This window comes from Enterobacter cloacae complex sp. BZL2005 (assembly GCF_049238885.1).
Taxonomy (GTDB): Bacteria; Pseudomonadota; Gammaproteobacteria; order Enterobacterales; family Enterobacteriaceae; genus Enterobacter; species Enterobacter roggenkampii.
This window is the reverse complement of record NZ_JBMKGI010000007.1, coordinates 57,672-112,985: the sequence shown is the minus strand read 5'-3', so window position 1 is coordinate 112,985 and position 55,314 is coordinate 57,672. Positions and strand designations below refer to the sequence as shown.

General features: G+C 59.6%; 55 protein-coding genes and 5 tRNA genes (1 of these 60 cut by a window edge). 34 read left to right on the top strand and 26 right to left on the bottom strand.

Features of this window, described 5'->3' with window-relative positions; genetic code table 11:
* On the top strand, positions 1-387 hold the 3' end of the coding sequence (gene rpoS, locus ACOTXI_RS14320; RefSeq protein ID WP_008499600.1) for an RNA polymerase sigma factor RpoS. 606 nt of this gene lie to the left of the window's left edge; 387 of the gene's 993 nt are visible here — the last part of the coding sequence; its start codon lies off the left edge, out of view; it ends in the stop codon at positions 385-387.
* Positions 388-439: 52 nt separating this feature from the next.
* Here rpoS and ACOTXI_RS14315 read toward each other — a convergent pair whose 3' ends face one another.
* Both ACOTXI_RS14315 and ACOTXI_RS14310 read right to left on the bottom strand, forming a co-directional pair.
* Positions 440-820 (bottom strand): DUF4440 domain-containing protein, encoded by a 381-nt coding sequence (locus ACOTXI_RS14315; RefSeq protein WP_021241912.1) that lies wholly within the window; start codon positions 818-820, stop codon positions 440-442.
* Positions 817-2,019, bottom strand: a complete 1,203-nt coding sequence (locus ACOTXI_RS14310; RefSeq protein ID WP_058653934.1) for an MFS transporter — start codon at positions 2,017-2,019, stop codon at positions 817-819. The genes ACOTXI_RS14315 and ACOTXI_RS14310 overlap by 4 nt, the downstream gene beginning before the upstream one ends.
* 108 nt (positions 2,020-2,127) lie before the next feature.
* On the opposite strand from ACOTXI_RS14310, the gene ACOTXI_RS14305 reads away from it, so the two are divergent.
* Positions 2,128-3,015 carry a LysR family transcriptional regulator gene (locus ACOTXI_RS14305; protein WP_058653986.1) on the top strand — a complete coding sequence of 296 codons (888 nt, stop codon included), beginning with the start codon at positions 2,128-2,130 and terminating at the stop codon, positions 3,013-3,015.
* Here ACOTXI_RS14305 and ACOTXI_RS14300 read toward each other — a convergent pair.
* On the bottom strand, positions 3,012-3,419 hold the full coding sequence (locus ACOTXI_RS14300; RefSeq protein WP_008499596.1) for a MarR family winged helix-turn-helix transcriptional regulator: 408 nt from the start codon (positions 3,417-3,419) through the stop codon (positions 3,012-3,014). The genes ACOTXI_RS14305 and ACOTXI_RS14300 overlap by 4 nt on opposite strands.
* Positions 3,420-3,591: 172 nt before the next feature.
* Here ACOTXI_RS14300 and ACOTXI_RS14295 point away from each other — a divergent pair, with 172 nt between their 5' ends.
* Genes ACOTXI_RS14295 through ACOTXI_RS14285 form a run of 3 tightly spaced genes read left to right on the top strand, consistent with a single transcriptional unit; the run spans position 3,592 to position 5,843 of the window.
* Complete coding sequence (locus tag ACOTXI_RS14295; RefSeq protein ID WP_008499595.1) at positions 3,592-4,194, top strand: non-oxidative hydroxyarylic acid decarboxylases subunit B; 603 nt, start codon at positions 3,592-3,594, stop codon at positions 4,192-4,194.
* Positions 4,184-5,611 carry a non-oxidative hydroxyarylic acid decarboxylases subunit C gene (locus tag ACOTXI_RS14290; RefSeq protein ID WP_008499594.1) on the top strand — a complete coding sequence of 476 codons (1,428 nt, stop codon included), beginning with the start codon at positions 4,184-4,186 and terminating at the stop codon, positions 5,609-5,611. Before ACOTXI_RS14295 ends, ACOTXI_RS14290 begins: the two co-directional genes overlap by 11 nt.
* 10 nt (positions 5,612-5,621) lie before the next feature.
* Positions 5,622-5,843, top strand: a complete 222-nt coding sequence (locus tag ACOTXI_RS14285) for a non-oxidative hydroxyarylic acid decarboxylases subunit D (protein ID WP_003862116.1) — start codon at positions 5,622-5,624, stop codon at positions 5,841-5,843.
* A gap of 139 nt (positions 5,844-5,982) precedes the next feature.
* Here the strand turns inward: ACOTXI_RS14285 and mutS are convergent, their stop codons facing one another.
* Together mutS and ACOTXI_RS14275 are read right to left on the bottom strand one after the other, a co-directional pair.
* On the bottom strand, positions 5,983-8,544 hold the full coding sequence (gene mutS / locus ACOTXI_RS14280) for a DNA mismatch repair protein MutS (RefSeq protein WP_047748599.1): 2,562 nt from the start codon (positions 8,542-8,544) through the stop codon (positions 5,983-5,985).
* Between the two features lie 113 nt (positions 8,545-8,657).
* Complete coding sequence (locus ACOTXI_RS14275; protein WP_008499591.1) at positions 8,658-8,888, bottom strand: SymE family type I addiction module toxin; 231 nt, start codon at positions 8,886-8,888, stop codon at positions 8,658-8,660.
* Between the two features lie 175 nt (positions 8,889-9,063).
* Here ACOTXI_RS14275 and ACOTXI_RS14270 point away from each other — a divergent pair, with 175 nt between their 5' ends.
* On the top strand, positions 9,064-9,408 hold the full coding sequence (locus ACOTXI_RS14270; RefSeq protein WP_058653933.1) for a nitrous oxide-stimulated promoter family protein: 345 nt from the start codon (positions 9,064-9,066) through the stop codon (positions 9,406-9,408).
* Between the two features lie 5 nt (positions 9,409-9,413).
* On the opposite strand, the gene ACOTXI_RS14265 is transcribed toward ACOTXI_RS14270, so the two are convergent.
* The 10 genes from ACOTXI_RS14265 to hypA form a co-directional block, all read right to left on the bottom strand.
* On the bottom strand, positions 9,414-10,634 hold the full coding sequence (locus tag ACOTXI_RS14265) for an MDR family MFS transporter (protein ID WP_008499589.1): 1,221 nt from the start codon (positions 10,632-10,634) through the stop codon (positions 9,414-9,416).
* 16 nt (positions 10,635-10,650) lie between these two features.
* On the bottom strand, positions 10,651-11,412 hold the full coding sequence (locus ACOTXI_RS14260; RefSeq protein WP_058653932.1) for an ABC transporter ATP-binding protein: 762 nt from the start codon (positions 11,410-11,412) through the stop codon (positions 10,651-10,653).
* Positions 11,412-12,449: a FecCD family ABC transporter permease gene (locus ACOTXI_RS14255; RefSeq protein ID WP_008499587.1), complete on the bottom strand. Its 1,038-nt coding sequence runs from the start codon at positions 12,447-12,449 to the stop codon at positions 11,412-11,414. The genes ACOTXI_RS14260 and ACOTXI_RS14255 overlap by 1 nt, the downstream gene beginning before the upstream one ends.
* On the bottom strand, positions 12,449-13,447 hold the full coding sequence (locus ACOTXI_RS14250) for an ABC transporter substrate-binding protein (RefSeq protein WP_023294434.1): 999 nt from the start codon (positions 13,445-13,447) through the stop codon (positions 12,449-12,451). Before ACOTXI_RS14250 ends, ACOTXI_RS14255 begins: the two co-directional genes overlap by 1 nt.
* Before the next feature lie 153 nt (positions 13,448-13,600).
* A complete protein-coding gene (flhA, locus tag ACOTXI_RS14245) occupies positions 13,601-15,673 on the bottom strand; it encodes a formate hydrogenlyase transcriptional activator FlhA (RefSeq protein ID WP_021241929.1) in 2,073 nt (690 codons plus the stop codon).
* A gap of 64 nt (positions 15,674-15,737) precedes the next feature.
* Complete coding sequence (gene hypE / locus ACOTXI_RS14240; RefSeq protein WP_032653169.1) at positions 15,738-16,748, bottom strand: hydrogenase expression/formation protein HypE; 1,011 nt, start codon at positions 16,746-16,748, stop codon at positions 15,738-15,740.
* On the bottom strand, positions 16,745-17,866 hold the full coding sequence (gene hypD / locus ACOTXI_RS14235) for a hydrogenase formation protein HypD (protein ID WP_045418280.1): 1,122 nt from the start codon (positions 17,864-17,866) through the stop codon (positions 16,745-16,747). The genes hypE and hypD overlap by 4 nt, the downstream gene beginning before the upstream one ends.
* 2 nt (positions 17,867-17,868) lie before the next feature.
* Positions 17,869-18,141, bottom strand: coding sequence for a HypC/HybG/HupF family hydrogenase formation chaperone (locus tag ACOTXI_RS14230; RefSeq protein WP_008499582.1), 273 nt, complete (start codon positions 18,139-18,141; stop codon positions 17,869-17,871).
* A complete protein-coding gene (hypB, locus tag ACOTXI_RS14225) occupies positions 18,132-18,995 on the bottom strand; it encodes a hydrogenase nickel incorporation protein HypB (protein ID WP_025912387.1) in 864 nt (287 codons plus the stop codon). Before hypB ends, ACOTXI_RS14230 begins: the two co-directional genes overlap by 10 nt.
* A 3-nt stretch (positions 18,996-18,998) precedes the next feature.
* Positions 18,999-19,349: a hydrogenase maturation nickel metallochaperone HypA gene (hypA, locus tag ACOTXI_RS14220; RefSeq protein ID WP_008499580.1), complete on the bottom strand. Its 351-nt coding sequence runs from the start codon at positions 19,347-19,349 to the stop codon at positions 18,999-19,001.
* 210 nt (positions 19,350-19,559) lie between these two features.
* On the opposite strand from hypA, the gene hycA reads away from it, so the two are divergent.
* From hycA to hycI, 9 genes are all read left to right on the top strand, one after another.
* The gene (gene hycA, locus ACOTXI_RS14215) at positions 19,560-20,024 is read left to right on the top strand and encodes a formate hydrogenlyase regulator HycA (protein WP_023294428.1); all 465 of its coding nucleotides are present in this window, start codon (positions 19,560-19,562) and stop codon (positions 20,022-20,024) included.
* Positions 20,025-20,095: 71 nt separating this feature from the next.
* Positions 20,096-20,704, top strand: coding sequence for a 4Fe-4S dicluster domain-containing protein (locus tag ACOTXI_RS14210; RefSeq protein WP_023294427.1), 609 nt, complete (start codon positions 20,096-20,098; stop codon positions 20,702-20,704).
* Complete coding sequence (gene hycC / locus ACOTXI_RS14205) at positions 20,701-22,515, top strand: formate hydrogenlyase subunit 3 (RefSeq protein WP_058653931.1); 1,815 nt, start codon at positions 20,701-20,703, stop codon at positions 22,513-22,515. The genes ACOTXI_RS14210 and hycC overlap by 4 nt, the downstream gene beginning before the upstream one ends.
* 1 nt (position 22,516) lies before the next feature.
* Positions 22,517-23,440 carry a respiratory chain complex I subunit 1 family protein gene (locus ACOTXI_RS14200; RefSeq protein WP_023294425.1) on the top strand — a complete coding sequence of 308 codons (924 nt, stop codon included), beginning with the start codon at positions 22,517-22,519 and terminating at the stop codon, positions 23,438-23,440.
* A 15-nt stretch (positions 23,441-23,455) separates the two neighbouring features.
* Positions 23,456-25,165, top strand: coding sequence for a formate hydrogenlyase subunit HycE (gene hycE / locus ACOTXI_RS14195; RefSeq protein ID WP_058653930.1), 1,710 nt, complete (start codon positions 23,456-23,458; stop codon positions 25,163-25,165).
* A gap of 9 nt (positions 25,166-25,174) precedes the next feature.
* Positions 25,175-25,717, top strand: coding sequence for a formate hydrogenlyase complex iron-sulfur subunit (locus tag ACOTXI_RS14190; RefSeq protein WP_025912383.1), 543 nt, complete (start codon positions 25,175-25,177; stop codon positions 25,715-25,717).
* Positions 25,717-26,484 carry an NADH-quinone oxidoreductase subunit B family protein gene (locus ACOTXI_RS14185; RefSeq protein ID WP_058653929.1) on the top strand — a complete coding sequence of 256 codons (768 nt, stop codon included), beginning with the start codon at positions 25,717-25,719 and terminating at the stop codon, positions 26,482-26,484. Before ACOTXI_RS14190 ends, ACOTXI_RS14185 begins: the two co-directional genes overlap by 1 nt.
* Positions 26,481-26,891, top strand: coding sequence for a formate hydrogenlyase maturation HycH family protein (locus ACOTXI_RS14180; protein ID WP_008499571.1), 411 nt, complete (start codon positions 26,481-26,483; stop codon positions 26,889-26,891). Before ACOTXI_RS14185 ends, ACOTXI_RS14180 begins: the two co-directional genes overlap by 4 nt.
* Positions 26,884-27,339: a hydrogenase maturation peptidase HycI gene (hycI, locus tag ACOTXI_RS14175; protein ID WP_008499570.1), complete on the top strand. Its 456-nt coding sequence runs from the start codon at positions 26,884-26,886 to the stop codon at positions 27,337-27,339. Before ACOTXI_RS14180 ends, hycI begins: the two co-directional genes overlap by 8 nt.
* Before the next feature lie 81 nt (positions 27,340-27,420).
* On the opposite strand, the gene ACOTXI_RS14170 is transcribed toward hycI, so the two are convergent.
* Together ACOTXI_RS14170 and ascF are read right to left on the bottom strand one after the other, a co-directional pair.
* Positions 27,421-28,845, bottom strand: coding sequence for a 6-phospho-beta-glucosidase (locus tag ACOTXI_RS14170; RefSeq protein WP_045408569.1), 1,425 nt, complete (start codon positions 28,843-28,845; stop codon positions 27,421-27,423).
* An 18-nt stretch (positions 28,846-28,863) separates the two neighbouring features.
* Complete coding sequence (gene ascF / locus ACOTXI_RS14165; RefSeq protein ID WP_058653928.1) at positions 28,864-30,315, bottom strand: PTS cellobiose/arbutin/salicin transporter subunit IIBC; 1,452 nt, start codon at positions 30,313-30,315, stop codon at positions 28,864-28,866.
* A 213-nt stretch (positions 30,316-30,528) separates the two neighbouring features.
* Between ascF and ACOTXI_RS14160 the strand changes: the two genes are divergently transcribed.
* The 4 genes from ACOTXI_RS14160 to ACOTXI_RS14145 all read left to right on the top strand — a co-directional run bounded on the left by ACOTXI_RS14160 (position 30,529) and on the right by ACOTXI_RS14145 (position 35,468).
* The gene (locus tag ACOTXI_RS14160) at positions 30,529-31,542 is read left to right on the top strand and encodes a LacI family DNA-binding transcriptional regulator (RefSeq protein WP_023325960.1); all 1,014 of its coding nucleotides are present in this window, start codon (positions 30,529-30,531) and stop codon (positions 31,540-31,542) included.
* 134 nt (positions 31,543-31,676) lie between these two features.
* Positions 31,677-32,222 (top strand): electron transport protein HydN, encoded by a 546-nt coding sequence (gene hydN / locus ACOTXI_RS14155; protein ID WP_008499565.1) that lies wholly within the window; start codon positions 31,677-31,679, stop codon positions 32,220-32,222.
* A gap of 5 nt (positions 32,223-32,227) precedes the next feature.
* The gene (hypF, locus tag ACOTXI_RS14150; RefSeq protein ID WP_058653927.1) at positions 32,228-34,444 is read left to right on the top strand and encodes a carbamoyltransferase HypF; all 2,217 of its coding nucleotides are present in this window, start codon (positions 32,228-32,230) and stop codon (positions 34,442-34,444) included.
* 1 nt (position 34,445) lies between these two features.
* Positions 34,446-35,468 (top strand): HoxN/HupN/NixA family nickel/cobalt transporter, encoded by a 1,023-nt coding sequence (locus ACOTXI_RS14145; protein ID WP_008499563.1) that lies wholly within the window; start codon positions 34,446-34,448, stop codon positions 35,466-35,468.
* Positions 35,469-35,549: 81 nt separating this feature from the next.
* Here ACOTXI_RS14145 and norW read toward each other — a convergent pair whose 3' ends face one another.
* Both norW and norV read right to left on the bottom strand, forming a co-directional pair.
* Positions 35,550-36,683: an NADH:flavorubredoxin reductase NorW gene (norW, locus tag ACOTXI_RS14140; protein ID WP_008499562.1), complete on the bottom strand. Its 1,134-nt coding sequence runs from the start codon at positions 36,681-36,683 to the stop codon at positions 35,550-35,552.
* Positions 36,680-38,122 carry an anaerobic nitric oxide reductase flavorubredoxin gene (norV, locus tag ACOTXI_RS14135; protein WP_008499561.1) on the bottom strand — a complete coding sequence of 481 codons (1,443 nt, stop codon included), beginning with the start codon at positions 38,120-38,122 and terminating at the stop codon, positions 36,680-36,682. Before norV ends, norW begins: the two co-directional genes overlap by 4 nt.
* Before the next feature lie 188 nt (positions 38,123-38,310).
* Between norV and norR the strand changes: the two genes are divergently transcribed.
* Positions 38,311-39,822 (top strand): nitric oxide reductase transcriptional regulator NorR, encoded by a 1,512-nt coding sequence (norR, locus tag ACOTXI_RS14130; protein WP_058653926.1) that lies wholly within the window; start codon positions 38,311-38,313, stop codon positions 39,820-39,822.
* On the opposite strand, the gene gutQ is transcribed toward norR, so the two are convergent.
* From gutQ to srlA, 7 genes are all read right to left on the bottom strand, one after another.
* A complete protein-coding gene (gene gutQ, locus ACOTXI_RS14125; protein ID WP_008499559.1) occupies positions 39,819-40,784 on the bottom strand; it encodes an arabinose-5-phosphate isomerase GutQ in 966 nt (321 codons plus the stop codon). The two genes, norR and gutQ, sit on opposite strands and share 4 nt — an antisense overlap.
* A complete protein-coding gene (gene srlR / locus ACOTXI_RS14120; RefSeq protein ID WP_008499558.1) occupies positions 40,777-41,550 on the bottom strand; it encodes a glucitol operon DNA-binding transcriptional repressor SrlR in 774 nt (257 codons plus the stop codon). Before srlR ends, gutQ begins: the two co-directional genes overlap by 8 nt.
* Positions 41,551-41,613: 63 nt before the next feature.
* Positions 41,614-41,973, bottom strand: a complete 360-nt coding sequence (gene gutM, locus ACOTXI_RS14115; protein ID WP_032653148.1) for a transcriptional regulator GutM — start codon at positions 41,971-41,973, stop codon at positions 41,614-41,616.
* A 91-nt stretch (positions 41,974-42,064) separates the two neighbouring features.
* Positions 42,065-42,844: a sorbitol-6-phosphate dehydrogenase gene (gene srlD, locus ACOTXI_RS14110; RefSeq protein WP_058653925.1), complete on the bottom strand. Its 780-nt coding sequence runs from the start codon at positions 42,842-42,844 to the stop codon at positions 42,065-42,067.
* A 14-nt stretch (positions 42,845-42,858) separates the two neighbouring features.
* Complete coding sequence (gene srlB, locus ACOTXI_RS14105; RefSeq protein WP_047072071.1) at positions 42,859-43,221, bottom strand: PTS glucitol/sorbitol transporter subunit IIA; 363 nt, start codon at positions 43,219-43,221, stop codon at positions 42,859-42,861.
* 12 nt (positions 43,222-43,233) lie between these two features.
* The gene (gene srlE, locus ACOTXI_RS14100) at positions 43,234-44,193 is read right to left on the bottom strand and encodes a PTS glucitol/sorbitol transporter subunit IIB (RefSeq protein ID WP_058653924.1); all 960 of its coding nucleotides are present in this window, start codon (positions 44,191-44,193) and stop codon (positions 43,234-43,236) included.
* Positions 44,190-44,753, bottom strand: coding sequence for a PTS glucitol/sorbitol transporter subunit IIC (gene srlA / locus ACOTXI_RS14095; RefSeq protein WP_003862164.1), 564 nt, complete (start codon positions 44,751-44,753; stop codon positions 44,190-44,192). Before srlA ends, srlE begins: the two co-directional genes overlap by 4 nt.
* A 251-nt stretch (positions 44,754-45,004) precedes the next feature.
* Between srlA and mltB the strand changes: the two genes are divergently transcribed.
* The 14 genes from mltB (at position 45,005) to ACOTXI_RS14025 (ending at position 55,250) form a co-directional block, all read left to right on the top strand.
* Positions 45,005-46,105, top strand: coding sequence for a lytic murein transglycosylase B (gene mltB, locus ACOTXI_RS14090; RefSeq protein WP_032635345.1), 1,101 nt, complete (start codon positions 45,005-45,007; stop codon positions 46,103-46,105).
* Between the two features lie 300 nt (positions 46,106-46,405).
* Entirely contained in the window at positions 46,406-47,059 is a 654-nt protein-coding gene (locus ACOTXI_RS14085) for a metal ABC transporter ATP-binding protein (protein ID WP_055321958.1), read from the top strand.
* Positions 47,056-47,916, top strand: coding sequence for a metal ABC transporter permease (locus ACOTXI_RS14080; RefSeq protein ID WP_021241951.1), 861 nt, complete (start codon positions 47,056-47,058; stop codon positions 47,914-47,916). The genes ACOTXI_RS14085 and ACOTXI_RS14080 overlap by 4 nt, the downstream gene beginning before the upstream one ends.
* A 14-nt stretch (positions 47,917-47,930) precedes the next feature.
* Positions 47,931-48,815, top strand: a complete 885-nt coding sequence (locus ACOTXI_RS14075; RefSeq protein ID WP_058653923.1) for a metal ABC transporter substrate-binding protein — start codon at positions 47,931-47,933, stop codon at positions 48,813-48,815.
* 130 nt (positions 48,816-48,945) lie between these two features.
* On the top strand, positions 48,946-49,443 hold the full coding sequence (pncC, locus tag ACOTXI_RS14070; protein ID WP_023617003.1) for a nicotinamide-nucleotide amidase: 498 nt from the start codon (positions 48,946-48,948) through the stop codon (positions 49,441-49,443).
* Between the two features lie 89 nt (positions 49,444-49,532).
* Positions 49,533-50,591, top strand: coding sequence for a recombinase RecA (gene recA / locus ACOTXI_RS14065; protein ID WP_008499546.1), 1,059 nt, complete (start codon positions 49,533-49,535; stop codon positions 50,589-50,591).
* 68 nt (positions 50,592-50,659) lie between these two features.
* Positions 50,660-51,160: a recombination regulator RecX gene (recX, locus tag ACOTXI_RS14060; RefSeq protein ID WP_058653922.1), complete on the top strand. Its 501-nt coding sequence runs from the start codon at positions 50,660-50,662 to the stop codon at positions 51,158-51,160.
* Between the two features lie 131 nt (positions 51,161-51,291).
* On the top strand, positions 51,292-53,919 hold the full coding sequence (gene alaS / locus ACOTXI_RS14055) for an alanine--tRNA ligase (protein WP_008499543.1): 2,628 nt from the start codon (positions 51,292-51,294) through the stop codon (positions 53,917-53,919).
* A gap of 241 nt (positions 53,920-54,160) precedes the next feature.
* On the top strand, positions 54,161-54,346 hold the full coding sequence (csrA, locus tag ACOTXI_RS14050; protein ID WP_000906486.1) for a carbon storage regulator CsrA: 186 nt from the start codon (positions 54,161-54,163) through the stop codon (positions 54,344-54,346).
* A gap of 342 nt (positions 54,347-54,688) precedes the next feature.
* Positions 54,689-54,781 (top strand) — tRNA-Ser (locus tag ACOTXI_RS14045).
* Between the two features lie 4 nt (positions 54,782-54,785).
* Positions 54,786-54,862 (top strand) — tRNA-Arg (locus ACOTXI_RS14040).
* 64 nt (positions 54,863-54,926) lie between these two features.
* Positions 54,927-55,003 (top strand) — tRNA-Arg (locus ACOTXI_RS14035).
* A 29-nt stretch (positions 55,004-55,032) separates the two neighbouring features.
* Positions 55,033-55,109, top strand: a tRNA-Arg gene (locus ACOTXI_RS14030).
* Positions 55,110-55,173: 64 nt separating this feature from the next.
* A tRNA-Arg gene (locus tag ACOTXI_RS14025) sits at positions 55,174-55,250 on the top strand.
* Positions 55,251-55,314 lie beyond the last annotated feature (64 nt).

Genomic DNA, 55,314 nt, shown 5'->3' with positions numbered 1-55,314 from the left:
GATAAACCGGTTGATGACGTAAGCCGTATGCTGCGTCTCAACGAGCGCATTACCTCCGTTGACACCCCGCTGGGTGGCGACTCCGAAAAAGCGCTGCTGGACATCCTGGCCGATGAAAAAGATAACGGTCCGGAAGACACCACGCAGGACGATGACATGAAACAGAGCATCGTCAAATGGCTGTTCGAATTGAACGCCAAACAGCGTGAAGTGCTGGCACGTCGTTTCGGTTTACTGGGGTATGAAGCTGCGACACTGGAAGACGTCGGCCGCGAAATTGGCCTGACCCGTGAACGTGTTCGTCAGATTCAGGTTGAAGGTCTGCGTCGCCTGCGTGAAATCCTGCAGGGGCAAGGTCTGAATATCGAAGCGCTGTTCCGCGAATAAGCAACCTTTCGTCAAAAAAGGCCCGTCGTGAGACGGGCCTTTTTCTTTTGTGTTACGGCTGCGTCGCCGTCTCGTGCAGCAGACGCCAGGTTATTTTGTCACCTTCCTGATTAAGCACCGCGGTTGACCAGCGCACGTTAACGGGCAGGTCTGGCCGGGTTTGCGTCTCCCGGTAGTGAAGCACTGCACCCCGTTCGCCGCTCTGGATCGTGGTTAATTCGTCAATGACGATTTTCAGCCCGGGACGGCTTCCGCGCTGTTTTTCCAGAAAACTGGCCAGGCCGTTATAGTCGACCTGTACACCGCCCGGCGGGATCATCAGAAAATCGCGCTGGAAACGGGCGAGCAGCGCGTCGGCCTCGCCTTCACCTTTGCCTAACCATGCTTCAAGCGCAATGTGGAGGTCGATAATGTCGTGTTCGAAAGGCGTCATGAATTCTCCTGTCGCAGCGGGTTTAGCACCTGCGTATTGTTAAGACGAAAAACGTACGGTACAGGCAGCAAGGTCATGCCTGCGGCAAAAATAAACATCCCGTGCCAGGCGGCGTGTGGCGTCAGCCACGCCTGCGCCAGGTTCAGCACCTGCGCCAGCAGCAGGGCACCGGCAAAAAAGCTCAATTGACGATTGAGATTCCACAGCGCGCTGGCATCCGGCATCTCGTCCCGGCGCGTTGTCAGAAACGCGCTGCTCTGAGCCGTGCTGCTGCACAGGCTTCCCCCGGCGCCCATCAGGGCAAACGCGACGGCAGGCAACAGCGTAGCCGAACTGACGTCAATCAAAAGCAGAATGCCCGTCGCCTGCAACAGGCAGCCGATGACGATCAGGGGGCGGGGGCCGATACGGTTAAAATAACGTCCCGTTGCCGTGATGGCGATAAACGATGCCACAGACCACGGCAGCATGAGCATGCCCGTAGCGGCGGGACTCATGTTCGCCACGTTCTGAAGATAAAACATGCCCGTGACGTTCACCCCAATAAATACGCCAGGAACGCAGATATAGACAAGCATGGAAAAACGCAAAAGCGGGTCCGCGAGCAAGGTCAGGTTTAGCAGTCTGGCCGCGTTCATCGCAGGCATTTCGTGTTTAAGCCACAGGCAGGCCAGAACGAAGGTCACGATAGCCACCGGAAGCGTGGCGAAAAAGATCCATCGCCAGCCTAGCGTCTGCACCAGCACGCCGCCAATAGCCGGGGAGCAGGCCGGGGCAAGCAACGCAACCAGCATTACCGCCGAAGAGAGCTTCGCACGCTCCTGAGGCCTGAACTGTTGCCAGGTCAGCGCCTGTCCGACGGGGATCAGTAAGCCTCCTCCCACGCCCTGAAGCACTCGCCAGGCAATCAGACTTTCCAGCGTTGCAGACAGGCCCGCCGCAGCGGAGGCGGCACTGAACAGAAAAAGCGAAAGCAGGATGACGCGCTTTTGTCCGATGCGGCGCGAGAGCAGGCTGCTGAACGGGATCGCCAGCGTCAGGCCGGCAATGTACCCGTTACTAACCCAGGTAAGGGCCGAAGGCGTGGCGTTAAAGGCGTGAGCCATTGCCGGGAACGCGACGCTGGCAATGAACATGTTGATCAAATCAAGAAAAAAGCCCAGCAGATAGACAACGGCGACTTTGCTGCGATACGTCATGGTGGATCCTCCGGTGAGGTGGCGTATCGTATCGATCCGGGAAGCACGGATAAACCTGACAAAGCGCGATATACTGTCAAAAATATTTTGACAGTAAAGGGCGTGATGATGATTAACCTGCAGCGGACGCAGATGCTTGTCGCGGTGGCCGACACCGGCAGTTTTACGGCCGCCGCCGATGCGCTGGGCCTGACAAAAGCCGTGGTCAGCTTCAATATCCGCCAGCTTGAAGATGAGCTGGGCGTTACGCTGCTGCTGCGCTCCACCCGCCGCCTGACGCTAACCGAGGCGGGCGTGCTTTTTCATCAGCGCAGCGTGGCGCTTCTGAAGGAGGCCGAACGGCTGCAGGATGATGTCCGCGCGAACCATGCGGGGCTCACCGGCGAACTGCGGATCACGACCACGCCTGAATATGGCGCCCGGGTCGTGGTGCCGCTGCTGGCCAGGTTTAGCCAGCAGCACACGGATCTTCGCGTCCGACATGTTTCGTCGTCACTGCACGCAGACCTTATCTCGGAGCGCTTTGACGTGGCCATCCGGCTGGGGACGCTTGTTGATTCGCGCAACCACGCCGCACTGATTTCTCACTTTTCTATTCTCCCCGTCGCGACGCCCGAGTGGCTTGCGGGAAACCCGATCGAATCGCTTGCGCAGCTGGCGCAGGCCGACTGGATTATCCACGAGCGCTTAGCCTCGCCGCTGCGCTGGCAGGTGAAAGATGCCCGCGGTGCGCCTGACATGCTGGAGATAAAAAAGGCGCCGCGTTTGTTTGCCGACAGCGCTCAGGCCCTTATGGCTTTTGCGCTCGCAGGCGGTGGGGTGGCGTTACTGCCGGAATGGATGGTGCGTGAAGCGCTTGATGCGGGAACGCTGGTGACGATTTTACCGGAGTATACCTTTGCGCGGCAGGGGATCTATGCGGTCTATCCTGATGCCCGGCATGTGCCCGCAAAAGTGCGCACCTTTATCGATTTTATGCGCACCAGCGTGAGTTAATCGTGCATCATCTTTTTGATGAGCGCAGAGAACTGCTCCCGCTCGGCCTTGTTAAGGCGTCCTAAAAAGGCCTCATCAACCTCATTGCCTACCGGCTTACAGTCTGCAAGCAGGGCTTCACCTTCTGGCGTCAGGAAGACAAAGCGACGGCGCTTATCCGCAGGGTCGTGCTCGCGTTTGACCAGCCCGCGCGCCTCCATGCGGCTCAGCATTTCCGCCAGGGTCGCTTTCGTGCTGACCGCGACTTCAGTCAATGCCACCTGTTCAATGCCCGGATGCTCGGCAATCGAGCGCATCACCGCATACTGCGGCTTGGTCAGTTCCGGCAGGGCATGTTGCCACTTCGCGGTATGCTGTTGAAAAAGCTGACGTAACAGGTGGAACGCCTCTTGTCTTAGTTCCATGAACACTCCGACAGAAAAAATCACCCCCTATGATAGCCGCTAAAGTCCAGGATGATAATGCGGCATTTTTTAGCATTTTGTGTGATCGTGTACGAACAATCTTGTCAGAAAAACAATCCGGGAGTAGTTTACCTACAATGTTCGTACACGAACAAATTGATTGAGGTGATGAATGAGATTGATCGTGGGAATGACGGGGGCGACGGGTGCTCCGCTGGGCGTGGCGCTGCTGCAGGCGCTGCGGGAAATGCCGGAAGTAGAGACGCATCTGGTGATGTCTAAGTGGGCAAAAACCACCATTGAGCTGGAAACGCCTTACACCGCCCAGGACGTAGCTGCCCTGGCTGACGTCGTTCACAGCCCGGCTGACCAGGCCGCCACCATCTCCTCCGGCTCGTTTCGTACCGACGGCATGATCGTCATTCCCTGCAGCATGAAAACGCTGGCCGGGATCCGCGCGGGCTATGCCGAAGGGCTGGTGGGCCGTGCGGCGGATGTGGTGCTGAAAGAGGGGCGTAAGCTGGTGCTGGTGCCCCGTGAAACGCCGCTCAGCACCATTCATCTGGAGAACATGCTGGCGCTCTCCCGCATGGGCGTGGCGATGGTGCCGCCCATGCCTGCGTACTACAACCACCCGCAAACCGCCGATGACATTACCCAGCATATTGTGACCCGCGTGCTCGACCAGTTTGGCCTGGAGCATAAAAAGGCGCGTCGCTGGAACGGGTTGCGAGAGGCGAAACATTTTTCACAGGAGAATAAAGATGGCATTTGATGATCTGAGAAGCTTCCTGCAGGCGCTCGATGAGCAAGGGCAACTGCTGAAAATTGAGGAAGAGGTAAACGCCGAGCCGGATCTGGCGGCGGCAGCCAACGCGACCGGCCGCATCGGTGACGGCGCGCCCGCGCTGTGGTTTGACAATATTCGCGGCTTTACCGATGCTCGCGTGGTGATGAACACCATCGGCTCCTGGCAAAATCACGCTATTTCGATGGGGCTGCCTGCGAACACGCCGGTGAAAAAGCAGATCGACGAGTTTATTCGCCGCTGGGATAAATTCCCGATTGCGCCAGAGCGCCGCGCCAACCCGGCCTGGGCGCAGAATACGGTGGACGGTGAAGACATTAACCTGTTCGACATCCTGCCGCTGTTCCGCCTGAACGACGGGGACGGTGGTTTTTATCTCGACAAAGCGTGCGTTGTCTCGCGCGATCCGCTCGACCCGGATAACTTCGGCAAGCAGAACGTTGGCATCTACCGCATGGAAGTGAAGGGCAAGCGCAAGCTCGGCCTGCAGCCGGTGCCGATGCACGATATCGCTCTGCATCTGCACAAAGCGGAAGAGCGCGGCGAAGACCTGCCGATTGCGATTACGCTGGGCAACGACCCGATCATCACCCTGATGGGCGCGACGCCGCTGAAATACGATCAGTCGGAATATGAAATGGCCGGCGCGCTCCGTGAAAGCCCGTACCCGATTGCCACCGCGCCGCTGACCGGCTTTGACGTGCCGTGGGGTTCTGAAGTGATCCTTGAAGGGGTGATTGAAGGCCGTAAGCGCGAAATTGAAGGGCCGTTCGGCGAGTTTACCGGGCACTACTCCGGTGGCCGTAACATGACGGTTGTCCGTATCGACAAAGTTTCTTACCGCACCAAACCGATTTTCGAATCCCTTTACCTCGGCATGCCATGGACCGAGATTGATTATCTGATGGGGCCAGCCACCTGCGTGCCGCTCTACCAGCAGCTGAAAGCGGAGTTCCCGGAAGTACAGGCGGTAAACGCGATGTACACCCACGGTCTGCTGGCGATCATCTCCACCAAAAAGCGTTACGGCGGCTTCGCCCGCGCGGTTGGCTTGCGCGCCATGACCACGCCGCACGGCCTGGGCTACGTGAAGATGGTGATCATGGTGGATGAGGATGTCGATCCGTTCAACCTTCCGCAGGTGATGTGGGCGCTGTCATCGAAGGTCAACCCGGCAGGCGATCTGGTGCAGCTGCCAAACATGTCGGTGCTTGAACTCGATCCGGGATCCAGTCCGGCGGGTATTACCGACAAACTGATTATTGATGCGACCACGCCTGTCGCACCGGACACCCGGGGCCACTATAGCCAGCCGGTTCAGGATCTTCCCGAAACCAAAGCCTGGGCTGAAAAACTGACCGCGATGCTGGCTGCACGCCAATAAGGAGGAAAAGATGATTTGTCCACGTTGTGCCGATGAGCATATTGAAGTGATGGCGACGTCACCGGTGAAAGGGGTCTGGACCGTTTACCAGTGCCAGCATTGTCTGTATACCTGGCGCGATACCGAACCGCTGCGCCGTACCAGCCGCGAGCATTACCCGGAAGCGTTCCGCATGACGCAGAAGGATATTGACGAGGCGCCGCAGGTGCCGACAATCCCGCCGCTGCTCTAAAAAAAAGCCCGGTGGCGCTGCGCTTACCGAGCGATAATATTGTGCGGTCTGTTTTGCCGGGTGGCGGCTTCGCCTTACCCGGCCTACAAAATTCGTAGGCCCGGTAAGCGCAGCGCCACCGGGCAAAGACCGCAGAAAACTAAACCAGACTCTTCAACCGATAAATCCACTCCAGCGCCTGACGCGGCGTCAGGGAATCCGGATCGAGATTCTCCAGCGCTTCCACGGCAGGCGATGTCTCTTCCGCTGGCACCAGCAGCGACATCTGCGTACCATCGATCTGCGTCGCCGCCGCATTCGGTGACAGGCTTTCCAGCTCACGCAGTTTCTGACGCGCGCGCTTGATCACCTCTTTCGGTACACCGGCCAGCGCCGCAACGGCCAGACCATAGCTCTTGCTTGCCGCGCCATCCTGCACCGTATGCATAAAGGCGATGGTGTCGCCGTGCTCCAGCGCATCAAGGTGGACGTTAGCCACGCCTTCCATTTTCTCCGGCAACTGCGTCAACTCGAAGTAGTGGGTGGCGAACAGCGTCATGGCCTTGATTTTATTCGCGAGGCTTTCCGCACAGGCCCAGGCCAGCGACAGACCATCGTAGGTTGACGTTCCGCGTCCGACTTCGTCCATCAGCACCAGGCTGTGCTCCGTCGCATTATGCAGAATGTTAGCCGTTTCGGTCATCTCGACCATGAAGGTTGAGCGGCCGCTCGCCAGATCGTCCGCTGCCCCGACGCGGGTAAAGATACGGTCGATGGGGCCAATCTCCACGTTTTGCGCCGGAACGTAGCTGCCGATATAGGCAAGCAGGGCAATCAGCGCCGTCTGACGCATATAGGTACTCTTACCGCCCATGTTCGGACCGGTAATGATCAGCATTCTTCGCTGCGGCGACAGGCTCAGCGGGTTGGCGATGAACGGTTCGTTCAGCACCCGCTCGACCACCGGGTGACGGCCTTCGGTAATGCGAATACCGGGCTTGTCGGTAAAGGTCGGGCAGGTGTAGTTCAGCGTTTCCGCGCGTTCGGCCAGGTTCACCAGCACGTCCAGTTCCGCCAGCGCGCTGGCGCTCAGCTGCAGGTCGGCCAGGTGTGGCATCAGCATGTCAAACAGCTCTTCATAGAGCTGTTTTTCCAGCGCCAACGCTTTGCCTTTCGAGGTGAGAACTTTGTCCTCGTACTCTTTCAGCTCGGGAATGATGTAGCGTTCAGCGTTTTTCAACGTCTGGCGGCGCACGTAGTGAATCGGCGCCAGGTGGCTCTGCCCGCGGCTGATTTGAATGTAGTAACCGTGAACCGCGTTATACCCCACCTTCAGGGTGTCGAGACCAAGACGCTCGCGCTCGCGGATCTCCAGCTTATCAAGGTAGTCCGTCGCGCCGTCGGCCAGCGCGCGCCATTCGTCCAGCTCCTCGTTGTAGCCCGGGGCAATCACGCCGCCATCACGCACGAGAACCGGAGGCGCATCAATAATGGCGCGTTCAAGCAGCTCGCGGAGTTCGGTAAATTCGCCCATGGTTTCGCGGAGTTTCTGTACCGGCGCGCTGTCAACGTCGCTCAGCTGCGCACGCAGTTCCGGCAGCTGCTGGAAAGCATGACGCATCCGCGCCAGATCGCGCGGTCGCGCCGTGCGCAGCGCCAGACGGGCCAGGATACGTTCCAGATCGCCCACCTGACGCAGGACCGGCTGCAGCTCGGTATAGCGATCCTGCAGGGCGGCAATCGTCTGCTGACGGCAAACCAGCGTAGCGGTATCGCGAATCGGCATATGCAGCCAGCGTTTCAGCATACGGCTGCCCATTGGCGTTACCGTATTGTCGAGGACCGACGCGAGCGTATTTTCTACGCCGCCCGCCAGGTTCTGGGTGATCTCCAGGTTACGGCGCGTGGCGGCATCCATGATGATGCTGTCCTGCTGGCGCTCCATGGTGATAGAGCGGATATGCGGCAGGGCGGTGCGCTGGGTATCTTTTACGTACTGCAGGAGGCAACCTGCCGCACACAGCCCGCGCGGGGCATTTTCAACGCCAAAGCCAATCAGATCGCGGGTGCCAAACTGCAGATTCAGCTGCTGGCGCGCGGTATCAATTTCGAATTCCCACAGTGGACGGCGGCGCAGCCCGCGACGACCTTCAATCAGCGCCATTTCGGCGAAATCTTCGGCGTAGAGCAGTTCTGCCGGGTTGGTGCGCTGCAGTTCGGCAGCCATCGTTTCACGATCGGCCGGTTCACTCAGACGAAAACGCCCGGAGCTGATGTCCAGCGTCGCGTAGCCAAAGCCTTTGCCGTCCTGCCACAGCGCGGCCAGCAGGTTATCCTGGCGCTCCTGAAGCAGGGCTTCATCACTGATGGTGCCCGGCGTGACGATGCGCACGACCTTGCGTTCCACCGGACCTTTTGAGGTTGCGGGGTCGCCGATCTGTTCGCAGATGGCAACAGACTCACCCTGATTCACCAGTTTCGCCAGGTAGTTTTCTACCGCGTGGTGCGGAATACCGGCCATTGGAATGGGTTCACCAGCCGATGCGCCCCGTTTGGTCAGCGAGATGTCGAGCAGCTGCGATGCGCGTTTGGCATCGTCATAAAACAGCTCGTAAAAATCGCCCATACGATAGAACAGCAGGATTTCCGGATGCTGTGCCTTCAGCTTCAGATACTGCTGCATCATCGGCGTATGTGCGTCGAAATTGTCGAGTGTGCTCATGGAGTTATGATGTCCATTTCTTTGAATATAAACCGTTTTGAGCGGCTCAGTGGCCGTTTGTTCCTTCTATTGTCGCATGAAAAAAAGGTACGGCGCAGAAAAATGTCGCCGCTTTACGAGGCATCTTCCGACATGAGCTCAATGACGATTTTTCCATGCTCTACGCCCACTCGCACCCGGGAGTGGGTGGTAAACCCTGCCTTTTCAAGCCAGTCTCCTTTTAAGCTCAGTGCCGCATGCACGCTGTAGCGCTTCGGTATCTTGGTATTGCGGTCTTCATGGCGCTTTCTGAAATATCCCACTGTTAAATGGCGATAGGGTTTGTTGATAGCGAGTTCTTGCATAGGGTCTCCCGACAACACGGATAAAAGTCATTACTGATGCCTGTATAAAATACCAGTGATGGTTGGGCCTTGCAGGGCTAAAACTGGAATCAGGCTTCAGAAAACGACATGCAATAACTGAAATCCCGCATTGAAAGGTGTATTATTTTTGCACTTTATTGTTCGGTAAGTCGCTATGTCCGGTAAACGAATTTCACGCGAAAAAGACACCATCGCGAAAATGATCGCGCTGTATCAGAAGCAGTGTCCTCAAGCCTCTGTGGAAGAGGGGCACTATCAGGCGCTAAATGCCTATGCCGATAAGCGTCTGGATAAATGCGTTTTCGGGGAGGAAAAGCCCGCCTGTAAACAGTGTCCGGTCCACTGCTACCAGCCTGCAAAACGCGAAGAGATGAAGCAGATTATGCGCTGGGCAGGCCCGCGAATGCTCTGGCGTCACCCCATTCTGACCGTCCGCCATCTGATGGATGACCGTCGTCCCGTACCGGAACTGCCGGAAAAGTATCGTCCGAAAAAGTGACCGGTTCAGCTTCTGAGCGGGCGGCAAATCACGTTAAGGGCCAGCGCGCTGCAGAGAGGGAAGAGGGCCAGCAGCAGCCAGGGGAGCATCGCCTGCGTTGAGGGCACCAGCGCGCGATCCAGCAGGCTGCCAAACAGCAAATTTCCGGCCAGTACCGCAATGCCTCCGGCGGTGGCGAGTGCGCCGTAGTGCGCCCCCAGCGTGGACTCCTCGGCAAACCGGGGGACCAGGTCCTTAGCTGAGGGTACCAGCAGCATCTGTCCCAGCGTCAACAGCGTCACGAAACAGACCGACGGCAGCAGGCGAAGCCAGCCCTCAGGCGGTGCCGTCGGCGCAAACATTGCCACGCTTGCAAAGGCGGCGGAGAGGAATAAAAAGCCCACCGGCAGGATCCTCACCGCGCCCACGCGCCGGGCGAAACGCGCCAGCGGCAGCTGTAAAGCAACAATCAGTACAGAGGCCAGCATAAAAAGCGGGCCGAGATCTTTCTCGTTACCGCCGGCGCGCTGGATCTCTACCGGCAGCGCCAGATAGAGCTGGTTATAGCTTAAAAGCCACGAGCTATAGGCAATGATAAAGGCGACAAAGCGGGGCTGGCGAAAGGTCGTCCACCAGGGAACGAGTTTTAGCGTCCGCGCAGCGTGGCGTGACGCGGGCAGGCAAAAGTAGAGAACCACCAGCGCAACGAGAAAGACGCCAGCGCCCGCCAGCGCCACCTGGCGAAAGCCCAGGCCGGTGAGCAGGGCGCCGGCAACCGGGCCCAGTACCGCACCGAGTTCCCCGCAGACCGCAAAGAGCGCGAACCACTCCGCCCGGCTCCGTTTACCTTTCGCCTCGCTGTGCGTGCCCGCTTTCGCCAGCAATGCCTCAATAGAGGGAGAAAACAGCGCGCCGCCCACCCCCGTCAGGCACGCGCCCAGAATAATCGGCCACAGCGATTCTCCAAGCGCCAGCAGCAGATACCCCGCGACGCGAATAATGCACCCGCTCAGGATAACGATTTTCGCGCCAAACCGGTCCGAGAGCGCGCCGCCGACGATAAACATCCCCTGCTGAGAGAACGTGCGCAGGCCGAGGATCAGCCCGATCAGCCCGCCGGAGAGCAGCATATCGTCGCGCAGGAATATCGCCAGGAAGGGGACAACGGCGTAAAAGCCGATGTTAAAAACAAACTGGCTACCCAGTAAAACGGGGGGCCAGAGCGTGGTGGCAGGGCGAAGGGGCATCGTTGTTCACTCGCCCCTAAACGATAAAGTGAATGTGCTTTTTGCCATGGAACGGTGAGATCTCAATTTTGGTTTTGACCCGGAAGACGTCCCAGAGCAGCGACTCGGACAGGATGTCCTGCGGTGTTCCCGTCGCCACAATTTGCCCTTTCTGCATCACAATCAGCGAGTCGCAGAACATCGAGGCGTGGTTGAGATCGTGGATGGCGACAATGCTGGTGACCGGTAATTCGCTGATTAACTGCATCAGCTGCATCTGATGATGAATGTCCAGGTGGTTGGTCGGTTCATCCAGCAGGATTTCCGTCGGGGTCTGGGCCAGCGCGCGGGCAATGTGGACGCGCTGGCGCTCACCGCCGGAGAGGCTCAGCCACCCCTGGTCGCTTTTATCCAGCATATCCACGCGCTGCAGAGCGGCGGTGACGGTTTCGTCATCGTGCGTGCTCCAGTTGGAAAAGGCGGAGTGGTGCGGAATCCGCCCGAGTTTGACCACGTCGCGCACGCGCATGTTGGCGTCAGTCATGCCGTGCTGCTCCACGAAGGCGACCCGGCGGGCCAGCAGCTTTTTGGCAATACGAGAGATGTCCTGGCCGTCCAGCGTCACACAGCCCGCATCCGGGCGACGCAGCCCCGCGAGGATACGTAAAAGAGACGATTTACCGCAGCCGTTAGGGCCAAGCAGTCCTACCGTTTCGCCCCGGGAAACCTTCAGCGAGACGTCATTAACGATGACTTTTTTGCCGACCTTCCAGGTAATATTTTCAGCGCAGATGCTCATCACTTATTCCTTGAGCGGTAGATAATCACGGCAAAGAACGGAACGCCAACCAGCGCGGTGACCACGCCGACGGGCAGGCTTTGCGGCGCAATCAGCATGCGCGAGGCAATGTCTGCCAGCACCATCAGGATCGCGCCTGCCAGCGCGCTGGCAATCAGCAGCGTGCGGTGCAGCGGCCCGAACAGGAAACGCATGACGTGCGGCACCACCAGCCCGACAAAGCCGATTGAGCCCGCCATGCTGACGATGGTTGCGGTAATCAGCGCGGTGGTGGTAAAGAGCGCCAGGCGCACCCAGGGGACAGCAATGCCCAGCGACGCCGCGGCGTCATCGCCGAACGTAAAGGCATCCAGCGCCCGGGAATAGTAGAGGCACACGGCTAACCCAATCAGCACCACGACCAGTGCCAGCTGGAATTCAGGCCAGCGCACGCCGCTGAAGCTGCCCAGCAGCCAGAACATCACGTCGCGCGCCTGCTGGGCACTGGCGGAGGTGCTAATGGTGTAGGCGGTAATGGCGTTAAAAAGCTGTGAGGCGGCGACGCCTGCCAGAATCGTACGTTCATTCCCGCCGCGCGCCCCGTTCGTCAGAAACGCGACAAACGCAAACGCGGCGAACGCCCCGGCAAAGGCTCCGGCAGAGAGCGACACCGCACCGGTGCCGATCCCCAACACGACGACAGAAACCGCCCCGGTCGATGCGCCCGCGGACACGCCGAGCACGTAGGGTTCCGCCAGCGCGTTCTTCAGCAGGCTCTGCAATACGGCCCCGCAGATGGCCAGACCTGCGCCGCAGCAGGCCGCCACCAGCGCGCGGCTCAGGCGGAAGTCCCAGATCACGCTCTCATAGATGCGAGTGAGCGGAACATCGGTGAGCCCCATTTTATTGCTGATGGCGTAAAACACGTTATCCAGCGGGATGGACAGCTCGCCGACGCTGACGCTCAGCGCGATAACCAGAAATAGCAGGACAAAGGCGAGCAAACACGAGGTCGTCAGAACCAGGCTCTGCCTGGCCTGAAGGACAGCGGTGGTCATCAGTGCAGCCCCAGTTTTCTGAGCTGTTCGCCAACCTGCTCAGCCCCGTAAATCGTGCGAATTGTCGGGTTCATGGCCTGACCGTCCATCACCACGATATGGCCTTTTTTCACCGCGTCCAGCTGGCTGACGGCCGGATCGCTTTTCAGGAATTTGATTTTCTCTTCCGCGTTATCCAGCGCCCAGCGGTTGCGATCCAGGCTCGAGACCACAATCACATCCGGATTGGCGGCAATAATGCTTTCCCAGCCCACGGTTGGCCATTCGGTCTCTGAGGTGATGGCGTTATGCCCGCCCATCAGGCTGGCGATAAACCCGGAGGGGCTATTTTTACCGCCTACGTAGGCGTCCGCAGAGGGGGAGGAGCTGGAGAACCAGAAAACAAACGATAGGTCTTTTTTGTTCTTGCCGAATTCCTTACGCAAGTCGGCCTCACGTTTTTTGAAATCGGCAATCACGGCCTGACCGCGGTCTTCAACGTTAAAGATTTTGGCGAAATCCTCAATCTCCTGATAGAGATACGTCATATCCCACAGTTTCTGGCGGCTGCCGTACATATCGCCGGTGGCTTTTTTGGTCGCACACATGCCCGGGGACACGTAGCTGTTCACGCCCAGGGTCATCAGATCGTCGCGTTTTGCGACCTTGCTTTCTGGCCCCAGCAGCAGCGGTGACTGCGCGGGGACAAAGTCGGGATTTTGCGCAAGCACGGATTCAAGGGTAGGGATTTCGACCGTCAGGGTTTTGATTTTTGCGTTCTGTTCCGCCAGCTGCGGCAGCACTTTCGTCGGCCAGAAGGCGCTGGCCTTCACCTTATCTTCCAGCCCCAGCAGGAGCAGAATTTCGACAGTATTCTGACCCAGAGCCACGACGCGTTCCGGCGCTTTGGTGAATGTCTCTTTATAGCCACAGTTTTCAATCGTCAGAGGATATGTGGTTGCCAGAGCAGAACTGACCGACGCAACCGCCAGGCCTAACGCGCAGATGACCTTCTTCATGAAACGCTACCCTTGATTAATATTATTATTGATGCAAATGAAACTCATTATTAAGGCGGAATTTTATACAGAGGAAACGATTTTGTGTCAATGAGGGACAATTGCGCAGGGTAACGAAAGGCGGTGCCAGAAAAACACCGCCGGATTGGGGGCTTAAACCAGGCTCTCTTTATCGATCCCGAGACGCTTCATGCGCGACAGCAGGGTAGTGCGTTTTAACCCTAAACGCTGGGCGGCACCTTTTGGCCCGGCGACCACGCCGTTGGTCTCTTTGAGTACGCGCATAATGAGCTGATATTCATCTTCTCCCTCTTTCGCCGTCTCGGCGGCGGGCACGGTCACGTCAGGCAGCGTCACTTCAGGCAAGGAGAGCTGCAGCACATTGCCACGCGTCAGCAGCACCGCACGCTCGATGACGTTTTCCAGCTCGCGCACGTTGCCGGGCCACTCCATTGATGAAAGGGTACGTAACGTCTCGGCAGGAATGCTGTCGATGTTTCGCCCCATCCGACGCGCGATCTTGGCGGTAAACGCTTTGACCAGCAGGGGAATATCTTCCGGGCGCTCGCGCAGCGGCGGCAGGAAGATCGGGAAGACGTTCAGGCGATAGTAGAGATCGCTGCGAAACTCGCGGTCGGCGACCATTTTTTTCAGGTCGCGGTTGGTGGCGGCAATCAGCCGCACGTCAGTCTGGATAAGCTTGTTGCTGCCAAGACGTTCAAACTCCTGCTCCTGCAGAACGCGCAGCAGTTTCGGCTGTAGCTCCAGCGGCATATCGCCCACTTCGTCGAGAAACAGCGAGCTCTTGTCCGCCAGCTCAAAACGGCCCAGCCGCTGGCTGCTGGCCCCGGTGAATGCACCGCGCTCGTGGCCGAACAGGTCGCTTTCCAGAAGGCCTGCAGGCATCGCCGCGCAGTTCATCTTCACCATCCGACGGCTGTTGCGGTTGCTCAGGTTGTGGATGGCGCGGGCAATCAGCTCTTTACCCGTACCGGTTTCGCCCAGGATCAGCACCGTGCTGTCGCTTTGCGCCACCATCTCAACCTGCTTGAGCACGCTGTACATGGCGTCGCTGCGCCCGATGATTTCACCAAACTCGCTGTCCACGTTGTTGAGCTGTTCGGTCAGGGCCAGGTTCTCATCCACCAGCCGCTCTTTCAGGCGGTGGATCTCCTGATAGGCGAGGGCGTTATCCAGCGCGATGGAGATACGCTCGGCGATCTGGCGCAGCAGCTTCAGGTTGGCGGTGGTAAACACGGCTTCATCACACTGCGCCAGCTTCAGCACCCCCAGCATGGTGTTGCCGGACATCAGGGGAAGCAGGCACAGGGTCTGAATCTTGTTGCCCCAGGTGTTAAACAGCATCCGCTCGTACGGTGCCACCGGGTCCTGCTCGCTCAGGTTGAGCAGCAGGATCTCTTTGCTTTTAAATACCCGCTCAGAAAGGGTGCCCGCTTCGTCCACTTCGCTCTGCTCGTGCGCCGGGTTGGCTTCATCCAGATAATGCGTGGAGTAGATGTTCAGCTTGCCCTTGCGATGGCCGCGCAGCGCGATGCTGATGGCATCGATTTTGAAATAGTGGTGGATCTCTTTCGACACTTCGCTGACCAGCTCGTCCATATCAAGGCGCGACAGCACGGCGTTGGTGATGGCGACCAGAATGCGGAAGTTGTCGCGCTCGCGGCTCAGCAGGTCGTAATCCACGTTATTGGTCACGCGGCTTTGGATCTGCTCCGCGACGACGGCCACAATCTGGGTAAAGGTGTGCAGACGCTCGTATTCCGCCTCGCTCCAGGGCTGGTCAGTCGTGCGAATAAACTCGCAGCCACCAAAAATATGTCCCTCCGCCGCGAGCGGCAGCATGCTGTAGTGGCCGAACGGCTGGTAGAGGTTGCTCTCCGCGAGCCGCGGCCACGCCGTGCGGAACTCCTCAAAGTTGCAGTGCAGCGCTTCCGGACGGGAGAGAATACGGCGCACCGGGCCATGCGCGAGATACGTTTCGTCTTCGTACTCAAACGTTTTGCCATTATCGCGCGTTGAATAGTAGCTCGCGCGGTGCGTTCCGCTATGCCACAGTACAATCGCCGCGCTGTCGGCCAGCGCTGATTGCCTGACCAACCGCGTCAGGGCATCGCTCAGCGCGCCGAGATCGGGCTGCTGTAAAAGTGTGCGCGTGATATCAAACAGGCCCTGCTGTCCAAGATCGCTCATCGGTGTATACGGCATTATTGCTTTCCAATAGAAACTGGCAAAAAAGAGACATTCAGTGCTGACCGCTTATGGCGCGGCTCTAGCAAATTCGGGGTAACGGTTCCGCGTGCGGCAGGTCCAGCGTGCGCTTCACGCCGTAAAGTCCGGTCAGGCGCACCCCCTTGCGCTCAACCACTTCGCCAATGATGGCGGCCTCTTTCCCTAATGGATGCGCGCGCAGCTCTGCAAGAACGGCTTCCGCCGCCGCGCGTTCCACGCCGATCACCAGCTTGCCTTCGTTAGCAAAGTTCAGTGGGTCAAGTCCCAATAGTTCGCACAGCCCGCGCACGGCAGCTTTTACAGGCAGGCCACGCTCGGTCAGTTCAATTCCGCACCCGCTGCTTGCGGCGAATTCGTGAACCACCGCATTCACCCCGCCGCGGGTGGCATCGCGCAAGGCCTTCACGCCGGGAATAGCACACAGCGTCTGAATCAGCGGGGTGAGCACCGCGCAGTCGCTGCGCAGTTCACCGTCCAGCCCTAAGCCTTCGCGCAGGTTAAGGATAGTCGCTCCGTGGCAGCCCAGCGTGCCGGTTACCAGCAGCACGTCGCCCGCGCTAAGCCGCTGTGCGCCCCAGTGAATGTTGGCGGGTATTGCCCCCATCCCCGCGGTGTTGATAAACAGCTTATCGGCCGCACCGCGCTGGACCACTTTGGTGTCCCCGGTGACGATAGCGATACCCGCCTCGCGCGCGGTGTGTGCCATGCTGTTCACCACCGCCGTGAGCGTCTCCATTGGCAGACCCTCTTCGAGGATGAATCCGCAGGAGAGGTAGCGGGGAATGGCGCCGCTGACGGCCACGTCGTTGGCCGTGCCGCAGACGGCGAGCTTGCCGATATCGCCGCCGGGAAAGAACAGCGGATCGATGACATAGCTGTCGGTGGAGAAGGCCAGCCGGTCGCCCTGGGCGGTGAGGGTGGCGAGGTCAATGCGCGCCTGGTCTTCCTGCTCGGCGAGCCAGGGGTTGTTAAAGGCCTCCATGAACAGCCGGTTAATCAGCTGCTGCATCGCCTGTCCACCGCTTCCGTGCGCCATTTCCACCGTGTTCATGCTTCACACTCCTGGTTGCGATATTGATACCACGCGGCGCATGCCCCTTCGGAGGAGACCATCAGCGCGCCAAACGCCGTTTGCGGGTTACAGGTATTGCCAAATAACGGGCACTGATGCGGTTTGCATTTGCCGGTGAGCACCTCGCCACAGCGGGCCCGGGGATCGTCGCAAACCTGCTGCGGCTGCGGGCGGAAATGCGCTTCGGCGTCGAACGCGCGATAGGCTGGCGTCAGGCGCACGCCGGATTCGGCAATCAGCCCCAGTCCTCGCCACTCGCTGTCGCCTTCGACGCTGAACACCTCCGCAATGGCACGCTGAGCCCGTTCATTGCCGGCATCCGGCACCACGCGGCGGTACTGGTTTTCGACCGCGCTCAGGGCCGCTATTTTCTGCTCAACCAGCATGGTGACACCTTGCAGTAGATCAAGTGGTTCGAAACCAGCGACCACTAACGGACGATTGTACTGTTCAGCGATAAAACCGTAGGCGTCTGTGCCAATCACCATGCTGACGTGGCCCGGTGCCAGAAAGGCGTCAATGCCGTTGCCTGGCGCTTCCAGCAGGCTGCGCAGGGTGGGGATGAGCGTAATGTGCTGGCAGAAGAAGAAAAAGTTATCGACGCCGCGCGCTTTCGCCTGCTGCAGCGTGATGGCGGTGGCGGGCATGGTGGTTTCAAACCCCAGGCCAAAAAACACCACCTTGCGCGCGGGGTTATCCGCTGCCAGCGTCAGGGCATCCATCGGCGAATAGACGATCCGGATGTCCGCCCCGCGCGCTTTCGCCTGCAGCAGCGAGCCGTTTTTCCCCGGCACGCGCATCGCGTCGCCAAAGGTGCAGAATATGACGTCGGGCCGGCTGGCAATCTCGATACAGCTGTCGATGCGTCCCATTGGCAGCACGCAGACCGGGCAGCCGGGGCCGTGGATAAACTCAATGTTCTCCGGCAGCAGCTGGTCGAGGCCAAATTTAAAGATCGCGTGCGTGTGCCCGCCGCACACCTCCATGATCCGCAGCGGTTTCTCTTTCGTATAGTCCAGCCGCGCCGCGCGCGTTTTGAGGTGTCCGATAAGCTGCAGCACCTGCTCCGGCGCGCGGTATTCATCAACGTAACGCATGATTACCGCTCCTCGCCGTACAGCAGCGCGCCGACGTCCGGCTCCACGTCGAACATGTTTTGCAACGCATCCAGCGTGTCGCGGGCTTCCGCTTCGTTAATCACGCTCATGGCAAACCCCACGTGGACCAGCACCCACTGGCCGAGACGCGACGCGCCCGTTTCATCGGTGCTGCCCACCAGCGTCAGGTCTACATCACGCAGGATGCCGCAAACCTCGACTTTGGCCTGATTACCGTTGAGGGAATGGATTTGTCCCGGTACGCCTATGCACATCGTTCGTTCTCCAGCCAGCGTAACCAGCCGTCCATGCCGTCGCCGCGCGTGGCGGAGACCAGCAGGATCTCAATCTCCGGGTTCACTTCGCGGGCATACGCCAGGCACTTATCCACGTCGAAATTCAGGTACGGCAGCAGGTCGACTTTGTTCAGCAGCATCAGGGATGCCGCGGCGAACATGTGGGGGTATTTCAGCGGCTTGTCTTCGCCTTCGGTCACCGAAAGCACCGCCACCTTGTGTCGTTCACCCAGATCGAAGCTCGCCGGGCAGACCAGGTTGCCGACGTTTTCAATAAACAGGATGCCGTTATCCGCCAGCGGCAGGCGCGGGGCGGCGTCGGCAATCATCTGCGCATCCAGGTGGCAGCCTTTGCCGGTGTTAACCTGAATTGCCGGGGTGCCGGTTTCGCGGATGCGCGCCGCGTCGTTTACCGTTTGCTGGTCGCCCTCGATCACCGCGCAGGAGACGCGCCCGTTGAGGCGTTTGAGCGTTTCGGTCAGCAGCGTGGTTTTACCGGATCCTGGGCTGGAGACCAGGTTCAGCGCCAGCTGTTTGCGGGTGGCAAAGCGGGCGCGGTTGCGGGCGGCGATCTGGTTATTTTTGTCCAGCACGTTGATTTCCACGTCCAGCATCTGGCGCTGGCTCATGCCCGGCGCGTGGGTACCCGCTTCGCCGTGGCCGTAATGCAGGTCGCCCGCGTCGGAACGCTGCGGCGCAAAGGTAATGCCGGTCAGGGCTGCCGCAGGGCGCGGGGCAGGGGAAAAGGGCGCGGAGCGAAACGCGGAGTGGGGACGGTGCTCATCCCCTTCTATATACAGGTTGCCTTCGGCGCAACCGCAGGTACTACACATACTTTACTCCTTCTCGATTTCGAGGCGTTGGATCTGCATGCCGTCATCCGCCACGATGCGCAGCCCGGTGCTCTGACACTGCGGACAGCGCTGTACCTTTGATGAGAGCAGGGTGACGTACTGCTGACACTGTTCGCACCAGCACTCCGCCTGCTGCTCCTCAATATGCAGTTCGCAGCCTTCCGCCAGCGTGCCGCGGCACACCAGCTCAAAACAGAAGGTCAGGGCGCTGGTCTCGACGCAGGAAAACGCCCCGACCTTCAGCCAGACGCCGGTGACGCGTTTCGCGTGGTTTTGCACAGCCTGCTGTTCGATAAGTTCCAGAGCCCGCTGGCAGAGGGTGATTTCGTGCATGACGCCTCCTCAATGAATTGCCCCGGTAATGCAATAACAGTGCCAGCTTGATTTTTGTTAAGGCGTGTCGATGTCACCGCTGTCGAAATGACACGTCGACACCGCGATGTTGACAGCGAATTTTTAATTAAATTCATTTAAAATCATAAGCATAAAAACTGGCATGGAATCTGCTTAACAGCCGCTATCTCCATTAAACGGATACCTTTTATGACTATTTGGGAAATCAGCGAAAAAGCGGAATACATCGCGCAGCGTCATCAGCAGTTACAGGACCAGTGGCACCTTTACTGCAACTCTCTGGTTCAGGGCATTACCTTGTCGAAAGCGCGTCTTCACCACGCGATGAGCTGTGCGGCGCAGGGCGATATGCGCTTTGTCCTCTTCGGCCATTTCATCATCAACGTCACCCTGGCGGATAACTTCAATAGCCACACCATCGAGTACCACCTCGAGACAAAAGACGGTGAAAAACAGTGTATTGCAAAGGCGCAGCTGATGGCTGACGGCATGGTGGACGGCCACGTCAGCAACCGCGATCGCCAGCAGGTACTGGAGCACTATCTGGAAAAAATCGCCCCGGTTTATAACGGCCTGTACACCGCCGTTGAACACGATCTCCCGGTCAACCTGAAGCAGCTGATGGACGGAAATACCTCAGCGAACGTGGCCTGACCCCTAGTGTGTCGAGAAGTGTCGACAAGACAGTTTTTCGTCAAAAATGACTATCACCAGAGGATAACCCGGTGAACCGTTTTGTAATTGCTGACTCGACGGTCTGTATTGGCTGTCGAACCTGTGAGGCGGCGTGTTCGGAAACGCATCGCCTGCATGGGCTACAGTCCATGCCGCGCCTGCACGTCATGCGTAATGAAAAAGAGTCTGCCCCGCAGCTCTGCCATCACTGTGAAGATGCCCCCTGCGCGGGTGTCTGTCCCGTGAACGCCATCACCCGCGTGGATGGCGCAGTCCAGCTGAACGAAAGCCTGTGCGTAAGCTGCAAGCTGTGCGGCATTGCCTGCCCGTTCGGTGCGATTGAATTCTCCGGCAGCCGCCCGCTGCATATTCCGGCCAACGCCAACTCGCCTAAAGCCCCGCCCGCGCCTCCGGCGCCTGCACGCGTCAGCACGCTGCTGGACTGGGTGCCCGGCATCCGCGCCGTGGCGGTGAAGTGCGACCTGTGCAGCTTCGATGAACAGGGCCCGGCCTGCGTGCGCACCTGTCCAACCAAAGCGCTGATTCTGGTGAACATTCGCGACATCGCCCGCACCAGCAAGCGCAAGCGCGAGCTGACCATTAATACCGACGTCGGCGATCTTTCGCTTCTGCAGGCGCTCAACGAGGGGGTGAAATGAACGCGATTACGATGATTACCAGCGCCGTGGCGTACTTTGCCGCCGCCGCCGTGCTGGCGTGGCTTCTGTCATTCCATAAAACCCTGAGCGGCTGGATCGCCGGGATCGGCGGGGCGGTCGGCAGCCTGATGACACTGGCGGCGGGTGGAGTTGTCCTGCTCGGCGGGCAGTCCGCAGAGGCCGTGATGCCGCTGATTCGCCACACCGTTGCGATTACGCCGCTGAACGCCATCTGGCTGGTGACCTTTGGCCTGTGCGGGCTGTTTATCAGCCTGTTCAATATCGACTGGCACCGCCATCCGCACGCCAAAGCCAACGGCCTGCTGGTGAACCTGCTGATGGCGACGGCGGTCTGCACCGTGATCGCCAGCAACCTCGGCGCGCTGGTGGTGATGGCGGAGATCATGGCGCTCTGCGGCGTGTTCCTGACCGGCTGCAGCGCCTCCGGGAAAGTGTGGTTTGCGCTGGGACGCCTCGGGACGCTGCTGCTGGCGCTGGCCTGCTGGCGGGTGTGGCAGCGTTTCGGCACGCTGGAGTTCGCTGCGCTTAACGGGCATCCGCTGGGCAATGACGTCTGGCTGCTGGGTGTGATCGGCTTTGGCCTGCTGGCCGGGATTATCCCGCTGCACGGCTGGGTGCCGCAGGCGCATGCGAATGCCTCCGCGCCCGCTGCCGCGCTGTTTTCTGTGGTGGTGATGAAGGTCGGTCTGTTCGGGATTCTGGCGATGACGCTGACCGGCGGCCAGCCGCCGCTGTGGTGGGGCGTGGTGCTGCTGATTGCGGGCATGATCACCGCCTTCATCGGCGGCCTCTACGCGCTGATGGAGCACAATATCCAGCGTCTTCTGGCGTACCACACGCTGGAGAATATCGGCATCATCCTGCTCGGCATGGGCGCGGGCGTGACCGGGCTGGCGCTTAATCAACCGGCGCTGATTGCCGCTGGCTTTATCGGCGGTCTGTATCACCTGATCAACCACAGCTTGTTTAAAAGCACCCTGTTCCTAGGGGCGGGCAGCGTCTGGTTCCGCACCGGCCATCGGGATATCGAAAAGCTCGGTGGGATTGGCAAAAAAATGCCGGTGATTTCGCTAGCGATGCTGGTCGGGCTGATGGCGATGGCCGCGCTGCCGCCGCTGAACGGCTTTGCCGGGGAGTGGGTGATCTATCAGTCCTTCTTCGCCCTCGGTCAGAGCGAGGCGTTTATCGCCCGCCTGCTGGGGCCGCTGCTGGCGGTCGGGCTGGCGATTACCGGGGCGCTGGCCGTGATGTGCATGGCGAAAGTCTATGGCGTGACCTTCCTTGGCGCACCGCGTACGCGTGAGGCTGAGAACGCCTGCTGCGCACCGGTACTGATGGGCGTAAGCGTGGTCGCGCTGGCGCTGTGCTGCATTGCGGGCGGGGTTGCCGCGCCGTGGCTGCTGCCGCTGCTGGGCAAGGCCATTCCGCTGCAGCTTGAGACGGCGCACACCGTCGTTTCCCAGCCGATGATCGCGCTGCTGCTGATTGCCGCGCCGCTGCTGCCGTTCGTGCTGATGCTGTTCTTCAAACGCGACCGGCTCACCTCCCGCTCGCGCGGTGCCGCGTGGGCCTGCGGCTATGAACACGAACAGTCGATGGTCATCACCGCCCACGGTTTTGCTATGCCGGTGAAAGAGAACTTCGCCGCCGTGCTGAAGCTGCGCTACTGGCTGAACCCGGTGGGCTGGGTACCCGGCTGGCAGAACGCTGCCGCGCCCGCGCTGTTCCGCCGTCTGGCGTTGATCGAGCTGGCGGTGCTGGTAGTGATTGTGATTTCACGAGGAGCCTGACATGAGTCTGTTACTGGCAATTCTTCAGGCGCTGGTGCTGTTCGCCGCCGCGCCGCTGCTGTCGGGCATCACGCGCGTGGCGCGCGCCCGGATGCACAACCGTCGTGGGCCTGGCGTACTGCAGGAGTACCGCGATCTCTTCAAGCTGCTTTCTCGCCAGAGCGTGGCCCCGGATGCCGCAGGCTGGGTCTTCCGCCTGACGCCGTTCGTGATGGTCGGCGTGATGCTCACCGTCGCCACCGCGCTGCCGGTGGTGACGGTGGCTTCGCCCCTGCCCGTGCTTGGCGATCTGATTACCCTTATCTACCTCTTCGCCATCGCCCGCTTCTTCTTTGCGATTGCGGGCCTGGACACCGGTAGCCCGTTTACCGGCATCGGTGCCAGCCGCGAGGCGATGCTCGGCGTGCTGGTTGAGCCGATCCTGCTGCTGGGGCTGTGGGTCGCCGCGCAGGTTGCGGGTTCCACGCACATCAGCTTTATCACCGACACCGTTTACCACTGGCCAGTTGCTCGCTCCCTTCCGCTGGTGCTGGCGCTGTGCGCCTGCGCGTTCGCCACGTTTATCGAGATGGGCAAGCTGCCGTTCGATCTGGCCGAAGCCGAGCAGGAGCTGCAGGAAGGGCCGCTCACCGAATACAGCGGCTACGGCTTTGCGGTGCTGAAGTGGGGCATCAGCCTCAAACAGCTGGTGGTGCTGCAGATGTTTGTCGGCGTCTTCTTCCCGTGGGGGCAGATGACGCACTTCTCCGCGGGCGGTCTGCTGCTGGCCGTCGTGGTTGCCGCCCTCAAGCTGCTGGTCGGCGTGCTGGTCATTGCCCTGTTCGAAAACAGCATGGCGCGCCTGCGTTTTGTGGAAACGTCCCGCATCACCTGGGCCGGGTTTGGTTTTGCATTTTTAGCGTTCGTCTCCTTGCTGGTGGCGTGATTAAAGAGAGTATTTATGTCTGAAGAAAAGAAAGGTCAGCAGTATCTCGCCGCGTTGCATCAGGCTTTCCCGGGCGTGGTGCTGGAGGAGTCCTGGCAAACCAAAGACCAGATCACCGTCACCATTAAGGTGAACTATCTGCCGGAAGTGGTGGAGTTTCTCTACTACCAGCAGGGCGGCTGGCTGTCGGTGCTGTTCGGTAACGACGAGCGCCAGCTGTGCGGCAGTTACGCGGTGTACTACGTGATGTCGATGGAGCAGGGCGAGAAGTGCTGGATCACCGTGCGCGTCGAGGTCGACCCGAATAAACCGGAATACCCGTCCGTCACGCCGCGCGTGCCTGCCGCCGTCTGGGGCGAGCGTGAAGTGCGCGATATGTATGGCCTGGTGCCGGTTGGCCTGCCGGACGAGCGCCGTCTGGTGCTGCCGGACGACTGGCCGGACGAACTCTATCCGCTGCGCAAAGACAGCATGGACTACCGCCAGCGTCCGGCGCCGACTACCGACAGCGAAACCTACGAGTTCATCAACGAGCTGGGCAGCAAGAAGAATAACGTGGTGCCGATCGGCCCGCTGCACGTCACCTCTGACGAGCCGGGCCACTTCCGCCTGTTCGTTGACGGTGAAAACATTATCGACGCCGACTACCGCCTGTTCTACGTCCACCGCGGCATGGAGAAGCTGGCGGAGACCCGCATGGGCTACAACGAAGTGACGTTTCTTTCTGACCGCGTGTGCGGCATCTGCGGCTTCGCCCACAGCACCGCCTACACCACCTCGGTAGAGAACGGCATGGGGATCGTGGTGCCGGAACGCGCGCAGATGATCCGCGCCATCCTGCTTGAGGTGGAGCGCCTGCACTCGCACCTGCTGAACCTCGGCCTGGCCTGCCACTTCGTCGGCTTTGACTCCGGGTTTATGCAGTTCTTCCGCGTGCGTGAGGCGTCGATGAAGATGGCGGAGATCCTCACCGGGGCGCGCAAAACTTACGGTCTGAACCTGATCGGCGGGATCCGCCGCGACCTGCTGAAAAACGACATGATCCAGACCCGCCAGCTGGCGCAGCAGATGCGCCGCGACGTGCAGGAGCTGGTGGACATGCTGCTCAGCACGCCCAACATCGAGCAGCGCACCGTGGGCATCGGCCGTCTTGACCCGGAAATCGCCCGCGACTTCAGCAACGTCGGCCCGATGGTGCGCGCCAGCGGCCACGCCCGCGACACCCGCGCCGATCACCCGTTCGTCGGCTATGGCCTGCTGCCGATGACCGTGCACAGCGAGCAGGGCTGCGACGTCATTTCCCGCCTGAAGGTGCGCATCAACGAGGTGTTCACCGCGCTGAACATGATCGACTTCGGTCTGGACAACCTGCCGGGCGGCCCGCTGATGGTGGAGGGCTTCACCTACATTCCAAACCGCTTTGCCCTCGGCTTTGCCGAAGCGCCGCGCGGGGATGACATCCACTGGAGCATGACCGGCGACAACCAGAAGCTCTACCGCTGGCGCTGCCGTGCGGCGACCTATGCCAACTGGCCAACCCTGCGCTACATGCTGCGCGGCAACACGGTCTCCGACGCGCCGCTGATCATCGGCAGCCTCGACCCGTGCTACTCCTGCACCGACCGCATGACCGTCGTGGACGTGCGCAAGAAGAAAAGCCAGGTGGTGCCGTACAAAGAGCTTGAGCGCTACAGCATCGAGTGTAAGAACTCGCCGCTGAAATAAGGATTCGTCATGTTTACCTTTATCAAAAAAGTGATCAAAACCGGCACGCAGACCAGCCGCTATCCGCTGGAGCCGATGCCGGTCGACAAAAACTTTCGCGGCAAGCCGGAGCACAACCCGCAGCAGTGCATCGGCTGCGCGGCCTGCCTCAACGCCTGTCCGTCGAATGCCCTGACGGTGGAAACGGATCTCAAAACCGGCGAGCTGGCCTGGCAGTTTAACCTCGGGCGCTGCATCTTCTGCGGCCGCTGTGAGGAGGTCTGCCCGACGGTCGCCATTCGCCTGTCTCAGGAGTACGAGCTGGCGGTGTGGAAGAAAGAGGATTTCCTGCAGCAGTCGCGCTTTGACCTGTGCCACTGCCGGGTCTGCCAGCGCCCGTTCGCCGTGCAAAAAGAGATCGACTACGCCATCGCGCTGCTGCAGCACAACGGCGACGCGCGCGCGGAACACCACCGCGAAAGCTTCGAAACCTGCCCGGCGTGCAAGCGTCAGAAATGCCTGCTGCCGTCCGACCGCATTGATATCACCCGCCACATGAGAGAGGCCAGCTGATGGAAAACCTACTGGGCCCGCGCGACGCAAACGGCATTCCGGTGCCGATGACGGTGGACGAATCCATCGCCAGCATGAAGGCGTCGCTGCTGAAAAAAATCAAACGCTCGGCCTACGTCTACCGCGTGGACTGCGGCGGCTGCAACGGCTGCGAGATTGAGATCTTCGCTACGCTGTCGCCGCTGTTTGACGCCGAGCGCTTCGGCATCAAGGTGGTGCCGTCCCCGCGTCATGCGGACATCCTGCTGTTCACCGGGGCCGTCACCCGCGCCATGCGCTCGCCCGCGCTGCGCGCCTGGCAGTCCGCGCCGGACCCGAAAATCTGCATCTCGTACGGCGCCTGCGGCAACAGCGGCGGCATCTTCCATGACCTCTACTGCGTCTGGGGCGGCACCGACAAAATCGTGCCGGTGGACGTCTACATCCCGGGCTGCCCGCCGACGCCTGCCGCCACGCTGTACGGCTTTGCGATGGCGCTCGGCCTGCTGGAGCAGAAAATCCACGCTCGCGAGCCGGGCGAACTCGACAACCAGCCGGCGGCCATTCTGCACCCGGACATGGTGCAGCCGCTGCGGGTGAAGGTTGACCGCACGGCGCGCAGGCTGGCGGGGTACCGCTACGGGCGCCAGATTGCCGATGATTATCTGCGCCTGCTGAGCCAGGGCGACTACCAGGTGGCACGCTGGCTGGAGGCGGAAAACGATCCGCGCCTCAATGAGATTGTGGCGAACCTGAACAGCATCGTCGACGAGGCGCGTATCCGATGAGTGAAACGGTGGTGTTCAGTCAGCTGAGCCGTAAGTTTATTGATGAGAACGATGCCACGCCGGATGCGGCGCAGCAGGTGGTCTATTACAGCCTGGCGATTGGGCATCACCTCGGGGTGATTGACTGCCTGGAGGCCGCGCTGAGCTGCCCCTGGCCCGAATACCTGGCGTGGATTGCCACGCTGGAGGAGGGCAGCACGGCGCGGCGCAAAATGGAAGGCGTGCCGAAGTACGGCGAGATCGTGATCGATGTGAACCACATTGCCATGCTCGCCAACGCCTTTGACGCGGCGCTCGGCAGACAAACCCCGGAGCAGCAGGCGTGGAGCAAAACGCTGCTCGGCATGCTGCATGATATTCATCAGGAGAGCGCCATCTACCTGATGGTGAGGAGATTACGTGACTGACGTTTTACTGTGTGTCGGCAACAGCATGATGGGCGATGACGGCGCGGGTCCGCTGCTCGCAGAGATGTGTGCCGCCAACCCGCAGGGCGACTGGGTGGTGATTGACGGCGGCAGTGCGCCGGAAAACGACGTGGTGGCCATCCGCGAGCTGCGCCCGGACAGGCTGTTAATCGTCGATGCCACCGATATGGGGCTCAACCCCGGCGAGATCCGCCTGATTGACCCGGACGACATCGCCGAGATGTTTATGATGACCACCCACAATATGCCGCTGAACTACCTCGTGGATCAGATCAAAGGTGACGTGGGCGAGGTGCTGTTTTTGGGCATTCAGCCGGACATTGTCGGGTTTTATTACCCGATGACGCCGCCGGTGAAAGAGGCGGTGGACGTGGTGTATTCACGGCTAGCGGGATGGGTTGGGAACGGAGGGTTTTCTCAGCTCTGAGCAGCCCCCGGTGGCGCTACGCTTACCGGGCCTACGGTTTTGTAGGCCGGGTAAGGCGAAGCCGCCACCCGGCAAAACAGGCTACTCGAGATCCGCCCCGTTACTCGCAATCACCTTCTTATACCATCCGAACGATTTCTTGCGTTTCCGTTCCAGCGTGCCGTTCCCGGCGTCGTCGCGGTCGACGTACACAAACCCGTAACGCTTGCTCATCTCCCCGGTTGAGGCCGAGACAAGGTCAATGCAGCCCCAGGTGGTGTAGCCCATCAGCGGTACGCCGTCCTCAATCGCGTCGCCCATCGCGCGGATGTGCTCGCGCAGGTAGCTGATGCGGTAGTCGTCGTTGATCTCGCCGTTTTCATCGATGACGTCCTTCGCGCCGAGGCCGTTTTCCACCAGGAACAGCGGCTTCTGGTAGCGGTCGTACATCATGTTCATGGTGATGCGCAGGCCGAGCGGGTCGATGCCCCAGCCCCATTCGCTTACCTGGATGTGCGGGTTGCGCAGGGACTTCACGATGTTCGCCGCGCTGGTGTTGCCCGCGTTCATATCCGCCGAGGCGCAGCGCGAGGCGTAGTAGCTAAACGAGACAAAATCGACGGTATTTTTCAGCAGTTCGTCATCGCCCGGGTCTTTCACAATCACGACGCCTTTCTCGCGGAACACGCGGGCAGAATAGGCCGGATAGCGGCCGCGCGCCTGCACGTCGATAAAGAACAGGTTCTCGCGGTCTTTCTCCAGCGCCATCCACACGTCTTCCGGCTTGCAGGAGTAGGGGTAGAAGTTACCGCCCGCCAGCATGCAGCCGACCTGGTTTTCCGGGTTTACCTCGTGGGCAATTTTGGTCGCCAGCGCGCTCGCCACCAGCTCGTGGTGCGCGGCCTGGTATTTCACCTGGTCTTCGTTTTCGCCTTCCTCAAACACCAGTCCCGCCCCGGAGAACGGGCTGTGCAGCATGATGTTGATTTCGTTGAAGGTCAGCCAGTATTTCACCAGCCCGTTAAATTCTTCAAAGCAGGTGCGGGCGTAGCGGGCGAAGAAATCGACCATCTTGCGGTTGCGCCAGGAGCCGTACTCCGTCACCAGGTGCATCGGCACGTCAAAGTGGCAGAGGGTCACCAGCGGCTCGATGTTGTACTTTTTGCACTCCTCGAACACCGCGCGGTAAAAGGCAATGCCTTCTTTGTTCGGCAGCGGCTCGTCGCCGTTCGGATAGAGGCGGCTCCAGGCGATCGAGGTGCGGAACACCGTAAAGCCCATCTCCGCCATCAGGGCGATGTCCTCTTTATAGCGATGGTAAAAATCAATCGCCTCGTGGCTCGGGTAGAACTCGTCGTCACGCAGCGAGAAACGCTTTTCCTTACCGAGCTTCACTGCCAGGCGATTCGCGCCGTGGGGGATCATATCGACCGTCGTCAGCCCTTTGCCGCCTTCACGGTACGCCCCTTCGCTCTGGTTGGCGGCAAGCGCGCCGCCCCATAAAAATCCTTGTGGAAAAACAGACATTCTTACCTCGCTTTCAATTTATGCTTTTGCTGCGTTGTTCTGTACCGGTGCGGTCTGCAGGGCGCGCGCTTTTTCAGCCTCGTCTTCGACCGGAATATCCTCAAAGCCCAGTATCAGGGTCAGAATAAACGACAGCACCACTGCCAGACCCATCACGCCAAACACCCAGACGATGGTCATCGGGTTGGCCGGGTCGAAGAACTGCACGCTGGTAAACAGCCCCGGTGCCGCCATCGAATGGCTGGCAAGACCCGCGATACCGGCCACCGCGCCGCAGATAAAGCCGCTGATCAGGCTGGCAATCAGCGGGCGTTTCAGACGGATCGCGACGCCGTACAGGGCTGGTTCAGAGATCCCCGCCATGATGGCGGAGGCCGCCGCCGCCAGCGCCGTCTGGCGCAGCTCCGGGTTTTTCGTTTTCCACGCCACCGCCAGCGACGAACCGCCGAGCGACAGGTTGGCGCCAATTTCCGACGGCATCACCATCCCTTCCTTGCCCGTTTCGGCAATGGTCTGAATGATGGTCGGCGTAAAGACGCGGTGCATCCCGGTCATCACCAGCAGCGGCCACAATGCGCCCATGATCGCCACGGAGAGCCAGCCCAGGTAGCCGTGAATGGTGTAGACCAGCGCGGAGATGGCGCTACCGATCCAGATCCCCAGCGGGCCAATCAGCACGATGGCGAGCGGGGCGGCAATCAGCACGATCAGCATCGGCTTGAGGAAGTTTTTCGTCACCGCCGGGGTGATGCGATCCACCCAGCGTTCGATGTACGACAGGCACCAGGTCATCACCAGCGCGGGGATGACGGTGTAGGTGTATTTCACCGCCGTCACCGGGATAAAGGCGAACTCAACGTGCTCGCCCTGCGCGGCTTTCGCCATCAGCTCGATAAAGCTCGGGTGCACCAGCACGCCCGCAATGGCTATCGCCAGCGACATGTTGGTTTTGAATTTCACCGCCGCCGAGGCCGCCACCATCAGCGGCAGGAAGAAGAACGCGCCGTCGCCGATGACGGTCAAAATGGTGAGCGTCGGTGCGCCTTTGGGCAGCACGCCGGTCATCTCGAGGATCATCGCCAGCAGCTTGACCATCGAGCCGCCGATGATCGCCGGGATCAGCGGGGACATGGTGCCGATCAGCGCGTCGAGGATCCCGGCGCCAATGCGGCGTAACGTCAGCTTTTGCGGGCCTTCCGGCACCGCGGGCTGCAGGTCAGCGGGCAGCAGGCTTACCACCTCGCGGTACGCCTGAGAGACGGTATTGCCAATAATCACCTGGCACTGGTTGTCGTTACGCACCACGCCGAGCACGCCGCTGATGCTTTTCAGGTGCGCGGCGTCGGTGAGGGTTTCGTCTTTCAGAACGAAACGCAGTCGCGTCATGCAGTGGGTGACGGCGACGATGTTCTCTTTGCCGCCCAGCGCGCTGATAACGTCGTTCGCCAGCGCAGCGTAATTTTTGGCCATCGGATGTGATCCTGTTATCGTTGTGTGAAATGTAGGAAACCGGTTCCACATAATCATCATGAGTTTTTATGAATGAAACAAGATCGCTTTTTGACCATTTTTTCGTTTCGTGATGAATGTCGCAATGAGGTGCCGAAAGCGTGATGTCGCCGCTGCGACAATTTTTCTGCAGTGCAGTACACTGCCCGCATGAGTTTCGGATGGAAAAAAAACATGACCACGATGCTGGAAGTGGCGAAGCGGGCAGGCGTTTCGAAAGCGACGGTGTCCCGGGTGCTCTCGGGTAATGGCTACGTCAGCCAGGAAACCAAAGACCGGGTGTTTCAGGCCATTGAAGAGAGCGGCTATCGCCCAAATTTGCTGGCGCGCAACCTGGCGACCAAACGCACCCAGACGCTGGGCCTGGTGGTGACGAACACCCTTTATCACGGCGTCTACTTTAGCGAACTGCTGTTTCACGCCGCGCGCATGACCGAAGAGAAAGGGCGACAGCTGATCCTCGCGGACGGCAAGCACAGCGCCGATGAGGAGCGCGAGGCGATCCAGTATCTGCTGGATATGCGCTGCGACGCGGTGATCATCTATCCGCGTTTTCTGAGCGTGGATGAGATGGATGCGATCGTCGAGAAGTGCGAGCAGCCCATTATGGTGCTCAACCGCCGCCTGCGGAAAAACAGCAGCCACAGCGTCTGGTCCGATCATAAAGCCTCCAGCCAGGACGCGGTGTCACAGCTGATTGCGAAAGGGCATCGGGAGATCGCCTTTATCACCGGCTCGATGGATTCCCCCACCGGGGTCGAGCGTCTCTCCGGCTACAAGGACGCGCTGGCGCAGCACGGTATTCCGCTGCGCGAGGGGCTGATCGCGCAGGGGAAGTGGAACCCCGCCAGCGGCGCGGCGGCGGTGTCCGACCTGCTTGCGCGCGGTGAGCGCTTTACGGCGCTGGTGGCGAGCAATGACGATATGGCCATCGGTGCCCTGAAGCAGCTGCACGACAGCGGCGTGGCCACGCCGGACGCGGTGTCGGTGATCGGTTTCGACGATGTGGCCATCGCGCCCTACATCGTGCCGTCGCTCTCCAGCGTACGCATTCCGGTAACGGAGATGATTCAGGAGACCATCAGCCGCCTGATCTTCATGCTCGACGGCGGCGAGTTTAAATATCAGCAAACCTTCTCCGGCGAGCTTGTCCTGCGCGACTCGGTTATTGACGGCCCACACCGCTGATGTCGACAGCTGTCATCGTCATAAGTGACGATGACAGCGCCGCTGCGATTTTTAAAGTTCTATAAAATCAATGTTTTAATTATTGGCACGGTTTATGAATATCTCCGCGCATAACTGTAATGCTGGAGAAGCAGATGAACCGTTTTATTATGGCCGATGCCAGTAAGTGTATTGGTTGCCGTACCTGTGAAGTGGCGTGCGTGGTTTCCCATCAGGCGGAGCAGGACTGCGCGTCGCTTACCCCTGACACTTTCCTGCCGCGCATCCACGTCATCAAAGGCGTGAATATTTCCACCGCCGCCATCTGTCGCCAGTGCGAAGACGCACCGTGCGCCAACGTCTGCCCGAACGGGGCGATTAAACGCGAGAAAGGCTTTGTGCACGTGATGCAGGAGCGCTGCATTGGCTGCAAAACCTGCGTGGTTGCCTGCCCGTATGGCGCGATGGAGGTGGTGGTCCGTCCGGTGGTGCGCAACAGCGGCATGGGGCTGAGCGTGCGGGCGGAGAAAGCCGAAGCCAACAAGTGCGACCTGTGCTACCACCGTGAGGCCGGCCCGGCCTGTATGGAAGCCTGCCCGACGCACGCGCTGGTCTGCGTGGATCGCGACAAGCTTGAGCAGATGAGCGCCGAAAAGCGCCGTCGCGCGGCGTTCGACACCTCGTCATCACTGCTGTTCTGAACCGTATGAGCAGCAACGGCGTTCAGCTGCGGGTGCGCGGCAAGGTGCAGGGCGTGGGGTTTCGTCCCTTCGTCTGGCAGCTGGCGCAGGCGCTTCAGCTGACCGGTGACGTCTGCAATGACGGAGAGGGCGTGCTGGTGCGCCTCGCGGGTAATGGGGGGGCCTTTACCGCGAGGCTGCATCAGGACTGCCCGCCGCTGGCACGCATTGATCGCGTGGAAACGCAGCCGTTTACCTGGGCGCACGTGCCGGAGGACTTTACCATCCGCCACAGCGCAGGCGGGACGATGGACACCCAGATTGTCCCCGATGCCGCGACCTGCCCGGCGTGTCTGGCTGAGATGTGCGACCCACGCGAACGCCGCTATCGCTATCCGTTTATCAACTGCACCCACTGCGGGCCGCGGTTTACCATTATCCGCGCCATGCCCTACGACCGCCCGGCCACGGCAATGGCGCCGTTCCCGCTCTGCGGGCCGTGTGAAGCCGAGTACCGCAATCCTGCCGACCGCCGTTTTCACGCCCAGCCGGTCGCCTGCCCGGACTGCGGACCCGCGCTGGCGTGGCGTGCGGGCGACATGACCGCTGAGCGCGAGGCTGCGCTGCGCGCGGCGGTAGCGATGCTGAAAAGCGGCGGTATTGTTGCGGTTAAAGGGCTGGGCGGCTTTCACCTCGTCTGCGATGCGCGTAACCCGGAGGCGGTTGCGACGCTTCGGTCACGCAAGCAGCGCCCGTCGAAGCCGCTGGCGGTAATGATCCCGCATGCGGATGACCTGCCGGAGACGGTTCAGGCGCTGCTACGCTCACCCGCCGCACCCATTGTGCTCACGCCAAAAGCCTGGCTGCCCGCGCTCCCGGAAGGTATCGCGCCCGGTCTGGATACCGTGGGCATCATGCTTCCTGCGAACCCGCTGCAGCATCTTCTGATGATGGACAGTCAGCGCCCGCTGGTGATGACCTCCGGCAACCTCAGCGGCAGACCGCCTGTCGTCACCAACCGGCAGGCGCTGGATGAGCTCAGCGGCATCGCGGACGGCTTCCTGCTGCATAACCGCGATATCCTGCAGCGGATGGACGATTCGGTGATGGATCGGGACGGTGCGATGCTGCGCCGCGCGCGCGGTTTTGTGCCCGATGCCATCACGCTGCCTGCCGGGTTCGACAATATCCCCGCCATGCTGTGCACCGGGGCGGAGATGAAAAACACCTTCTGCCTGGTGCGTGGGAACCAGGCGGTGCTGAGCCAGCATTTTGGCGATCTCGGTGACGAGGGTGTGGAAGCGCAGTGGCGTTCCGCGCTGTCGGTGATGCAGGACATTTACGCCTTTCAGCCGACGCGCGTGGTGTGCGATGCCCATCCGGGATACCGCGCTCGCCAGTGGGCGCAGGCGCAGGCGTTGCCCCTTGAAGAGGTACACCACCATCACGCTCACGCCGCGGCGTGCCTGGCCGAAAACGGCTGGCCGCGCGAGGGCGGAGACGTTATCGCCCTGACGCTGGACGGGATCGGCATGGGGGAAAACGGCGCGCTGTGGGGTGGAGAGTGCCTGCGGGTCAGCTATCTCGAATACGCGCATCTGGGTGGCCTGCCTGCCGTTGCGCTGCCGGGTGGCGATCTGGCGGCGCGGCAGCCGTGGCGCAATCTGCTCGCCCACTGCCTGGCGTTTGTGCCCGACTGGCAGCAACATCCGGAAACCCATGCGGTTCAGCGCCAGAACTGGCCGCTGCTGGCGACGGCGATCCAGCGTGGCCTCAACGCGCCGCGGGCCTCGTCCTGCGGTCGCCTGTTTGATGCAGTCGCCTGCGCGCTGGGTATCGAAACCCAATCCTGGGAAGGTGAGGCCGCCTGCCGGCTGGAAGCCCTGGCATCGCAGTGCGCGGGTGTCGACCATCCGGTGACGCTGGACGCGGATAACCTCGCGCTTTTCTGGCAGCAGTGGCTGAGCTGGCAGGCGGAGCCCTGCGCGCGCGCCTGGGCGTTTCACGACGCGCTGGCAAAAGGGCTGGCGGAGCTCGCCGCGTTTCACGCCCGGCGCCTGTCGCTGTCGACAATCTGCCTCAGCGGTGGGGTATTGCACAACCGTCTGCTGCGCGCGCGTCTGCGTCATTATCTTTCTGATTTTACGCTTCTTTTTCCTTCGCGCCTGCCCGCAGGTGACGGAGCGATCTCCTTCGGGCAGGCGGTGGTCGCCGCAGCCCGGTCATGTTTACAAAGGACTTAAAATGTTACGACTGTTACGCAATGAACCTCGCGCCGCGCTTCTGCTGCTGGCTCTGGTAATGGCAAACCTGCTGGCCTGGGGATGGGCATGGCACACCTTTAGCGGCAGCACGGCGCTGATGGCGGCAAGCCTGCTGGCGTGGTGCTACGGACTGCGTCACGCGGTGGACGCTGACCACATTGCCGCCATTGATACCGTGACGCGTAAGATGATGCAGCAGGGCAAACGCCCCTCTGGCGTGGGGGCGTGGTTCTCGCTGGGCCACTCTACTATCGTGGTGCTGGCCTCCATTGCCATCGCCGCTACCGCCACGGCGTTTCAGAAGAACATGGCGTGGTTCCACGAAACCGGCAGCCTGATTGGTACCGCCGTTTCCGCGACCTTCCTGCTGGCGATGGCGCTGGTGAATATGGTGATCCTGCGCGGCGTCTGGCGCAATTTTCAGGCGCTAAAACGCGGCAGGCCGGTGCAGGACGACATCACGCTACCGGCTCAGGGCGGGGTGATGAACTGGCTGTTCGGCAAGACCTTCCGCCTCGTCAATAAAAGCTGGCAGATGTACCTGGTCGGTTTCCTGTTTGGTCTCGGCTTTGACACGGCCACCGAGATCGGCGTGCTGGGGATCTCTGCCGCCAGCGCGTCCAGCGGAATGTCGGTGTGGTCAATCATGATCTTCCCGGCACTCTTCGCCAGCGGCATGGCGCTGGTGGATACCCTCGACAACCTGCTGATGGTGGGTGCCTACGGCTGGGCGTTTAACAAACCGCAGCGCAAGCTTTACTACAACATGACCATCACCGGCACCTCCGTGGTGGTGGCGCTGTTTATCGGCGGGCTGGAAGCGCTGGGTCTGCTGATGGATAAATTTGCCCTCAGCGGCGGCCTCTGGGATCTGATTGGCGCGGTGAACGACAATCTGGGCAACGCCGGATTTGTCGTCGTGGGTCTGTTTGTCGCCTGCTGGCTGATCGCCATGGCGAATTACCGCTGGCGCGGCTACGACGCGCTGGTGGTACGTTCCTGAACGACCCAGTCCGGTGGCGCTACGCTTTCACGGGTCTGCATGTAGGCCGGGTAAGCGCAGCGCCACCCGGCAATACGAGGGTTAAGCAGGGAGCGATTTCAGCAGGGCGAAGGCCTCCTTCATTCTGTCCTCACTGACGACAAAGGCGCGCATCTGACCGTCGGTATCGGTGCCGCGCGCCACCATGCCCTGCGGCGAAAGGGCAATCTGCCAGTCCAGATCCTGACGCTGCGTTTCGCCTGCGAGATGCAGCGGTAATTCCGGCGTTTTCACTTTGACCAGCATGGCGGGTAATTTCACCGGGGCGTTGCCGCCGAGCAGGTTTTTCGCCAGGCACATGGCGCTTAACTGAATCGGTTGCAGGAACGGCAGCACCTGGCCGTTAATTTCCGCGCAGTCGCCCAGGGCATACATGTCCGGCTGGGTGGTTTGCAGATAGCAGTCTACCTTCACGCCGCGGTTGATTTCGGCGCCTGCGCGGTGCGCCAGCGCCGTTTCCGGGCGCAACCCCGTCGCCGCAATCACCACATCCACCTCCACGCTGCGGCTGCGGTCGAGCGTCGCACGTATGCCGCTGCCGGTTTTGCTCAGGCTCTGCAGCTGCGATTTCAGCAGCAGATGCACGCCCATGTCGGTCAGACGATGCTGTAAGCGACTGCTCACTTCCGCGGGCATCAGCGCTGACAGAATGCTCGCCGCGTGGTCGACCAGGGTGACGGATTTACCCGCACGGCAGAAATCCATCGCCAGCTCGGTGCCGATCAGCCCGCCGCCGACAATCATCACTCGCGTGGCGTCGCGAAGCTCCGTTTCGCTCGCCTGATACGCCTGCTGGCTGTTGAGCGTGACCATCAGCTCGCGGCCCTCAACCGGCGGCACAAACGCGGAGGCACCCGTGGCCAGCACCAGCTTGTCGTACTGCCAGGTTTTATCTTTCGCTTTCACCAGACGGGCGTTGGCGTCGATATCGGTGACCCAGGTGTACGGAAACAGACGCAGGTTAAACTGTTCTGCGAACACCCCCGCCGTCTGGCGGGTGAGATCGTCGGCGCGCTGGTTCTGGCTAATGACGTGGCTTAAATCAGGCTTGTTGTACTCGTCCATGCTGTCGGCGGCGATCAGCGTCAGCGGCACGTTAGCGTCCTGCTTGCGGATATTTTTCACCAGCTGGCGGGCAGCAAAGCCCGAGCCGATAATGACGATACCGTGGCTCATTTTGCCTCCGTTGCCAGTTCATCAAAGACGTCTTTCCCGAGGGAACATTCCGGGCAGAGGAAATTGTCCGGCACCTCGCTCCACGGCGTGCCCGGGGCGACATCCTGCAGCGGCTCGCCCCGTTCCGGGTCGTAAATCCACTGGCACACGCTGCACTGCATGCAAGGACCGAGGTCGGCAGCGGCGGCTTCAGCTACGGCTTCCGGCGCAACCGCCGCGGCGGGGGCGGTTTCCGGCAGCGGTGCGAGCGCCCACTGACGGGCGATGTCGCGGCCGTGCTGGCGGCAGATTTCCAGGGCGTCGATATCCGGCCGCCATTTCGCCTTCAGGCTCATCGACATCTCAAACCCTGCATCCTGTAAACGGGTGGAAAGGCGGTCGACCGCGCCGCCGCTCCAGCCGTGGGAGCCAAAGGCGCTGGCGCGCTTGTTGCGAAAACGCAGGCCGGTCATCTCTTCGACCAGACCTGCAATCTTCGGCATCATCACGTTGTTCATGGTGGAGGTGCCCACCAGCACGCCCTTGGAGCGGAAGACGTTGGTGAGGATTTCGTTTTTATCGCTGCGCGCCACGTTGAAGATTTTCACCGCCACGTTCGGGTCCACTTCGTTGATGCCCTGGGCAATGGCGTCCGCCATCATGCGGGTGTTGTTGGACATGGTGTCGTAGAAGATCGTGATGCGATCTTCCTGATAATCCGCCGCCCACTTCAGGTACAGCTCCACGATCTGGGTGGGGTTTTCACGCCACACCACGCCGTGGGAGGTGGCAATCATCTCCACCGGCAGGTTAAAGCCGAGGATCTCGGTGATTTTAGGCGTCACCAGACGGCTGAACGGAGTCAGGATATTGGCGTAGTAGCGCTGGCACTGCTCGAACAGCTCGGTCTGATCCACTTCGTCATTGAACAGGCGTTCGTCGCAGTAGTGCTGGCCGAAGGCGTCGTTGCTGAACAGCACCGCGTCGCCGGTCATGTAGGTCATCATGCTGTCCGGCCAGTGCAGCATCGGCGTTTCCACGAAGATCAGCTGCTTGCCGTTGCCGATATCCAGCGCATCGCCGGTTTTCACGGTGTGGAAGTTCCACTCCGGATGGTGGTGGTGGCCGTTGATCGAGTCGATGGCGTTGGTGGTGCAGTAGATCGGGGTGTCCGGAATATACGACATCAGCTCGGTCAGGGCCCCGGCGTGATCCTCCTCCGCGTGGTTGATGATGATGTAGTCGATGGCGTTCAGATCGATTTCGCCGCGCAGGTTCTGCACGAACTCGCGGCTGAACTTGTGATCGACGGTATCGATCAGCACATTTTTACCTTCACGAATGAGATAGCTGTTGTAGCTGCTGCCGCGCAGCGTTTTGTATTCCGTCCCGTGGAAATCGCGCACTTCCCAGTCACGTTGACCCACCCAATGAATGTTATTTTTAACCAGAATAGACATAGCAAACCTCAGCGTAATATCGCGTTTTTCAAATAGGATGGTTTGCTTATATCAAGTCGCGTGCCAACTTTTAATACATTGATTTTTATAGGTTAATATTTTTATGATCCGAAATGGGTAGTCATTATGACTATTAAAAACAGTGTCACTATGACAACATGCATTGTCAAAATGACAGCGAGGCAGAGATGAGCTTTTCCGTAGACGTGCTGGCGAAAATCGCCATTGAACTGCAAACCGGTATTGGTCATCAGGACCGCTTCCAGCGGCTGATCTCCACGCTGCGCCACGTGCTGGCGTGCGACGCCTCGGCGCTGCTGCGCTACGAAGGACGGCAGTTTATTCCCCTGGCCATCGACGGCCTGGCGAAGGACGTGCTCGGGCGGCGCTTTACCCTTGAAGGCCATCCGCGTCTGGAGACCATTGCCCGCGCGGGTGACGTGGTGCGCTTCCCGGCGGACAGCGATCTGCCCGACCCATATGACGGGCTGATTCCAGGCCAGGAGAGCCTGAAGGTGCACGCCTGTATTGGCCTGCCGCTGTTTGCCGGGCAGAATCTGATTGGGGCGCTGACCCTCGACGGCCTTTCGCCGGACCAGTTCGATACCTTCAGCGATGAGGAGCTTCGCCTGATTGCCGCCCTGGCCGCCGGGGCGCTGAACAATGCGCTGCTGATTGAACAGCTGGAGAGTCAGAATATTTCTCCCGGCAGCCCGGCGGCGTTTGAGCAGGTGACGCACACGGAGATGATTGGCCTCTCGCCGGGCATGGCGCAGCTCAAAAAAGAGATTGAGATTGTTGCCGCGTCCGAATTGAACGTGCTGATCTTCGGGGAGACCGGCACCGGCAAGGAGCTGGTAGCGAAGTCTATTCACGAAGCGTCGCCGCGCGCGGTCAATCCGCTGGTGTACCTCAACTGCGCCGCGCTGCCGGAAAGCGTGGCGGAAAGCGAATTGTTTGGTCACGTCAAAGGGGCGTTTACCGGCGCCATCAGCAACCGCAGCGGCAAGTTCGAAATGGCCGATAACGGCACGCTGTTTCTGGATGAAATAGGCGAGCTCTCTCTGTCGCTCCAGGCCAAACTTCTGCGCGTATTGCAGTACGGCGATATCCAGCGCGTGGGGGATGACCGCAGCTTGAGAGTGGATGTGCGCGTGCTGGCGGCGACCAACCGCGACCTGCGTGAAGCGGTGCTTGCCGGAAACTTCCGCGCTGACCTGTTCCACCGCCTGAGCGTGTTTCCGCTTACCGTGCCGCCGCTGCGCGAGCGCGGGGACGACGTGGTGCTGCTGGCGGGCTATTTCTGCGAACAGTGCCGTCTCAGGATGGGGCTTTCCCGCGTGGTGTTAAGCCCTGGGGCGAGGGCGCATCTGCTGAGCTACGGCTGGCCGGGCAACGTGCGCGAGCTGGAACACGCGATTCACCGCGCGGTGGTGCTGGCGCGAGCGACGCGTTCGGGTGATGAACTGGTTATACATGCCCGGCATTTTGCGCAGCATGATGAAATTGCGTCTATTGCGCAGGCTGTACCAGAGAGAGCGCATGAAAATCTGCGTGACGCGACAGAGGCGTTTCAGCGTCAGATGATTACCCGCGCGCTGGAGCAGAATAACCGCAACTGGGCGGCGTGCGCCCGGGCGCTGGAGATGGACGTCGCCAACCTGCACCGGCTGGCGAAGCGTCTCGGGCTGAAGGGTTAGATAATCCCGGCCTGATAGAAATCCTGCAGGTTGATGGCACCGCACAGCCTGCCGGTGTCATCCACCACCGGTGCGGCGGTGATTTTGCGCTTCATCAGCACCTCTTTGGCTTCAATGGCGCGGCTCTCGGCGTTCAGCGTCAGCCCGCCCTGGGTCATGGCGTCCGACACTTTGGTTTCCAGCTTGCCACCGCCCACCAGCCAGCGGCGCAGGTCGCCGTCAGTGAATACGCCTTTGACGTACCCGTCGTCATCGCACACCGCAACCAGCCCCAGACCGGTGCGGCTGAGCTCCAGCATCGCGTCCATGACGCTGGTATCGAGTTTGACCTGCGGAATAGCATCGTCGGTGCGCATCAGGTGGTGGACCTTGTTGAGCAGGCGTGCCCCGAGCGCCCCCGCCGGATGCGAGCGGGCGAAATCTTCTTCGTTAAACCCACGCGCCTGCATCACCGCCATCGCCAGCGCGTCGCCCATCATCAGGGTATTCACGGTGCTGGAGGTGGGGGCGAGGTGCATCGGACAGGCTTCACGCTCAACGGAAATATCCAGCGTTGCCTTGGCGGCCAGCGCCAGGGGCGAGCGGGATTTCCCGGTCATCGCCAGCAGGGCGACCGATTTTTCCTGCAGACGTGGAATAATGAGATCCAGCTCTTTCGCCGAACCGGAGTAGGAGATAAACAGCATCACGTCGCGGCTCTCAATCATTCCCAGATCGCCGTGCAGCGCTTCGGCAGGGTGCACGAAGAAGGCCGGGGTGCCGGTGCTGGCCAGCGTCGCGGCAATCTTTTTGCCGATATGGCCGGATTTACCGATGCCCGCCACGATCACTTTGCCTTCGCAGTGGATAATGGTGTTGGCCGCGCGGACAAAATCCTCGCCCAGACGTTCCGGCAGGCGGCTGGCTTCCTGCAGCTCCAGCATCAGCGTCTGGCGGCCCGTTTCTAACAGAAAATCACTCATCTCTCTCTCCGGTTACGATCACGTCGATGCCTTTCTCTTCCAGCGCTTTTTTGAACGCCGGATCGATACCCGCGTCGGTAATCAGCTTATCAACGCTTTCAAGGCTACAGACAATGTTGGGGCTTTTGCGGCCAAACTTCGACGAGTCTGCCATCAAAATCACTTCCCGCGCGGCGTTGCACATGGCTTTACTGACGCTGAACACCTCGTTAAACGTCGTGACGCCCGCGTTCAGGTCGATGCCGTCGGTACCCATAAACAGTTTATCGAAGCTGAAGTGGTCGAAGGCGTTCTCCGCCAGCTGCCCGTGGAACGACGCGGATTTTTTACGGAAGGTGCCGCCGGGCATCAGGATGGTCTGCTCGCAGTCGTTCTCCGACAGGGCGTTGACGATGTGCAGGCTGTTGGTCATCACCGTGATGTTGTTAAAGCGGCTGAGCAGGGGGATCATCTGCAGGACGGTACTGCCTGCATCCAGAATGATCGAGTCGCCATCGTGGATAAATTTTACGGCGGCTTCGGCAATCAGCGCTTTCTGGTGGGTATTGATCAGCGTTTTGTGGTCGATAGGCGGGTCCGCTTCGTCTTTATTGAGCACCACGCCGCCGTAGGTTCGAATGACGGCGCCAGAGTTTTCGAGCAATACGAGGTCCTTGCGTATCGTCGTGCCGGTGGTGTCAAAGTAGTGGGCCAGATCCTCCACCGAGCATTTTCCCTGTTTTTGCAGATGCTCAAGAATGGCCGCCTGCCGCTGACGAGGTTTCATAGGCGCTTCGTTCCTTAGGTTGCGAAATGATAATTTCGCAAGTCTATATCTTTCACAACGAAATTATCCATGTTTCAGATTAAGCGCTAATGATAGTGCATTCTGACAAAGTGGATCATGGGGAAAGATCACATCGGGCTGCAATTCCTGCAGCGAAATGCCGTTGATTGCCTGGATTTTCACCGGACGGGCAAAGACGGTCATGCCGCGCATGATGAGGGAATCGCAGACCTTGTTGTTTTCATCCAGCGCAACAGCCACGACGACCCGCGGCTTGAAACGTCCACCGGAACGCCCGACGCCCACGCGGCCTTTCTGGCACAGGGCGTCAAACGCGCGGTTAAACCGATGGATTTGCCAGCCGCCAAACGCCATCTGGCAGATCCAGGCGAGGGCGGCGACGGTAATGAGTGCGGTGACCATATCGGCTCCTTAATTGCCGGGTGGCGGCTGCGCCTTACCCGGCCTACGGGGATTGTAGCCCCGGTAAGCGCAGCGCCACCGGGGAATGAACTCAGAACATCACCTGCCCACCGGTGACGTTAATCGACTGTCCGGTGCAGTACGAGGCTTTCGGGCTGGCGTAAAACAGCAGCATGTTCAGCACGTCCTGATAGTCGCACCCGCGCTTGAGCGGCACTTTATCGATGTAGTACTGCTCCACTTCTTCCGCTTTAATACCGAGCTTGGTGGCGTACTGCGGCAGTAGGGACTGGAACATCGGCGATTTCAGCAGATTGCCCAGCATCAGCGAGTGGACGGTAATGCCGTATTCGGCCAGATCCAGCGCCAGAGACTGCGTCAGCCCCACGCCGCCAAACTTCGCCGCGCTGTAGCCGGAGTTGTGCTTGCTGCCCACTTTCCCCGATTTTGAGTTGATCTGAATGATGCGCCCCTGAATGCCGTCGCGGATCATCAGACGGGAAAACTCGCGGGCGCAGAGGAAATAGCCCACCAGATTGACCTGCAGCGAGCGGTCAAAATCCCCCAGCTCGAAGTCGCTGATAAAGGCCGCTTTCGCAATACCGGCGCTGTAAACCAGCAGGTCGGTACGCCCAAAAATGTCGTCCACGCCGCGGGCGAGCGCCATCACGCTCTGCTCGCTGGTGGCGTCGGCGCCAAACCCGTACGCCATTCCTTCGCCAAACTCGGTGTTGATGGTGTCCGCCACGCGGGCGGCCTTTTCACTCTGAATATCCACTACCGCCACGCGGTAACCCTCAGCGGCAAGCCCACGGCTGAGGAACTCGCCTAAGGTTTGTCCCCCACCAATGACAACGGCAACCTGACTCATGTCTATCTCCTTAATTACGCAACAAATTTTAACGTGCAGCCTGGGGTAACGGCCTGCGGAACCGGGCCCGCTACGTGAACCGTGCCGGGATATTCCGCCTGCGGCTGGCCGTCGAAACGCAGGGTGATGTGGCCCAGCTCGCGCAGGTTTTGTTCAGCGACGTCGCCGACGGCGGTCACGGCATAGCGCGCCTCGCCCAGCTGTAGCTGGCTCCCGGCCTTTAGCTCACCGTTTAACTCGCCGTGGCAATGGATAAAGCAAAACTCTTCGATATCCGCAGGCGCCCCTTCGCGAAAGGTGATCAGCATCTGGTCGCTCAGCGCATCCGCCGCGCTCTGGCCGATGCGGGTAATGGTGGTCTGGTAAATCACGGTCATGGCAGGAACCTCTTATTGATAAATAAAGCCGGAGACAAACCAGGCAATCAGCACCGTCGGTGCCCCCGTCAGGAAGCGGCTGACCAGCACGGACGGCACGCCCACGCGCACGGTGTCCTGGCGTGCTTCCGCCAGCGACAGCCCCACGGGGATAAAGTCGCACGCTGCCTGGGCGTTAATGGCAAACAGGGCGGGCAGGGCGAGGTGCGGAGGAATATTCCCCAGACCAATCTGCACGCCAATCAGCACGCCGATGACCTGGGCAATCACCGCGCCCGGGCCGAGGAACGGCGACAGCAGCGGGAAGGAGCAGATCAGCGCCAGCGTCACCAGCCCGAGCGGGTGGCTGGCGAGCGGGGCGAGGCCGTGGGCAATCCAGTCGCCCAGGCCGGAGGCCATGATGATGCCGATCAGCGCCGAGACGAACGCCATAAACGGCAGAATGGTCTTCAGCACCGTGTCGATGGTGTCGCGCCCGGACTGGAACAGCACCGCCACGGCGGACCCCATCCCCATCCCGACCTTCGCCAGCATGCCGTCGCTCTGCTCGGTAATTTTCTTGCTGGTGTCGTACTCGCGCGGGGCCGCTTTTTGCGGCGCAGACGTCCCCTTCACCAGGGTGATGTTGTCTTCCTTCACGCCTGAGACATAAATGTCTTCGAGGATGTACTGCGCCAGCGGGCCGGATTTCCCGGTGGAGTGAATATTTACCGTCGGAATGCGGCGCTTCGGATAGATGCCGCAGCGCAGCGTGCCGCCGCAGTCGATCACCGCCACGCCGATTTCCGCTTCCGGCGGTTCGCCTTCCTTGAAGCCGTCGACCGCTTCCCAGCCGGTCAGATCGCGCAACGTGTCGACGATCGCCGGGCGCGTGCCCGCGGTGATGTACACAATCTTTTTGCCTTCGGTGGCGTCGAACTCCAGCGGGCCGCCCCAGCCGCCCGTGCCTTTCTCAATGCGGATCCGGTTCATGCTGTGGCTCCTGAAAGATGGACTTTCTGTTCAAGCTGGATGCCCATTTTTTTCTCGAAAATGGCGGTGGTGAGGTCAGTCACCCAGCCGCGGAAGAAGTTGGTCACCAGACCGACCAGCAGGTAGCTCACCGCCAGCGGGCCGAGCGGCAGGCCAAGCGTGGTCAGGCCGCTGGCGATCCCGAGATAGACAAACAGTTCGCCGGGGTTGATGTGCGGGAACAGGCCGTTCATGGAATGGCAGCTGTAGGAGGCGGCGGCGTAATAACTCGGCTTGTACTTCTCTGGCATAAAGCGGCCGAGGCTTAAGGTCATCGGGTTGCAGAACACGAAGGTGCCGATAAAGGGCAGTATCAGGTAGCGGGACAGCGGGTTTCCGGCGCAGCGCTGGGCGAAGCGCTCAATGCGCTGCTGGCCGATAAAGTTAATCAGCGCGTTCATGATCACCAGCAGGCTGATCAGCAGGGGCAGGATCCCGGTCACCATGCCGGTGAACACTTCTCCGCCTTTCTGAAACAGCCCGATGAACCACTCGGCGCCGTGGGTGATGGTTTCTATCATTCTTCTCTCCTGTAGGGCGTTTGTTTTTGTCTATCTGTGGCTAATAATAATCACTTTGAAAGGTTTTAAAGTGTTAGTTAGATCTCACAATGAAAGAAAAATGGATTATTTTGAAAGATAATTGACATGGTGAATGATTTTCGGGGGAAAAAAGCATGGATTTGCGTTGGGGAGGTGCGTACCGCTTCCTTGAGGTGTTGCGGATGCTTTACCATACTGGGTTCTTATCGAACCCGTTAAATGGATGTCTCATGTTCAAGCGTCGTTATGCAGCGCTGTTGCCTGCGCTTATTCTGCTGTCTGCCTGTAGTAGCAAACCTAAGACCGAAGCCGTTCAGCAAACGGCGGGCGCGCCTTCCGGAGGATTCCTGCTGGAGCCGCAGCACAATATGATGCAGATGGGCGGCGACTTCGCGAATAACCCGGCGGCCGAGCAGTTCATCGATAAAATGGTGACTAAGCACGGCTTTGACAGACAGCAGCTGCACGAAATTTTGTCTCAGGCCAAGCGTCTGGACTACGTGCTGCGCCTGATGGACAGACAGGCGCCGACGGCCCAGGTGCCGAGCGGGCCAAACGGGGCGTGGCTGCGCTATCGCAAACAGTTCATTACCCCGGACAACGTGCAAAACGGCGTGGCGTTCTGGAATCAGTATGAAGATGCGCTTAACCGCGCGTGGCAGGTGTACGGCGTGCCGCCTGAAATTATCGTCGGGATTATCGGCGTGGAAACCCGCTGGGGCCGCGTGATGGGCAAAACCCGCATTCTGGATGCGCTGGCGACGCTCTCCTTTAACTATCCGCGCCGCGCGGAGTATTTCTCTTCCGAGCTGGAAACCTTCCTGCTGATGGCGCGCAACGAACAGGACGATCCGCTCGATCTGAAAGGGTCGTTTGCCGGCGCGATGGGCTACGGCCAGTTTATGCCGTCCTCCTATAAACAGTATGCCGTCGACTTTAACGGCGATGGTCATATCAACCTGTGGGATCCGGTGGATGCCATCGGCAGCGTGGCGAACTACTTCAAAGCGCACGGCTGGGTGCCGGGTGGCCAGGTGGCGGTGCAGGCGAACGGTCAGGCGCCGGGTCTGGAAAACGGCTTCAAAACCAACTACAGCATTTCGCAGCTGTCCGCGGCAGGCCTAACGCCAACGCAGCCGCTGGGCAATGCACAGCAGGCGAGTCTGCTGCGTCTCGATGTCGGAACGGGCTATCAGTACTGGTACGGGCTGCCGAACTTCTACACCATCACCCGCTATAACCACAGCACCCACTATGCGATGGCCGTATGGCAGCTGGGGCTGGCGGTATCGCAGGCCCGCGTGCCGGCGGCGTCACCGTTTAGTCAGTAAGTTACCCCGACGGGTAGGCAGGGTAAGGCAACGCCGCCACCCGGCATGGCTGCGCACACGGTGCGGCCTGATGCCCTCTCCCACGGGAGAGGGCGTTTTGCAGAAACATTTCGCCACACTCCCTTTTCAAACCTGCCATTTACATCCTAACCACCTTTCATTATTGTTATGTTATAACATTTAAATTGGTGCCGAGATGTCAACGTCCCTTTTCTCTCTTTCTGCGCCGGTTCGGCTTTTGCTGGCGCTGGTGCTTATCGTCTTTCTCGGCCTGGCCGTGCGCTGGGCGGTGGCATTGCCATGATCGTGATGAATGAACTGGTTGCGGGTTACGACCACCAGCCCGTCACGCGCCCGCTTTCGGGCGTCATTGAACGCGGCAGCATGACCGCCATTGTTGGGGCCAACGGCTGCGGCAAATCCACGCTGCTGAAAACGCTCGCGGGTTTTATCCCACCCGTAAGCGGGGGTTTTCGCTGGCAGGGGAAGCGCCCGATGATTGGCTGGCTGGCACAGCGTCACGCGCTGGAGGCGCAGTTTCCGCTGACCGTGCGCGATGTCGTCAGCATGGGCTGCTGGCCGGGCATTTCGCTGCTTTCCGGGTTTCGTCGCGAAACGCGGTTGCGTATTGCCAGCGCGCTTGAGCGGGTCGGGCTGGAATCCATGGCATCATCCACCATTGATGAGCTCTCCGGCGGCCAGTTCCAGCGCATGCTGTTTGCCCGCGTCCTGGTACAGCAGGCGCCGCTGGTGATGCTGGACGAGCCCTTTACCGGCATCGATGAAGCCACCTGTAACGTGCTGATGGATGTGATGCTGGAGATGTATATGCAGGGGCAAACGCTGCTCGCGGTACTGCACGACAGCGAGCGCGTGTCGCGCCACTTCCCGCAGACGTTGCGGCTGGATGCTGACGTGCCTCAGTGGAAAACCGAGCGGGTGAGGGTGGCATGATCTGGCACACATTCTTCCAGCCGTTCATCGAGTACGGCTTTATGCGCCGCGCGCTGGTGGTTTGCCTGGCGCTTTCTATCAGCACCACCGCGCTCGGCGTATTCCTCCAGCTGCGCCGGATGAGCCTGATGGGCGATGCCCTTTCTCACGCTATTTTGCCGGGCGTCGCCGTGGGATACCTGCTCAGCGGCCTGTCGCTGCTGGCAATGAGTATCGGCGGTTTTGTCGCAGGCATTACCGTGGCGCTGCTGGCCGGTCTGGTCAGCCGACGCACGCCGCTTAAGGAAGATGCCAGCTTTGCCGGATTTTATCTTGGCTCACTGGCGCTGGGGGTCACGCTGGTATCGCTTCGTGGGTCGAATGTCGATCTGCTGCATCTGCTGTTTGGCTCCATCCTCGCCGTGGACAACGACGCCGCGCTGTTTGTCACGGGCGTGTGCATGTTCACTCTTATCGTGCTGGCGATGTTTTATCGCGGCCTGGTTACCGAAGCGTTTGACACCGCCTGGCTACAGGTGAACGCCCGCTGGCTGCCCGGCCTGCTGCACGGACTGTTTCTGGCGCTGCTGGTTCTTAACCTGGTGGCCGGTTTTCAGGTGCTCGGCACGCTGATGGCCGTCGGTCTGATGATGCTGCCAGCCGTGGCGGCACGCTGCTGGGTACGCACGCTACCGGCGTTACTCCTGATGGCGGGCATCAGCGGTATTGTCTGCGCATGGCTGGGGTTGAGCCTCTCCTGGGCGATGAGTCTCCCGGCCGGGCCATCCATTGTGCTCACCGCCAGCGCGCTGTTCTTTATTTCCATTTTATTGGGTACGCGAAGCAGGCTCGCTGGCAGTCTGCGGGCGTATTTTTAACGCAAGGGGAAACGATGAAACGTACAGGACTAGTAGTGGGAGTGGCGCTCGCGCTGGGGATGATGTCGCAGGGCGTGATGGCGAAAACGCTGAATGTGGTCACCAGCTTCTCGATACTGGGTGACATCACCCAGGAGGTGGGCGGCGATCATGTGAAGGTGACGACGCTGGTGGGGCCGGACGGCGACCCGCATACCTTCGAACCGTCGCCGAAGGACAGCGCGGCGCTGAGCAAGGCCGATGTGGTGGTGGTGAACGGTCTGGGGCTGGAGGGCTGGCTTGACCGCCTGGTGAAAGCCTCCGGGTTCAAAGGGCAACTGGTCGTCGCCTCAACAGGCGTGAAAACGCACACGCTTGAGGAAGATGGAAAGACCGTGACCGATCCGCACGCGTGGAACAGCGCGGCGAACGGGGCGTTATATGCACAAAATATTCTGAACGGGCTGGTGAAAGCCGATCCGCAGGACAAAGCCGCGCTGGAAGCCTCCGGTAAACCCTATATCACGCAGATCAACCAGCTGGACAGCTGGGCCAAAACGCGCTTTAGCCAGATCCCGCAGGCGAAGCGCAAGGTGCTGACCAGCCATGACGCCTTCGGCTATTTCAGCCGCGCTTATGGCGTAACCTTCATGGCACCTCAAGGACTCTCTTCAGAGAGCGAGGCCAGCGCGGCGCAGGTTGCTGAGATCATCAATCAGATCAAAGCCGACGGCGTAAAAACCTGGTTTATGGAAAACCAGCTCGATCCGCGTCTGGTGAAGCAGATTGCCTCGGCGACGGGCGCGCAGCCAGGGGGAGAACTTTACCCGGAGGCCTTGTCAGCAAAAGGCGGCGTGGCAGACACCTACGTCAAGGCGTTCCGCCACAACGTGAATACGCTCGCCGACAGCATGAAATAACCTCTTCCACGGCCGGTGCGTTTGCACCGGCTTTTTTCTGAAGCCCCCTCGTAAAACCTGAAGCGCATCCCCACATCTGACGAGAAAGTGCTATCTTGTGCAGCACGTTTTTCTGATGCCTGGAGCGAGAATGACTGACCATGAATTGATGCAGCTTAGCGAGATCGTTGGCCTGGCGCTTAAGCAGCGTGGGGCGACAATCACCACCGCGGAATCCTGCACCGGCGGCTGGGTGGCGAAAGTGATTACCGATATTGCCGGCAGTTCCGCCTGGTTTGAACGCGGTTTTGTGACCTACAGTAACGAAGCTAAGGCACAAATGATTGGCGTGCGTGAAGCTACGCTGGAACAGCATGGCGCGGTCAGCGAACCGGTGGTCATTGAAATGGCCATTGGCGCGCTCAAGGCGGCGCGGGCAGATTACGCGATTTCCATTAGCGGCATCGCGGGGCCGGACGGCGGCAGCGACGTGAAGCCTGTTGGCACCGTCTGGTTTGGGTTTGCCACGTCTAAAGGGGAAGGGATCACCCGCCGGGAGTGCTTCAGCGGCGATCGCGAAAGCGTGCGCCGTCAGGCAACGGAATATGCGTTAAAAACGCTCTGGCAACAATTTCTACAAAACACTTGATACTGTATGACTATACAGTATAATTGCACCAACAGAACAGAAATCCACGGTGAAGCACAGTCGCTTCTCCCGGCATGACAGGAGTAATAATGGCTATCGACGAAAACAAACAGAAAGCGTTGGCGGCAGCACTGGGCCAGATCGAAAAGCAATTCGGTAAAGGCTCCATCATGCGCCTGGGTGAAGACCGTACCATGGATGTGGAAACGATCTCCACCGGTTCGCTTTCTCTGGATATCGCGCTGGGCGCGGGCGGCCTGCCAATGGGCCGTATCGTAGAGATCTACGGGCCAGAATCCTCCGGTAAAACTACCCTGACGCTGCAGGTGATTGCTGCGGCACAGCGCGAAGGTAAAACCTGTGCGTTCATCGATGCCGAGCACGCGCTGGATCCTGTTTATGCGCGTAAGCTGGGCGTGGACATCGACAACCTGCTGTGTTCTCAGCCGGACACCGGTGAGCAGGCCCTGGAAATTTGTGACGCGCTGGCGCGCTCCGGTGCGGTTGACGTTATCGTTGTTGACTCCGTTGCCGCACTGACGCCAAAAGCGGAAATCGAAGGTGAAATCGGCGACTCTCACATGGGCCTCGCGGCACGTATGATGAGCCAGGCGATGCGTAAGCTGGCCGGTAACCTGAAGCAGTCCAACACGCTGCTGATCTTCATCAACCAGATCCGTATGAAAATTGGTGTGATGTTCGGTAACCCGGAAACCACAACCGGTGGTAACGCCCTGAAATTCTACGCGTCTGTCCGTCTGGATATCCGCCGTATCGGTGCGGTGAAAGAGGGTGAAAACGTCGTCGGTAGCGAAACCCGCGTGAAGGTGGTGAAGAACAAAATCGCTGCACCGTTCAAACAGGCTGAGTTCCAGATCCTCTACGGTGAAGGGATCAACTTCTACGGTGAACTGGTTGACCTGGGCGTGAAAGAGAAGCTGATTGAAAAAGCGGGCGCCTGGTACAGCTACAACGGTGACAAGATTGGTCAGGGTAAAGCGAATGCTATCTCCTGGCTGAAAGAGAACCCGGCTGCGGCGAAAGAGATTGAGAAGAAGGTGCGCGAGCTTCTGCTGAACAACCAGGACTCCAAACCTGATTTCGTAGTCGATGCTGCGGATGCTGAAGAAACCAACGAAGACTTTTAAGTCTCTCGTGTAAAGATGAAGGGCTGCTGATGCGGCCCTTTTTGCATTTCTGATTCTACAGGTTTTTTATGAGTGAACCGACATCACGCCGACCCGCCTACGCGCGCTTGCTGGATCGTGCGGTGCGCATCCTGGCCGTACGTGACCACAGTGAGCAGGAGCTGCGGCGGAAGCTGTCGGCTCCGGTGATGAGTAAAAACGGGCCGGAAGAGATTGATGCCACGGCGGAAGACTACGACCGCGTGGTGGCCTGGTGCTATGAGCATCATTACCTGGATGACGATCGCTTTGCTTCCCGCTTTCTCGCCAGCCGCGGCCGCAAGGGCTACGGCCCTGCGCGCATTCGGCAGGAGCTGAACCAGAAAGGGGTGGCCCGGGAGTCCATCGAAAAAGCGATGCGCGAGTGCGAGATTGACTGGTGCGAGCTGGCAAAAGAGCAGGCGATTCGCAAGTACGGCGAACCGCTGCCGCGTGATTTTTCAGAAAAAGTCAAAATCCAGCGCTTTTTGCTCTACCGCGGCTTCCTGATGGAAGATATTCAGGATATCTGGCGTAATTTTGCCGATTGAACGCATGCGGGATTTTACTTCCCACTAAAGAAAACTTATCTTATTCCCACTTTTTCCAGTAGCTGGTCTGTCCAACGGTTTACCGATACAGGCTGGCTACGACATTTCGTTAGCTTGATTTCAGGATAATTATGAGCAAGAGCACCGCTGAGATCCGTCAGGCGTTTCTCGATTTTTTCCATAGTAAGGGACACCAGGTTGTTGCCAGCAGCTCCCTGGTACCGAACAACGATCCGACTCTGCTGTTTACCAACGCCGGGATGAACCAGTTCAAGGATGTGTTCCTTGGTCTCGACAAGCGTAATTATTCCCGCGCCACAACCTCACAGCGTTGCGTGCGTGCGGGCGGTAAACACAACGACCTGGAAAACGTCGGTTACACCGCGCGTCACCACACCTTCTTCGAAATGCTGGGTAACTTCAGCTTCGGCGACTACTTCAAACACGATGCCATCCAGTATGCGTGGGAACTGCTGACCGGTGAAAACTGGTTCAACCTGCCGAAAGAGCGTCTGTGGGTTACCGTCTATGAAACCGATGACGAAGCCTACGAAATCTGGGAAAAAGAGGTCGGTATCCCGCGCGAGCGTATTATTCGCATCGGTGATAACAAAGGCGCGCCATACGCGTCTGACAACTTCTGGCAGATGGGTGATACCGGTCCTTGCGGTCCGTGCACCGAGATCTTCTACGATCACGGCGACCACATCTGGGGTGGCCCTCCAGGCAGCCCGGAAGAAGACGGCGATCGCTACATTGAGATCTGGAACATCGTCTTCATGCAGTTCAACCGTCAGGCCGACGGTACCATGGAGCCGCTGCCGAAGCCGTCCGTTGATACCGGTATGGGGCTGGAGCGTATTGCCGCGGTATTGCAGCACGTTAACTCCAACTATGAGATTGACCTGTTCAGCACTCTGATCAAAGCCGTTGCGGAAGTCACCGGCGCGACCGACCTGAACAACAAATCGCTGCGCGTTATCGCAGACCACATTCGTTCCTGCGCGTTCCTGATTGCCGACGGCGTTATCCCGTCGAATGAAAACCGTGGCTACGTGCTGCGTCGTATCATTCGTCGTGCTATCCGTCACGGCAACATGCTGGGCGCGAAGGACACCTTCTTCTATAAACTCGTTGGGCCACTGATTGGCGTGATGGGGTCAGCGGGTGACGAGCTGAAACGCCAGCAGGCGCAGGTAGAGCAGGTTCTGAAAACCGAAGAAGAGCAGTTTGCCCGTACGCTGGAGCGCGGTCTGGCGCTGCTGGACGAAGAGCTGGCGAAACTCAAGGGCGACACGCTGGATGGCGAAACTGCTTTCCGCCTGTACGACACCTACGGCTTCCCGGTTGACCTGACGGCGGACGTTTGCCGCGAGCGTAACATCAAAGTTGACGAAGCGGGCTTCGAAGCCGCGATGGAAGAGCAGCGCCGTCGTGCGCGCGAGTCCAGCGGCTTCGGTGCAGACTACAACGCGATGATCCGCGTTGACAGCGCGTCTGAATTCAAAGGCTATGAGGCGCTGGAACTGACCGGCAAAGTGACCGCTCTGTTTGTTGACGGTAAAGCCGTAGACAGCATCAGCGCGGGCCAGGAAGCCGTAGTCATTCTGGACAAAACGCCGTTCTACGCCGAATCCGGCGGCCAGGTTGGCGATAAAGGCGAACTGAAGGGCAATGGCTTTAGCTTCAGCGTGACCGACACCCAGAAATACGGTCAGGCGATTGGTCACCAGGGCAAACTGGTTTCCGGTTCTCTGAAAGTGGGCGAGGGCGTCCAGGCTAACGTTGATGAAGCTCGCCGCGCGCGCATTCGTCTGAACCACTCGGCAACCCACCTGATGCACGCTGCCCTGCGCGACGTACTCGGTACCCATGTTGCACAGAAAGGTTCTCTGGTTAACGACAAAGTGCTGCGCTTCGACTTCTCGCATTTTGAAGCGATGAAGCCGTCTGAAATCCGTGCGGTGGAAGATCTGGTGAACGCGCAGATCCGTCGTAACCTGCCAATCGAGACCCATATCATGGATCTCGAGGACGCGAAGAAAAAAGGTGCGATGGCGCTGTTTGGCGAGAAATACGACGAGCGCGTTCGCGTGCTGAGCATGGGCGACTTCTCTACCGAGCTGTGCGGCGGTACGCACGCCTCGCGCACTGGTGATATCGGCCTGTTCCGCATTGTTTCCGAGTCGGGAACGGCGGCAGGTGTGCGTCGTATTGAAGCGGTGACCGGTGAAGGCGCGATTGCCAGCCTGCATGCGCAGAGCGATCAGCTGCACGACATCGCGCAGCTGCTGAAAGGCGATAGCCAGAACCTGGGCGAGAAAGTGCGCGTTGCGCTGGATCGCACGCGTCAGCTGGAAAAAGAGCTGCAGCAGCTGAAAGAGCAGGCTGCGGCGCAGGAGAGTGCAAACCTCTCCAGCAAGGCTGTAGACATTAAGGGCGTCAAACTGCTGGTCAGCGATCTGGCGGGCGTTGAGCCTAAGATGCTGCGTACTATGGTCGACGATCTCAAGAACCAGCTTGGTTCTACCGTTATCGTGCTGGCGACAGTGGCAGAAGGTAAGGTTTCTCTGATTGCGGGCGTCTCTAAGGATGTGACTGACCGCGTAAAAGCAGGGGAACTGATTGGTATGGTCGCTCAGCAGGTGGGCGGCAAGGGTGGCGGTCGTCCGGACATGGCGCAAGCCGGTGGTACGGATGCGGCGGCACTTCCTGCGGCATTAGCCAGCGTTGAAAGCTGGGTAAGCGCGAAACTGTAATAACTACAAAGCACAAGCAGACGCCATAGCGGTAACGTTATGGCGTCTTGTTCACTGTGCTATCGATAACGATAAAGTCAGGTTGAGTTTGTGTATATCGGCTAAACTTACGTTTAACAGAATGTGATGCCGTGACTGCTTACACTTTACGTGTTTGTCATCGCTTACTTTTTGGCGTTATATGATGGATAATGCCGGGATACAAGAGACCCGACTCTTTTAATCTTTCAAGGAGCAAAGAATGCTGATTCTGACTCGTCGAGTTGGTGAGACCCTCATGATTGGGGATGAGGTCACCGTGACAGTTTTAGGGGTAAAGGGTAACCAGGTACGTATTGGTGTTAACGCTCCTAAAGAAGTATCTGTCCACCGTGAAGAGATCTACCAGCGTATCCAGGCTGAAAAATCCCAGCAGTCCAGTTACTGATATTGTCGCGTCTCGCTGTCGGGCGAGACGCAACCCTCCCGCTATTTTTCCTGCTCAAAGTTACCGTTTAATTTCAATCGCTCTCTTTTTGACCACTCCGCTACCCTTATCTCGTCCCAACACTGTTCTTTCCGCATCAGTTTTCTGCGAAGATGCCTGCAAAATCCGCTTATAAAACACCCTCTTTGCGGCTTTTACATGCGAATTGCGTGTGATTTGTGCAAACGATAAAAGCTTTTGGAAAATTGTTTGACTTATAAGTCCCAGAAAGTAATATATGCGCCACGCAGCGACGAGAAGCTCTTAACGAGTTACTCGAAGCACTCGAAAGAGGCGTTGTGTGGTGAGGTGGCCGAGAGGCTGAAGGCGCTCCCCTGCTAAGGGAGTATGCGGTCAAAAGCTGCATCCGGGGTTCGAATCCCCGCCTCACCGCCATTTTGCATCCGTAGCTCAGCTGGATAGAGTACTCGGCTACGAACCGAGCGGTCGGAGGTTCGAATCCTCCCGGATGCACCATCTATTACTTCATATTGCTTTAGAAGTGATATGAATATCGAGCAGTACAGTAGTAAATCCCGATGCATCCGTAGCTCAGCTGGATAGAGTACTCGGCTACGAACCGAGCGGTCGGAGGTTCGAATCCTCCCGGATGCACCATTTACTATTTCTGAAAGCAGTACCCTGATGCATCCGTAGCTCAGCTGGATAGAGTACTCGGCTACGAACCGAGCGGTCGGAGGTTCGAATCCTCCCGGATGCACCATCTATTAATTCATATTGCTTTAGAAGTGATATGAATATCGAGCAGTACAGTAGTAAATCCCGATGCATCCGTAGCTCAGCTGGATAGAGTACTCGGCTACGAACCGAGCGGTCGGAGGTTCGAATCCTCCCGGATGCACCATCTCTTCTGCCTTTCCCTTCGATGTTTAGTTCTTAATCACTCTCGTTGTTATCATTTCGCAATC

Coding starts and splice junctions, on each gene's coding strand:
- ACOTXI_RS14300 (WP_008499596.1), bottom strand. CDS start 3,419: ATGGAACTAAGACAAGAGGCGTTCCACCTGTTACGTCAGCTTTTTCAA.
- ACOTXI_RS14260 (WP_058653932.1), bottom strand. CDS start 11,412: ATGAGCATCTGCGCTGAAAATATTACCTGGAAGGTCGGCAAAAAAGTC.
- ACOTXI_RS14180 (WP_008499571.1), top strand. CDS start 26,481: ATGAGTGAAACGGTGGTGTTCAGTCAGCTGAGCCGTAAGTTTATTGAT.
- hypF (WP_058653927.1), top strand. CDS start 32,228: ATGAGCAGCAACGGCGTTCAGCTGCGGGTGCGCGGCAAGGTGCAGGGC.
- ACOTXI_RS14200 (WP_023294425.1), top strand. CDS start 22,517: ATGAGTCTGTTACTGGCAATTCTTCAGGCGCTGGTGCTGTTCGCCGCC.
- hycE (WP_058653930.1), top strand. CDS start 23,456: ATGTCTGAAGAAAAGAAAGGTCAGCAGTATCTCGCCGCGTTGCATCAG.
- ACOTXI_RS14305 (WP_058653986.1), top strand. CDS start 2,128: ATGATTAACCTGCAGCGGACGCAGATGCTTGTCGCGGTGGCCGACACC.
- flhA (WP_021241929.1), bottom strand. CDS start 15,673: ATGCCGTATACACCGATGAGCGATCTTGGACAGCAGGGCCTGTTTGAT.
- mltB (WP_032635345.1), top strand. CDS start 45,005: ATGTTCAAGCGTCGTTATGCAGCGCTGTTGCCTGCGCTTATTCTGCTG.
- ACOTXI_RS14230 (WP_008499582.1), bottom strand. CDS start 18,141: ATGTGCATAGGCGTACCGGGACAAATCCATTCCCTCAACGGTAATCAG.
- ACOTXI_RS14085 (WP_055321958.1), top strand. CDS start 46,406: ATGATCGTGATGAATGAACTGGTTGCGGGTTACGACCACCAGCCCGTC.
- hypD (WP_045418280.1), bottom strand. CDS start 17,866: ATGCGTTACGTTGATGAATACCGCGCGCCGGAGCAGGTGCTGCAGCTT.
- srlD (WP_058653925.1), bottom strand. CDS start 42,844: ATGAGTCAGGTTGCCGTTGTCATTGGTGGGGGACAAACCTTAGGCGAG.
- ACOTXI_RS14250 (WP_023294434.1), bottom strand. CDS start 13,447: ATGAAGAAGGTCATCTGCGCGTTAGGCCTGGCGGTTGCGTCGGTCAGT.
- alaS (WP_008499543.1), top strand. CDS start 51,292: ATGAGCAAGAGCACCGCTGAGATCCGTCAGGCGTTTCTCGATTTTTTC.
- ACOTXI_RS14285 (WP_003862116.1), top strand. CDS start 5,622: ATGATTTGTCCACGTTGTGCCGATGAGCATATTGAAGTGATGGCGACG.
- norW (WP_008499562.1), bottom strand. CDS start 36,683: ATGAGCCACGGTATCGTCATTATCGGCTCGGGCTTTGCTGCCCGCCAG.
- ACOTXI_RS14145 (WP_008499563.1), top strand. CDS start 34,446: ATGTTACGACTGTTACGCAATGAACCTCGCGCCGCGCTTCTGCTGCTG.
- mutS (WP_047748599.1), bottom strand. CDS start 8,544: ATGAGCACACTCGACAATTTCGACGCACATACGCCGATGATGCAGCAG.
- pncC (WP_023617003.1), top strand. CDS start 48,946: ATGACTGACCATGAATTGATGCAGCTTAGCGAGATCGTTGGCCTGGCG.
- hycC (WP_058653931.1), top strand. CDS start 20,701: ATGAACGCGATTACGATGATTACCAGCGCCGTGGCGTACTTTGCCGCC.
- ACOTXI_RS14290 (WP_008499594.1), top strand. CDS start 4,184: ATGGCATTTGATGATCTGAGAAGCTTCCTGCAGGCGCTCGATGAGCAA.
- ACOTXI_RS14315 (WP_021241912.1), bottom strand. CDS start 820: ATGACGCCTTTCGAACACGACATTATCGACCTCCACATTGCGCTTGAA.
- srlE (WP_058653924.1), bottom strand. CDS start 44,193: ATGAACCGGATCCGCATTGAGAAAGGCACGGGCGGCTGGGGCGGCCCG.
- csrA (WP_000906486.1), top strand. CDS start 54,161: ATGCTGATTCTGACTCGTCGAGTTGGTGAGACCCTCATGATTGGGGAT.
- gutQ (WP_008499559.1), bottom strand. CDS start 40,784: ATGAGTGATTTTCTGTTAGAAACGGGCCGCCAGACGCTGATGCTGGAG.
- ACOTXI_RS14160 (WP_023325960.1), top strand. CDS start 30,529: ATGACCACGATGCTGGAAGTGGCGAAGCGGGCAGGCGTTTCGAAAGCG.
- ACOTXI_RS14255 (WP_008499587.1), bottom strand. CDS start 12,449: ATGACCACCGCTGTCCTTCAGGCCAGGCAGAGCCTGGTTCTGACGACC.
- recX (WP_058653922.1), top strand. CDS start 50,660: ATGAGTGAACCGACATCACGCCGACCCGCCTACGCGCGCTTGCTGGAT.
- hydN (WP_008499565.1), top strand. CDS start 31,677: ATGAACCGTTTTATTATGGCCGATGCCAGTAAGTGTATTGGTTGCCGT.
- norR (WP_058653926.1), top strand. CDS start 38,311: ATGAGCTTTTCCGTAGACGTGCTGGCGAAAATCGCCATTGAACTGCAA.
- srlR (WP_008499558.1), bottom strand. CDS start 41,550: ATGAAACCTCGTCAGCGGCAGGCGGCCATTCTTGAGCATCTGCAAAAA.
- ascF (WP_058653928.1), bottom strand. CDS start 30,315: ATGGCCAAAAATTACGCTGCGCTGGCGAACGACGTTATCAGCGCGCTG.
- srlA (WP_003862164.1), bottom strand. CDS start 44,753: ATGATAGAAACCATCACCCACGGCGCCGAGTGGTTCATCGGGCTGTTT.
- norV (WP_008499561.1), bottom strand. CDS start 38,122: ATGTCTATTCTGGTTAAAAATAACATTCATTGGGTGGGTCAACGTGAC.
- srlB (WP_047072071.1), bottom strand. CDS start 43,221: ATGACCGTGATTTACCAGACCACCATTACCCGCATCGGCCAGAGCGCG.
- ACOTXI_RS14185 (WP_058653929.1), top strand. CDS start 25,717: ATGGAAAACCTACTGGGCCCGCGCGACGCAAACGGCATTCCGGTGCCG.
- recA (WP_008499546.1), top strand. CDS start 49,533: ATGGCTATCGACGAAAACAAACAGAAAGCGTTGGCGGCAGCACTGGGC.
- ACOTXI_RS14080 (WP_021241951.1), top strand. CDS start 47,056: ATGATCTGGCACACATTCTTCCAGCCGTTCATCGAGTACGGCTTTATG.
- ACOTXI_RS14170 (WP_045408569.1), bottom strand. CDS start 28,845: ATGTCTGTTTTTCCACAAGGATTTTTATGGGGCGGCGCGCTTGCCGCC.
- ACOTXI_RS14075 (WP_058653923.1), top strand. CDS start 47,931: ATGAAACGTACAGGACTAGTAGTGGGAGTGGCGCTCGCGCTGGGGATG.
- ACOTXI_RS14295 (WP_008499595.1), top strand. CDS start 3,592: ATGAGATTGATCGTGGGAATGACGGGGGCGACGGGTGCTCCGCTGGGC.
- hypE (WP_032653169.1), bottom strand. CDS start 16,748: ATGAACACGGTGGAAATGGCGCACGGAAGCGGTGGACAGGCGATGCAG.
- ACOTXI_RS14265 (WP_008499589.1), bottom strand. CDS start 10,634: ATGCCCCTTCGCCCTGCCACCACGCTCTGGCCCCCCGTTTTACTGGGT.
- gutM (WP_032653148.1), bottom strand. CDS start 41,973: ATGGTCACCGCACTCATTACCGTCGCCGCCCTCGCCTGGATCTGCCAG.
- ACOTXI_RS14190 (WP_025912383.1), top strand. CDS start 25,175: ATGTTTACCTTTATCAAAAAAGTGATCAAAACCGGCACGCAGACCAGC.
- hycA (WP_023294428.1), top strand. CDS start 19,560: ATGACTATTTGGGAAATCAGCGAAAAAGCGGAATACATCGCGCAGCGT.
- hypA (WP_008499580.1), bottom strand. CDS start 19,349: ATGCACGAAATCACCCTCTGCCAGCGGGCTCTGGAACTTATCGAACAG.
- ACOTXI_RS14310 (WP_058653934.1), bottom strand. CDS start 2,019: ATGACGTATCGCAGCAAAGTCGCCGTTGTCTATCTGCTGGGCTTTTTT.
- hypB (WP_025912387.1), bottom strand. CDS start 18,995: ATGTGTAGTACCTGCGGTTGCGCCGAAGGCAACCTGTATATAGAAGGG.
- ACOTXI_RS14275 (WP_008499591.1), bottom strand. CDS start 8,888: ATGCAAGAACTCGCTATCAACAAACCCTATCGCCATTTAACAGTGGGA.
- ACOTXI_RS14270 (WP_058653933.1), top strand. CDS start 9,064: ATGTCCGGTAAACGAATTTCACGCGAAAAAGACACCATCGCGAAAATG.